The following is a 41,425-nucleotide window of genomic DNA, read 5'->3' on the forward strand; positions in this document are numbered from 1 at the left end:
TCTCTTGATGCGTGCAGCACGCCTGCGTGCCGAGATCGCCGGTCAGTCCGATTTCGGCACGCCTGCGGAGATCGCCGGCATACCCGATATCGACAAGCTCAAGGCAGAGGAACTGAACCTGATGCGCCTGCGGGCTGTCGAGACCAACAGTAAAGTCGAGGCGGCAGATGATCTGAGCCGTCTTTACACACAGGAAATCCAGTCTCTCGAAGCCAAGATCGTTTCCCAGAAACGGCAGATCGAACTCGCACAGCAGGAGTTGAACAACGTCAACAGCCTCGTCAGCAAGGGCCTGACCAGCAATACCCGCCAATTTTCCGTCGATCGGAACTTGGCAGAAACCCAGAGCGAACTGCTGGATCTGGAGATCGCGCTTACTAAATCGCGTCAGGGTCTGAATGAGAGCCAGCGCGAAAAGGCCGACATTATCAACAAGCGCAATGCCGAAAACCAGCAGGAGCTGAATACGATCAACCTCGCGATCAACAAGGCGGGGATCGACATGCAGGTGGCGCAGCTTCTCGGCGATCAGGCTGGATACAGCGCCGAACTCGCCCGCATGGGTGCGGAATCGACGCTCCTCGGCACGACCAAAAAGAACTTCAAGATCGTTCGCCGCAACGAGGACGGTAGCTACAGCAATATCGTCGCAGATGAAAACACGGCCCTGTTGCCGCACGACATCATCGAGATCGGCGTTGAGGCCGCTGCCGATGCCTCATCTGCTGCATCGCAGCCCCAGCAGCCGGCCGCCGCCCTCATTCCTAATGTAGCCCGAACCGATGCGCCCCGTCCGAACTGGGTATCGCAGACGGGATCGAACTAGGAGACCACCATAAGAACATGCCTGTTAGCGTTGGAGTTGAGTTCATGTCTGCATTTGCCGTCTTGTTGTACCGCACGCAGGACCTGCGCAGCATAGCGGCAGGGTATCTTCGATCTGTGTTGGAGGTTGCGGCATGACAATTGAACCGATCGGCTTCCTCGTCCTCCTGCTCGGCCTGGCGCTCGTCTATTATGGATCCCGCTTCGCGATCACGGCTCTCTGCATCTCCACGCTGCTGGGCGCAGCCGCAGCCTTCCAGCTTCCGGCGCTCGGCGGCAGCAGTATTCAGCCGAGCCATCTCCTGCTGCTCTTCGTCACGATCGGTGTGCTGCTGCGTCCGCGCCAGAAACAGGCGGCGCTGACGAGCCTGGCCTATCCCGGTCCTGGCTTCTGGTTTGCCGCCTATGTTCTGTTTTCTGCCGTATCGGCCTTCTTCCTGCCGCGCATTTTTGCCGGCGCGACGCTGGTCTATTCATCCGCACGCAGCAGTTCCGGCTTGATGTCGGTCATGGCATCGCCGCTGGCGCCGGGTTCATCCAACATCACGCAGTCCGTATACCTGCTCGGCGACCTCGTCTGCTTCGCCATCGTCTGCGGTCTTGCACGGCTTGGACATGGACGCTTCATTGCCCGCCAGCTCATCGTCACCGCACTCGTCTGCCTGGGTTTCGCTCTGTTCGATATTGCGACCTTCACGATAGGCCAGCCCGACCTGCTCGATTTCATGCGCAACGCCAACTACACGATGCATACAGCCGAAGTCATCGGCGGCTTCAAGCGCATCGTCGGCTCCTTCCCGGAGGCAAGCGCCTATGGCGCGGCGGCTCTGGTATTTTTCAGCTTCACGCTCATCCTCTGGCTTGAGCGTTTCCCGAGCCGCTTCACCGGCTTTGCAACGGTATCGATCGGCCTGACCCTCATCCTCTGCACCTCGACGACGGCCTATGTCGCCGGCCTCTTCATGATCGGCGTTGCGATCCTCTTCAGCCTCAAACGGCTTCTGAGCGGTAAGGCAACCCGTCCTTATGCGACCTTCCTTTTGATCACTCTGCTGATGGTGCCCTGCGTAATCATGGCTGTAGCCCTGATCCCGAGCGCCTGGAACGCCGTTGGCGATTTGGCGAACATCACACTAGCCAACAAGCTCGAATCGCAATCCGGCGAGGAGCGCACCGCTTGGAACACGCTGGCGCTCATCTCTTTCGTGGAGACGGCAACCTTCGGGGCGGGCCTCGGCACTGTTCGCACATCGAGCTTCGCCGCCGCACTTCTGTCGAACGTCGGCCTCACCGGCACAGTTCTCTTCGTGCTCTTCCTTTACAGCCTTCTGACGGCTGCTGCCCGCAGCAAACTGGCGAACCGTGAAAACCGGGCAATTGGAATGGCCGCCATTTTCGCCTCCGTCGCGCAGATTGCTTCCGCGACGATTTCCGGAAGCAGCACCGACCTCGGCCTGCTTTTCAGCATCACCGCCGGGCTCGCAAGCGGTTGCCTGACCGCCCCTTATGCACAACTGAACCGCATGACCCGTCTGCAGAGGACACCGGCATCTCTGATGAGTACGCCGGTATTTTCATCGCGATGAGGTATGGGGCAGAAAAGATGTCGGCGATCTCAGCTTTGCTGCTGCTTGCTCGGCACAGGGGCCGGATCGGCGATCGCACTATCCTTGGCCGGCCTGCGGCTGCGGCGCCAGAGCCCGACCACGAAGACGCCCGTCACGTAACAGAGCTGCATCAGCACGAGGATGCCGAGACCGTAAAGCGCGGCTCCAAGCAGCGACGAGTTTTGATAAGCTACGATGCCGAAACCGAGAGCCACGACGATCGCAAAAATAGCGAAGGCCCAGGCGCGAATGGCCGCTCCGGCTGCGAGCGAAATCAGTATCACAATGATCGTGCCGTTCAGCATTGCGATGCCTTATCCCTTTCTATCGTCCCACATGCGCCCCATGCCGATCTTCACATTACAGGGTTAAATCCACAACACCCGGCTTTTGGTAGTGGAGCGATAGCAATGGTTAATTTTCTCACAATCCGCCGCGATCAAAACGCCGACGAGGCACGATCGACTCCCGATCGGATCAGAAATTACCCGCTTGCAACAAGTACAGGACAGCACCTCGACAAAGAGAAATTTTACAGACTCGATCAAAGACAGTTGCCGACGAAGAACGACGAGAAGGATTGTACCATGAGTAATCAGTGCGTGGCCTACGTTACGGATGTCGAATATTCCTTTCCGACTATTCTCTCGGCGCTGCAGGCCCGAAAATTTGCAAATCCTGAGACGGATGTTTGCGTTCTCATGTCAGAACATTTGGACAATTTCGAGGAGCTGAAGAGCCTGCTGGCGTTGAGCGGTGTCAAACTGATGGACGCAACGGAAGCGCTGCACGAATCTCTCGGCAAGCTCGATGGCTCGCATTTCATGGGCCGTATCAGCGTCAGCACCATGGCCAAGCTCGTACTCGCCCAGATCCTGCCTGATAGTTATACCCAGATCATCTATCTGGATGGCGACACACAGATCGTCAGCAGCCTTGCCGATCTCGAAAATGCGTTCGCCCCTCCCGGAAAGTTCTTCGCAGCACGCGACTACACTTCCATCCATGGCCTGCTGCAGAACGGCAAGGACAGCAGTTACTTCAATGCCGGCGTTCTGAAATTCCACCGCGACGGCTGGATCGGGCCGGAAGCGCTGCAACTCTTTGCGACGAACCCGGATGCCTGCGATGGCAAGCATGATCAGGGCGCATTGAACTATGTCTGCGGCTCCTCACTCATCCTGGTGTCGAACCGCTGGAACTTCCCCAAACAGTTCCTGCACCTGGTGGACATGTCCTCGCTCGCCATCGTCCACTATATGGCGCACCCCAAGCCTTGGCATGGCACGTTCTTCCCATGGAGCGATACCGAAAGCCAAGTCTATATCGATCTGCGCAGGACACACCCAGCCTATAACGCGCTGTACCGGGGCATCAGCTTCGACCGCAAGGTTGTTTACAAATATCGTTCCATGCGCGAGCGCGTGAGACATGCCCTTCAGAATGAGATGCCCAATCCGCGCGTCCAGACCCTGCTTGCCGGCGACTATGTCTGCTGACGAAAAGTCGGCTCGATCCCTGCAGGCAGAGCCGGTCCTTAAAACCGGCGCGAATGTTCAGGAGTAGAAATGAGCGCTTTAACGACCAGCATCTCGCACTATGCCAAGGCGCGGCTGCGCCGTTCGCTGAAGGCCGGCCAAGTCACCTATGCCGGGCTGCGCGACAGCCTGAAGCAGGCCCGCCATGTCCTGATCTGCGTGATCCGCGACGAAGGACACCGGATGGAGTTCTTCCTGCAATATTATCGCGATCTCGGCGTCGAGCACTTCATCTGCATCGACAACGGTTCGAGCGACGGCACGGCCAAGCTCCTGTCCGGCATGAACGATGTTTCGCTGCTCTCGGCCACTGGCTCGTACAAGGCGGCGCGCTTCGGCAATGACTGGATCAACGCGGTCATGAACCGCCATTGCCAGCAAAAATGGGTTCTCTATGTCGATGCGGATGAGTTTCTCGTCTATCCGCATTGCGATACGCGCTCGATCAGCCAGCTGACCGCCTATATGGAATCCGTCGGCGCCCGCTCGTTGCGCTCGGTCATGATCGACATGTACAGCCGCAATCCCGTCAGCGAAAACATCTGCGAGCCCGGCCGCAATCCGCTCGATGTGTGCAGCCTCTTCGACCGCTCAGGCTATGAATCGCATTTCGACAGGAACAGCCGCACCATCTGGATCAAGGGCGGCGTGCGCGGCCGTGTCTATTTCCGCGGCCGCACCTGGGATGGTCCCGCACTCAACAAGATCCCGCTGATCTACGTATCCGGCGAGCGCCTCTATCTCAAATCCTCGCACCAGGTCTGGCCGCTCTCCCTCAACCTCGGCGAAATGCGCGGAGCCGTCGGCATCACCGGTGCCCTCCTGCACTTCAAGTTCCTGTCGAGCTTCCTCCACAAGGTCGCCGACGTCGCAAACCGCTCGGAGCACACCGCCGAATACACGATGTATTCCTCCCCCGAAGACGCCCGGAACTTCGCCTACACTGGCACCGGCAGTTACCGCCACTGGAAGGACCTCTCCGACAACGGTCTTCTGCAGGGCGAAGGCTGGCAGCACTGGCGCAGCGCCTCCGATGCTGAAGTGAGGCAGAAGAGCTTACCTGCTCCGGAGAAAGCGACCTCTCCGACGCAAAGGGGCGATGTCATCTCAGGCGAAGCAACACCGTCGCGTTAACGCTTTGCGGGCGCGTATTAACGCCCGCGTTTACGGTAACTTACTTCCCCACGCAATCGTGCAGTCTATGGTGCCATTCTGGTGAAATCAGGAAGCGATCATGCTGAGACGCATTCTCCTCGCCGGGCTCTGCGTGCTTGCAGGCTGCGGCCATCCGACTGGGGTAATGACCCCTGTCGCTCTCACGACCGGAGCGCCGAAGACGGCGCAGGTGGACATGCTGGTGGCTACGACACGCCAGCCTTCCGGCGATCCCACGACGCTTTTTAACGGTGAGCGCAGTCCCAAGCCCTACCTGACGGACATCGCCATTTCCATTCCACCGAAACGTGCAGCCGGCACAGTTCAATGGCCCGATCGGTTGCCGCCGAACCCGGCAACCGATTTTGCCGTCACGCGGGTCCAGCAGCTCGAGACACGAACAGATGGACGTGCCTGGTTCAAACAGCATCTTGTAGACGGACATGCCCTCGTCTTCGTACATGGCTTCAACAATACATACGAGGATTCCGTGTTCCGGCTGGCCCAGATCGTCCACGACAGCGGCATGAAGGCCACGCCGGTCCTTTTCACCTGGCCCTCGCGCGCCAAGCTGACAGCTTACGAATACGACAAGGAAAGCACGAATTATTCGCGCACAGCACTCGAACAGGCGCTGCGGATCCTCGCGCAGGATTCGAGCGTCAAGGATATCACCATCCTCGCCCACTCCATGGGAACCTGGCTCGCCATGGAATCCCTGCGCCAGATGGGCATTCGCGACGGACATGTGAACCCCAAGATCCGCGACGTCATTCTTGCCTCGCCCGATATCGACATACAGGTCTTCGCCAAACAGTACGTGGAGATGGGAACGCCCCATCCAAAGTTCACGATCTTCGTTTCGCAGGATGATCGGGCTCTGGCGGTATCGAGCTTCATCACCGGAAAAGTATCCCGGCTGGGCGCCATCGATCCCTCCAAGGAGCCCTATCGCAGCAGGCTGGAAGAGGCCGGCATTACTGCCATCGATCTGACGAAGGTCAACACGGGCGACAAGCTCAACCACGGCAAATTTGCCGAAAGCCCTGAGATCGTCCAACTGATCGGCCAACGGTTGATAGCCGGCCAGCCTCTGACGGATTCCAATATCACCCTCGGCGAAGGTGTTGCCGCCGTCGTCGGCGGCACGGTGCAAACAGTCGGCAAGGTCGCTGGTACGGCCGTCGCCGCCCCGCTCGCGATCGCCGAACGTCCGCCGGTCGCTGCAAAGCCAGTGAAGGTCGAAGACACACTGCGCGCCGATCCGCAATCCAAGCCGCTGACACAGTGATGGCTTGATTTACGCGGCCGTTACATCTCGCAACACCGCCATTTACGGTAACGTACTTCCGCCCCCTGCGCTTACGCGCGAAGCTTTCAGCTCACACTCCGGAGGTGACGATGGCACTGGCATTCGGCGACGCACATGCCTCGAACGCAGCACCCGAAGGCATGGTCTGGATTCCCGGACGAACCTTCACCATGGGATCGAACGATCACTATCCGGAGGAGGCGCCTGCCCATCCCGTGAAGGTCGATGGTTTCTGGATCGATGACATCCCAGTCACGAACCGCAGGTTCACGGAATTCGTCAAGGCGACCGGTTATGTCACCTTCGCCGAAAAGACTCCCGACGCCAAGGATTACCCAGGCGCCAAACCCGAGATGTTACGTGCGGGATCGCTGCTCTTCTTCCAGCCGAAGACCGTCAGCGGGCCTGATATCACGCAGTGGTGGACGTTCAAATTCGGCGCGAACTGGCACCGGCCGCGCGGCGGCATCAGCGACCTGCGCGGCAAACTCGACCATCCTGTCGTGCATGTGGCCTGGTGCGATGCGAAGGCCTATGCGGATTGGGCGGGGCTAGAACTGCCCACGGAAGCGGAATGGGAACTCGCTGCGCGTGGCGGCCTCGACGATGCGGAATTTGCCTGGGGTGACGAATTGATGCCGGGCGGCGTTCCCATGGCCAATACATGGCAGGGAACCTTCCCGGTGAAGTCCACGAAGCCGAAGGGCCACGAACGGACCTCGCCCGTTCGCAGCTTTCCGCCGAACGGCTATGGCCTTTACGACATGATCGGCAATGTCTGGGAATGGACCGCGGACTACTGGTCCGACCGCCATCCCGAACCATCGGCAAAAGCCTGCTGCATTCCGAACAATCCGCGCGGCGGAGGCGTGGAGGCGAGCTACGACCCGCGCCAGCCCGATATTCGTATTCCGCGCCGTGTGCTGAAAGGCGGCTCGCATCTTTGCGCACCGAATTACTGCCGCCGCTATCGCCCGGCCGCTCGCCATGCCGAGCCGGAGGACACTTCGACCAGCCATCTCGGTTTCCGCTGCATCAAAAGAGCACCCGCATCCCAGGAGCCCATGTCCCAGGAGAATGTCCATGAGCAGGTCCGCGCAAGCCGTTGACGCCAGCCTTGCCTCCCTCTTCGTTGCTCTCGTCCTACTGATTGCGGCGTCATGGAGCCCTGTCCTCGCGCAGGAACCGCTGCCTTCGTGGAACGGTACGCCTGCCAAAACCCGCATCATGGATTTCGTCGAGGCAACCGTCACCGAAGGCGGAGAAGGCTATGTCGCGCCCGCAAAGCGCATCGCCGTCTTCGACAATGACGGTACGCTGTGGTCCGAGCAGCCCTATTATGTACAGCTTGGCTTCATGCTCGACCGGGTCAAGACGCTCGCGCCGCAGCATCCCGAATGGAAGACCAGAGAACCCTTCAAGAGCATCCTCAGCGGCGACCTGAAAGGCGTCGCGAGAGGCGGTGAAAAGGGCATGGTAGACCTTGTAATGGCGACGCATGCCAACATGACGTCAGATGAATTCAGCAAAATCGTCACCGACTGGTTTGCGGCATCAAGACATCCGAAGACCGCCAAGCCCTATACCGACATGACCTATCTGCCGATGCGTGAACTGCTGGACTATCTGCGCGCCAACGATTTCCGGACCTTTATCGTCTCGGGCGGCGGCGTGGAGTTCATGCGTCCGGTGACGGAACAGCTTTACGGCATCCCGCCCGAGCAGGTGGTCGGCAGCACGATTGCCACCCAATATGATCTCGCCGGCGATGTGCCGGTTTTGAAACGCCTGCCGAAGATCGATTTCATCGACGACGGTCCCGGCAAGCCCGTCGGCATCAACAAGTTCATCGGCCAGCGGCCGATCTTCGTGGCCGGCAATTCGGATGGCGATTACGAAATGATGCGCTGGACGACATCAGGCAAAGGTCCCGGCTTCGCCATCCTGGTCCACCACACGGATGCCGATCGTGAATATGCTTATGACCGCGATTCAGCCTTCGGAAAGCTGGACAAAGCCCTGAACGAAGCCGAACGCCGGCACTGGCTGGTCGTCGACATGAAAAACGACTGGAAAAAGATCTTCGCTTTCGAGCAGTGACGAAGCGCTCGCGTGATTGCCACCAACGCTCTTGCGCAATCTTAGAAATGGAAGACCAGACCCAGAATCGGACCATGTTCGACGATGTCGTTGGTCAAGGTGTCGTCGCTGTAGTTCACGCCGAGGGCACGGTAACCGGCCATTGCGGAAATGGCATCGTTCCATTTGTAGCCGATACCCGCCATCACATCCCAGTCGAGATCAGCGCCACCAGCTCCGATCAGGCCCCACGCGGTCAGATAGACAGTGGGCGTGATCGAATATACACCTCGGACACCAGCCATGGCATCCACCCAGGTCGCATCGTCCTTGGCTGAAGCCCCACCCAGGGGACCGCCGGAAAACGAGATCGTCGTTTCCGTATACCAGATTTTTACGCCGCCGATGACATCGAGCCGCCCCCGAGGATCTTCGAGAACCGTATAACCCGCGCCGATCAGCGCCGCAAACGTCTCTTGCTTCAGATCGACCTCATCGGCCAAAATCCCGCGCGGCGTAGCTGCGTCCGTCGTTATGCGGGAATAAATGATATCGGTCACGATGCTGAAGCGGTCATATCGGGCGTCACCTGCCACCATGAAGGCAAAATCGAGGTCGGAGAGAATATCACTGAAACTCTCGTCGACATGAACTTCCGGAAGACCGAAGACCGCCGCATCACCGGTTATGCCGGCGATCCAGAAATAGGGAGAAACTGAAAACGTCCATTTGTCGGGATTGGTGGGCTGCGGCTGCGGAGCGAGAACGGGAGCAATGTCGGCAGCTTGAGACATGACCGGAGCGGCCAGAATGGCCGCGGAAAGCAACAGCATGGTGGTTCGCATCAACAATCCCTCTGCTCACCGACAAAATTTCATCCGCCCTGTCGCAATAGGATACATCTGCGGCTCCAGACGGAAGTACGTTACGGTAAACCGCAGTGTAAATGTGATCGTAAACGAGCTTATCGCCGCGGAACTGGCCGCCGAAGGCGAGCTTTGCAGAAAGCCGAGGTCGAACAAGTACGTTGCCGTAAACGCAACCCGATTTACGGGTCGAGGGCACTTGTAACATCATTGAATGCGAACACTGCTCCAGCCTTGGCGAGACCTGCCTCGATCTCAGCCGAAAGCAGCGGCTGGAGGCGTTTTGCTTCCAGCTGCCGCCGGAGGGTCCGTTCGAAATCCGGATCCCTGCCCCGCACATCGGCAAGTCGCCCCTTGGCTTGATCGGAACCGAGCTGACCGAGTGCGGCAGCGCGCAAGGCGCGCACGACGAAATCCGCGCAATTCACCTGCTCGGCAAGCAGTGAGGCCTCCGACCATTCGCCGCGGCGATAGGCATCGAGAGCAAGAACGAGCATGGCGTCGCGCGGCACAATATCGACGGCACGGCCGGCATCTTGCGCCATAGCAACACCAGCGTCGAAGTAACCGGCTGAAAACAGCACGAAAGCGAGCTTTGCCACAGCATCCGGATTGCTCGGGTTGAGCGAGATCGCCCGGTTTCCGGCCTGCAGCGCTGCATCGATGCGTCCATCGGCGAACTGCGTCATCATCAGCGCCACATAGGCGCGATCCGACATGGGGGCGATTGAAACCGCGCGGTTCGCCAGACCGAGAGCATGGTCGCGCACGACAGCATCTTCGGCCGCGGCCTCCGGCGCGATCAGGACGCGCGCAAGCAACGCCTCAGCGTCGGAATTGCTCGGATCGGCGGCAAGCGTCCGTTCGAGGCAGGAGCGTACCGCGGCCATATTGTCCGAACTGCCGTCATCAAGCTGAAATTCTGCACGCAGGACGCAGGCGTTGCCGATCGAGTCTGTGCTGCTGGCATGCGTTTCGATATTGTTGATCACCCCCCGCGTCGCTGCAAAGCGGCGCGCAAGAACATCGACGATCTCCTGGCGGGTCGCTGCCGGGCTCTTTCCGTCAATGGCAATCGTTTCCAGCCCCGATTTCAGGAGGTCGCCGGACTCGCTGTCGACGATCTGCCACCAGACACTCCTGAGATCGCCGTCGCCGTAATATTTCATGTCGATTTCATAAGCCCGTCCTGCAGCCTTCTGCGCTCGCGCACCGGCATAACCAGCCTTCGCCACCGTCAACGTCTGGAATTGCGTCAGCGCCGTCAACAGCATGTCACGCGTCTGGCTGGCCTCGCCTTGCATCCTAGTCTCAACCGCATCAATGGAAAGCGCGACCGACGGGCGGACTGTCAGGGACGGCTTCGAGGCATAGAGAACGACGCCGGCAGCGATCGCCGCGCAGAGCAGCAGCGCCATCCCCGTATGGACCATCAGGGGCCGGCGAAAAGGTGAAAGGGCATCGGAGCCTTCTACAGCCAGGCAAACAGGACCATCATCAGACGTCTCGGGCAGATCGCTTTCCAGCACCACTTCTTCTTCGTCATGCTCGTAAGGCACATACGACCGAGGGAAAAGCGTCACATAAGTACCCTTGGGAATGTGGATCGTCACATCCTGCTCGGCACCGAAAGCTTCGTAATAGTTCTCGACCGACGAACGCAGCCGGCTCACCTCGATGCGCACGATCGGATCGTTCGATGCATCGAAATTACTCGCTCGCCCGAGGACATCAAGTGCGATGGAATAGGCCTTGACCCCCTCTTCGCAGCCGGCAAAGCGCCGTTCCGCAAGATACCGCAGAATGGCCCGTTGTCGTTCCGTAGCATGGAATCTTGGATCGGACAGAATTCGTTCGAGTTCTGCCCTGGCCTCCGACAGCGATACTTCGCATGTCCTCGCGTTGTGTACTTCAGCACCCATGACCGCCCCGCACGCGCTGAATAGGCTAAAGCATAACAGGGACGTTTATCGCCGAGGCGGCGACAGGTTGCAACTGAAAATTCTAACAAAACCAGTAGGAGATCGGTTTTAACGTGACTCAGCGCCTCAATTCGGCACGTTAGAGCCGTGCTCCAAAACATATAGGATGATATCGGATTCGATTTCGGCACAGATGGTCTCGTATTCCACGACCATCGGACAATGCCCCTCCCCGGGCTGTCGCATGAGGCGCTCCAGGGCTAGGCTCGCTTCCTCATAAGCCTCAAAGAGATCGCTCAGCGAGCGGGATTTCGATGCGAGAAGCTGCAGTCTGCCCCGCACTGCGGGCAATTTCAGCATGAGCCGCCACAGCCCACGCTGTGCGGTTTCCGTGCAGTTCCACTTGATGCCTCCTTCCTTACCCATTGGAGATCCGGGCCTCCTGCTCATCCCGCCGACTATGGAGCGACAGGTGCAAGATGGAAGTACGTTACCGTAAATCCACCGCCATTTACGCCTCTTACCCCGCTTTTACGCCGGAGTTTACCGTAAAGTACTCCCATAAACGCATCGGCTGTGCTCATCCTTCCAGCGTGGAAGGATGAGCACATGGACAGATGGGTGACGACCTCTGCTGCCGCCGGGAGACATAACAAATGATCAGGCTGGCGGTATATCTTCTGGCTTTCCTCGTCGTGACCGCGGCGACGGCACAGACCGCGCCACCGCCACCCCAGCAAAAAATCGACCAGTTGATAGGCCTGCTGCAGGATCCTGAGATCCAAACATGGCTGGAAAGCCGGAAGAAGGAGCAGGACGCAACAGCCGCAGCCGCCCAGCCATCAGGCTTTGCGACTTGGGAAGAGCGGCTGCGCTCGCGCATCCATGGTATTGTTACTGCAGTTCCGCGCATCCCCTCCGAAGTGTCCGAAGGCGCCGCTCGTGCTCGCCAGGATGCCGTATCGCATGGCTATGCGCCGATCTTCCTGATTTTTGCCGGCCTGGTCGCTGCAGGCGCGGCCGCCGAATGGCTCTTCAGGCGCGCCCGGTCTCCCTCGATCGGCCCGGTCGCTCGCCTTCTTCCGGTCGCGGTTTTCACCCTGGTCGTTGCAATCATATTCTTCGCCGTTGAATGGCCGCCGCTCGCCCGGCTGGTTCTGCTCGCCTACTTGGTCGCCTTCGTCATCTACCGCGTAGCCGCTGTCTTGATTGGCCTCGTGGAGAGCATCCGCCCCTCACTCGCCATCCGCGCCCAGCTTTTTGTCGGCATCGCACTGTTTGCCGCGGCAACCGCAACGCTCGGCGCACCGGTTGGCGTCGATCAGGCAGTCACGGAGGCCATCTCCTATTGTTTTTCTCTTCTTCTGCTGGCGCTCGCGATCGAAACGGTCTGGTCGGCATTGGCCCGGTCCATTGTCATAAAAGCAGGCCTCACCGCCTTCCTCGCCCTGTTGTGGATCCTCTGGTGCCTTGATCTGCAAGGCCTTTTCTGGCTCGGCGTCTACGCTCTCGTCCTGCCGGATCTGTTGCGCGCCATAGGCAGAGCAGCGGCGACGCTCACGACGGCGCCGTCAGGAAGCGCCAGGAGCATATTGCTCGTCCGCGGCAGCCGGGCGATCATCATAGCACTCGCCGTTGGCTGGCTGGCTCTCGTCTGGCGCCTCAGTCCGGATTCCCTTGCAAATCAGAACGCGACGTTAGCCGCCGTCCTCCATGGACTGCTGAAAGGTATCATCGTGCTGCTGATTGCCGATCTTCTCTGGCAGCTTGCCAAGGGCTGGATCGACCGCACCATTACAACCTCGGCAGATGCGACCGGCCTCGCCCCTGCCGAAGTGGCGAAACGCGCGCGATTCCGGACATTACTGCCGATCTTCCGCAACGCGCTGGCCGTCATGGTGGCGGTCATGGCCGGCCTGATTGTGCTGGCGCAGCTCGGCGTCGAGATCGGTCCGCTGATCGCCGGCGCTGGCATCTTCGGCGTGGCGATCGGCTTCGGTTCGCAGACCCTCGTCAAGGACGTCATCAGCGGCGTTTTCTATATGCTCGATGACGCCTTCCGTGTCGGCGAATATATACAGGCGAAAAACTACAAGGGAACGGTAGAAGGCTTCAGCCTGCGCTCGGTGCGGCTGCGCCACCATCGCGGCCCCGTCTTCACTGTACCCTTCGGAGAGCTCGGCGCTGTGGAAAACATGAGCCGCGACTGGGTGATCGACAAGTTCCGCATCTCGGTCGCCTACAACACCGACATCAACAAGGCCCGCAAGATCACCAAGACGATCGGCGCAGAGTTGAAAGAAGATGCCGAGCTCGGCCCGCTTTTCATCGAACCGCTCAAGATGAAGGGCGTCGAGGAATTCGGCGACTACGGCATCGTCCTGAGCTTCGCCATGACGACGGTGCCCGGCATGCAGACCTATATCCGCCGCAAGGCCTACGCCATGATCCGCGAAGCCTTCCAGAACAACGGCATCGAATTCGCCCAGCCCATGGTTCAGGTCGGCGGCGACGACAAGAACGGCGCTGCTGCGGCCGCAACAGCCACGCTCCGCGCCGCCCAGCAGGCGAAGGCCGCCGGCACGGAGGGCTGAAATGACCGCCGCGGAGTCCGGGCAGGGCACCCGCACCATGCGCGGCGCCCCTAGGCGGCTTCGACGAGATAGCGCGTCAGCTCGCCGCTCGACATTTCGCGTGCAAGACTTGCGGCCTGACCAGCCCACATATTGCTGAAATCCGACCTGCCTTCTTTTTCGGTCACAGCCCTCAGCGGCGCCAGCGCGCCGCCGGCGGTCGGGAATGCCGGCGCAGTCTTCGACAGCGGTCCGATCTCCCGCATGATGCGATTGACGATGCCGCGAGCCGGGCGGCCGGTAAAGATATTGGTGAGGGCCGTATTGTCGTCCCGTGCCGATTTCAGCGCTTCACGGTGGAAGGCGGTAACCTTTGCTTCCGGTGTCAGCAGATAGGCCGTACCCACCTGAACCGCGGACGCACCAAGCACAAAAGCAGCGCGGACACCACGCCGGTCGCTGATGCCGCCAGCCGCAATGACGGGCACGGGAACGGCATCGACGATCTGCGGTACGAGCGCCATGGTGCCGACCTGCGTTATCATGTCATCGCTCAGAAAATTGCCCCGGTGACCGCCTGCTTCCAGCCCCATCGCGATGACCGCATCGACACCGCGTTCCACCAGCCAGCGCGCCTCTGCGACTGTCGTTGCCGAGGCGATGATTTTCGCGCCAGTGCGCCGCACGCGCTCCAGCAGGTCCTGCTCCGGCAGACCAAAATGGAAGCTGACGACCTCCGGCCGGTAGTTTTCGACGAGTGTGCAATAGTCGTTATCGAACGGCGCCCGCGCAGCCGTTGGAACCGGTGCAGCGGGATCCAGCCCCAACTCGACGTAATAGGGTGCGAGCACAGTGCGCCATCTCATCTGGGCAACGGCGTCAGTTGCCGGATTGGTATGTGCGAAGAAATTCACATTGATCGGCTTTGATGTCGCAGAGCGTATCTGATCAAGCGCAGCTTTTGTCTGTTCTGTTGTCAGGAGTGCTGCGGGAAGCGACCCGAGACCGCCGGCTTCGCTGGTCGCGATCACCATCTCAGGCGTGGTCGCACCCGCCATTGGGGCCTGAATGATGGGAAGTTCGATCCCGAAGAGGTCGATGATACGATTGTCCTGCCAGTTGCCCATGACGCGATATCCCTGCGTTTCACTTGACTGCAAAGCGAATGGCGGCCCTGACGGCCGCCACGCTATTTGTTTTCGCAATTCCGGACACAAAACCGCTAAGCAATTTTGCTGGAATTGCTCCGTATTATTTCTGTTTCGCTGCCTTTTCAGCAAGCTGCTTGCGATATTCGGGCACAGGCAGACCGCTCACTCCCCAGCTCTCCATCTCGATTTCATCGATGACGACGAAGGTGCTGTCATGCGGCTTGCCCATGATGTCGAAGAGCAGATCGCTGATACCCTTGATGAGGGCGGCCTTCTGTTCCGGCGTGGTGCTGCTTGCACCCGGAGCCGTGCCTTCTCGTGTCACCTTGATATTCACATAAGGCATTGTCGTTCTCCTTGAAGGACGGGCGCTCTTCAGGCGCGCCGTCCGTTGCTTCCCCTTGCAGCCATTACCAACGGCCGGCGTGCTGGCCGCCATCGACATTCAGCGTCTCGCCGGTCACGAAGCCGGCATGCTCCAGATAAAGCACGGCATCGACGATTTCGCTCACCTCGCCCAACCGGCCGACCGGGTGCAGGTCCTTGAGGAAATCATGCGTTTCCGGCGCATGCATGGGCGTCCTGATGATCCCCGGCGCGACCGCATTCACGCGAATACCGCTCTTGGCATATTCGATGGCGAGCCCGCGCGTAACGGCATCGAGACCGCCCTTGGTCAGCGTCGCAAGACCCGTGGGAACACCGGCGATCGGCTGATCCACAAGGGCCGTCGTAATCTGAACGATGTGACCATGGCCCTGCTTCAGCATCTGGGCGATGGCAAACTGCGTGATGTGGAAGAAGCCGGCAACGTTGACGTTGATGACGTTATCGAAATCTTCGACGGTGTAATCGGTGAACGGCTTGCCGATGAAGATACCGGCATTGTTGATCAGCGTGTCGACACGACCGAAACGCTCCACGGCCGTCTTGATCACCTGTTCGGCGACAGCGCGCGCACCGACGTTGCCGGGGACTGCGATAACGCCCGTATCGGACGACGGCTGGATGTTGCGGGAGTTGGCGACAACAACGTAGCCTTCCTTGCGATAGGCCTCGACGATACCTGCGCCGATACCCTGCGAAGCACCGGTAACGACTGCGACTTTCTGTTCATTGCTCATGATATGTCTCCTTGGAAGATCGGCGCTTTGCGCCACGTGTTGAGATGTTCAGGCCGTCAGGTCGACGACGAGCGGTTTGCCTTTTTCGAAGAGCTTCAGGCGGTCATCGAGGTTGAAGACCGAGAAAGCGTGCGCGAGCTGGTCCTGATTTTCGCGGAAGTGTACCCAGCCTTCGTTATGCGCAGGCACGAGCAGCGCGTTCGGGAAGGCATGTGCCGCCTCCAGAGCATCTTCGCTGCCCATCGTCATGTGGAAGCGGCCACGGGGCTCGGCAGCGCCCGTAAACAACAGCACGACTTTGGGAGAAAAGAGCCGCGCAACCTCGGCCGTGCCCTCGTACCAGACCGTGTCGCCGGTCACGTAGAGAAGGTCGCCAGGCTTTTCGCGGCCGAGTGCGAAGCCGACGACATCGCCGGAAATCGGCTCGATACCGACAGGACCGTGACGGGCCGGTGTTGCCGTGACCAGCAGCCTCTCGCCACCGGCGCCTTCCAGCGTGGCGGTTTCGAATGGAGCAAGCCCAAGGGCATTACCACCCAGCCGCTTCGCACCGGTCTGGGTCGTGTAGGTAGTGCCGACCGTCGGCAGCATCGCCCGGCCGGCACTATCGAGATTGTCGAGGTGCTGGTCGTGGCTGAGCAACACTGCATCCAGCCGGCCGATCTGCTCGACCGACAAGGCAGGACCGGAGGTTTTTTCGAAGCGTACGGGCTTTTCCCTGTAGAGGCCCGGCGGGTCGAATGTCGGATCGGTCAGAAGCCGAAGCGCGCCGTATTCGATCAGCACGGTCGGTCCGCCGATAAGCGTAAGATTGAGACTGGAAGAACTCATGTTCGGCAACCCTTTTTTTTCGAGGTCGCCTCCTGTCTAGTCCCGTTTCCTTCTGCGAAAAATTCGCTATTCTTTGTCAATGGCTGATAAAAAACGCACAGAGCCGGACTGGCAGGACATCAGGGTCTTTCTCGCGCTCGGACGGCACGGAAGCCTATCGGCCGCCGCCCGGACGCTGCGTGTCAACCATGCGACGATCGCCCGCCGGCTTCATTCGCTGGAGGAAACGCTCGGCGAAAAACTCGTCGAGCGTCGCCCGGACGGCTACGTGCTGACCCCAGCTGGGACCCGTGCGCTCACCGCAGCAAGCGACATGGAAGCCTCCGTCCAGACGCTCGGACGGGGCTGGAAGGATGACACGCCGAAAGGCCTGGTGCGCATCAACGCCTCGCCCGCACTCTCGCAGGGCTTCCTGATCCCCCGTTTGGCGGAGATCACCAAACAATATCCGGGCCTCGATATCGACCTCGCGACTGACCTGCGCACCATAAGCCTCGAACGTCACGAGGCCGACATCGCCATACGCCTGGGAAAACCGCAGGACGGCGATTTGATCGCCAAGCAACTTGCGACGATCGGATACGGCTTTTACGGAACGCAGGAGGTTTGCCGGCAGGTCGAAAACGGCGCCGAACCCGTCTTCGTCGGATTTGACGAGGTAAACGGCTATGTGCCCGAGGCGATCTGGCTGGCCCGCCACTTCTCGCACGCGCGCGTGTCTTTCCGCACCAACAATCAGGTTTCCCAGGCGATGGCTGCCAAATCAGGCGCAGGTCTGGCACTCCTGCCGCATTACATCGGCCGTCTGGAAGGAAACCTCTACCCCTGCCCGCTCGAACTAGTCCCGCCGCCGCGGGAAGCCTGGCTTCTCACCCGACGCCAGCAGCGCAAGGATCTGCCGATCCGGACCGCCGCCGAATACATCACCAAGATATTCGCGACGGAACAAGCTTTATTCGAGGAATGAGACCTCGACACCCGAAGCCGGGCTTCCTCAGAAGGACAGGTCGAGCACACGGCCTTCGAACAGGCGATCCCGCGAACCCTCGAGATGCGCCCGCATCAGGTCACGGGCATCTTCCGCCCTGCCCTCGGCGATCGCCTTGTAGATTTCGTTATGCTCCTGGTACACCTGCTCCAGGCCCGGCCGCGGACCAAGCAACGAAAGCCCATGCAGATGCATGCCGACGGCGATATGCGCTTTCAGCGCATCCATGGAGGCGGTGTAATAGTGGTTGTTGGCTGCCTCGGTGACGGCGCGGTGGAAGACGAAATCGGCGTCCACCCGGTGAAGCTGATGGCTGGTCGCCTCACGCAGGTCTGCAAGCGCGGCCGCGATTTTCTGGATCGCGGCATCGTCACGGCGCTTGGCGGCAAAATAGGCGGCCGCCGGTTCGATCGTCAGGCGAAATTCGTAGCAGCGCTGGATATCGGCAATCGTCTTGACCGGCGAATAGGCCAGCTGGGCCGTTGGCGAACCATGCGCGCTGACGAATGTGCCGGCTCCCTGCCTTGCATAGACGATCCCCTGCTCGCGCAGGCGTGCCAGCGCATCGCGCACGATCGGGCGCGAGACGCCGAGCATCGAAGCCAGTTCGTGTTCGCCCGGAAGGCGTGAATCCGGCGGGTAATTGCCGGCGCGGATGCGTTCCATCAACTGGTCGAGGACACGGTCGACCAGCTTCACGGCCCTGCCGCGCTCCGGCCGCGCCTGAGGCGCAGCTTCAGGATTCACCGATCCACCATTCGCTTCGTCCACTCTCATTCTCCCTGCTGGCATCCGTTACGCCGCCTGATTCCGAACGATCAGTCTTAGCAAACTATCGGAATTGCCGAAGCCCCCCGACTTGACGGCACATCGAAATTGCCGCCCGTTGACGCCGGTCACGTCAAACCACGGAATACCGGCCTCGATTTCCCCCTTCGGCAACAGGACCGAAACGCCCAGTTCACGGAAAACGGCAAGCGCAGTATCGCCGCCGCCCACCATGATCATATCCGGGTTCGTATCATCTATGACCGATTTCACGCCCTGCGCAAAGCGAGCGGCAACAAGCGCGGCATCGCTCTTGATCTCGCCGGTGCAGCGCAGCAGTGCCGGCAGCGCCAACCCCTCGCCGCTTTCGACCGCACCCATCGGCGCATCGACGACGATGCGAAGTACATGCGAGGCCTCGAGACGATCCATCTGCACGGCCGTGATGGGATCGCGGGAGCCGAAGGCAAACAGCGTCTTCCGCGTCGCAAGAAATTCGGGCACCAGCCGCGCAGTTCCGCCGAGCCGTCGCGCCAGGGCCGAACCCAGACCACGGGCGCCGACGGCAAGGGTGGAAAGCCAGTCGTTCTCCACGACGACAATATCGAGATCGGCATCGTCTTCGGCATCGGCAACCATCACGTCACGGCCAAATCCGGCAAAGAGGTCGGCTATCGGCAAAGGATGCTCCACACCGCGCCCAACTACGCAACCACGATAGGTGATCCGCTCCTGATCGGGAATGGCAGGTGCCATGAGGATTGTCTTGAGACCCAGCACATCTGCCAGCGCAGTGCTTTCGGCTGCGATATTGCCCTTCAGCCGGGAGTCGATCTTCTTCATGAAGATTGCCGACCCGGCAGCGCGCAGGGTCTCGGCAACGGCCCGCACACGCGCGGCCGCTTCCTCCTCCGGCAGGCTGCGCGAGGCAGTATTGACCACAACGACTTCGGCGCCGGTTTCCAGCGCCATGCCAGCCGCTTCGACATCGATCGCGACGGCGACTGACAACCCGGCCTCTATAAAGGGTGTGCCCGTATCGAGCGAGCCGGTCAGGTCGTCGGCAATGATGGCGACTTTCAACGTCATGAAGTCTGCCCCGGATTGACCGCATGGCAGGCAACGAGATGGCCGGGCTTCGCTTCCTTCCATTCCGGAATGACCTTGCTGCAAACCTCCATGGCGATCGGGCAGCGCGTGTGGAAACGACAGCCTGTCGGCGGATTCAGCGGGCTTGGCACATCGCCCTGCAGGATCTGACGCTTACGTGTCCGCTCAAGCTCCGGATCGGTTTCCGGCACGGCTGAAAGCAGCGCCTTCGTATAGGGATGCAGCGGATTGTCGAAGAGCTCTTCACGCGTTGCAAGCTCGGCCAGACGGCCGAGATACATGACGCCGACGCGGGTGCTGATATGACGTACCACCGCCAGGTCATGCGCGATGAAGAGATAGGTCAGGCCATATTTTTCCTGCAAATCGAGCAGCAGGTTGATGATCTGTGCCTGGATCGACACGTCGAGCGCCGAAATCGCCTCGTCGCAGACGATGAACTTCGGCTGACAGGCAAGCGCACGCGCAATGACGACGCGCTGGCGCTGGCCGCCCGAGAGCTCGTGCGGGTAACGCTGGGCAAAACGCGTCGGCAGGCCGACATCCGTCAGCAGGGCCGCAACCTTGTCCTTGAGCTCGGCCTTGGTGGCGAGCTTGTGGAAGAGGATCGGCTCGCCGATCGCCTCGCCGACCGTCATGCGCGGGTTCAGCGTTGAATAGGGATCCTGGAAGACGATCTGCAGGTCACGGCGGAAGGGCCGCATCTGCTTTTCGTCCAGCGTCGCGAGATCCTGGCCCTTGTAGACAACCTTGCCGCTCGTCGCCTTGTAGAGATTGAGGATGGTGAAGCCGGTCGTCGACTTGCCGCAGCCGGATTCACCCACGAGGCTCAGCGTCTCGCCTTCCATGATCTCGAGATTCACGTTGTCGAGCGCATAGACGGTCGCCGAACGCTCGCCGAAAGCCCCGAGCTTGACATGAAAATGCTTGACAAGGTTTTCGACCTTCAGGAGCGGTTGAGCACCCATCACGCAGCCTCCTGCATTCTCTGGACGACGAAACAGGCAGCGCGGTGTGCGCTGTCGCCGGAAACCGGCTCCAGCCGCGGCACACGCTCATGACAGACAGCTTCCGCCAGCGGGCACCGCGGTGCAAAGGGGCAGCCGCTGGGGCGACGGCCGGGCTCGGGTGGCGTGCCGCCGATTGAGGACAGGCGGCTTGCGGGCGCATCCGAAAGCTTCGGGATCGAGGACAAGAGGCCACGTGTATAGGGATGGCTGGGACGAGCATAGAGCTCGTCCACCGGCGCATCTTCCACGACCGTGCCGGCATAGAGCACGGCGACGCGATCGACGAGACCGGCGATCAGCGCGAGGTCGTGGGTGATCCAGACGACGGACATGCCGAGCTTGGCGCGCAGATCCTTCACCAGATCGACGATCTGGGCCTGGATTGTCACGTCGAGTGCAGTCGTCGGCTCGTCGGCGATCAGCAGCTTCGGATTGCAGGCAAGGCCGATCGCGATCATCACGCGCTGGCGCATGCCGCCGGACAGCTCGTGCGGATAGGCCATCAGCCGCTCTTCCGGTCCCGGAATGCCGACGAGACGCAGAAGCTCGACGGCGCGAGCCCGTGCCTCCTTCTTCGACATCTTGCGGTGATAGATCAGCGGCTCGCAGATCTGGTCGCCGATGCGCATCACAGGATTGAGCGAGGTCATCGGATCCTGGAAGACGAAACCGACATCGCCGCCGCGCACCTTGCGCAACTCGCCGTTCGACATCTTCTGCAGGTCGCGCCCGTCAAACGTCGCCGAACCCTTCGCTACCTTGATCTTGTTCGGCAGAAGCCGCATCAGGCTCAGCATGGTCAGGCTCTTGCCGCAGCCGGATTCACCGACGACGCCCAGCGTCTCACCCTTGTTGACGTAGAGATCGATGCCGTCGACCACAACGGCCGGGCCGCGGCGCGTATCGATCTCGATGGTGAGATCCTTCACGTCCAGCAGGCGTTCATTGCTTGGTGCGTTCATCATTTGCCGCCTCGCGGATTGAGTGCGTCGTTGAGACCATCGCCGAGGAAGCTGAAGGCTACCGAGGCAAGGCCGAGCACCGCCGCCGGAGCGGCGAGGAGATGCGGATAATGCTGCCAGACACGCAGGCCGTCCGAGATCATGTTACCCCAGCTCGGCGTCGGCGGATTGACGCCAACACCGAGGAAGCTGAAGGCACTTTCCAGCACCATGGCGGTGCCGAGGCCGGCGCTGACGGAAACGATCAGCGGCCCGAGCGCATTCGGCACGATATAGCGCAGGATGACGATCCAGTTGGAAAGGCCGAGCGCCTGTGCCGCCATGACATAGGGGCGATTGCGGATCGACAGGACCTGGGCGCGGACGAGGCGCGCATAGGGCGGCCAGGAGATCAGCGCCATTGAGCCGAAGACGAGGAGAAAATCTACCCAAACAGTCTGGCGATAGAAGGGATTGAGGGTCGCGAGATACTGCGCCTCCATCCACCTGGTGATCGGCGTTTTCAGCGATGCATTGATGACGACGACGAGCAGCAGGTTCGGCACCGACATCGTCATATCGGTCAGCCACATGATGACCCGATCGAACGGATTGCCGAAGAAGCCGGCGACAGCGCCGAGCACGAGCCCGATCAGGACAGCGATGAAGGTGACGATGACGGCGACGAGGAAGGCTGTGCGCGTGCCGAACACGATACGGCTGAAGACGTCGCGACCAAGATCATCGGTACCGAAGAAATGCGCCAGCGACGGTGGCGCATTGCGCGAAGCGAGATCCTGGCTGAGATAGTCATAAGGCGTGAGAGCGGGGCCGAAGATCGCCGTGAAGGCGAGGATCACGATCACGATCAGACCGAAGATTGCAAGCTTGTTGCGCCTCAGGCGATGCCAGGCATCACGCCACAGATTGACAGGCGGCTCCTCGGCCGTATCGATCGTCGAAAGAGGGATTGCGGACATGATCAGCGGCTCCTTCTGGAGTCATTGGCCCGCGGATCGAGCAGCGGATAAAGCACATCGACCAGCAGATTCGATACCATGACCAGGAAGGATCCGATCAGGGTGATCGCGAGAATGACGGGATAATCGGAATTGATGAGCGCCTGTACTGTCAAGCGCCCGAGGCCTGGCAGGCCGAAAACGAGCTCGACGAAGATGGCGCCGTTGACGATGGTGATCATGATGAGGCCGAGCTGCGTGACGACGGGCGTCAGCACTGGGCGCAGGATGTGCTTCAGCGCCACCACGATTTCCGGCACGCCCTTGGCGCGCGCGGTGCGGACGAAATCTTCGGACAGCACCTCGATAACGGCGGCGCGCGTCTGGCGCACGATCAGCGCGATCGGCTGGAAGGACAAAACGATGAGCGGCAGGATGATGCGCACGTCAAAGACGCCGCCCCAGCCATAGGGCACCTTGATCATCGGCAGCAGCACGATCAGCGCCACCATCAGAAGCGGACCTGCGACATAGGCCGGGATCGCCCAGAGAAAAAGCGCCGTGCCGAGGATCGTGTAGTCGACGCGGTTGTTCTGATTGAGGGCGGCGATCATGCCGAGCGGGATCGCGACGACAGCCGTCAGGATGATGGAACAGAGCGCAAGCTGGAAGGAAACCGGTGCAGCAGCAGAAACCATCGCCCAGACCGAGCGGCCCGATGTCAGCGAGTTGCCGAACTGGCCGTGCAGGAGGTTCCAGACGTAAAGGCCGAACTGCTCGATGAAGGGTTTGTTGAGGCCCGCACTTTCGCGGATCGCCTCGATACGCTGCGGGTTATAGGCAACGTCACCGGGCGCGCGAAGGAAGATCAGCTTGATCGGGTCGCCAGCACCGTAGAATGCCATCGCATAGACGGCCATCATCACGATCAGGACCGACGGAATCCAGATGGCAAACCGCGTAAGCACGTAGCGTAGCAAGGCCACCTCCCATTCTTGCCCGGCGCATTCCCGCAGGAGGTCGCAGCCGCCGGTTCTTCTTGAAATATAGCGCGAAGGTCTTGCGACCTTCGCGCCGCTGCTTCGGCCGCATCATGCGGCCATGTTATCGGCCTTAGCCGATGGAAACATCCCAGGGAGCCACAACCTGCCAGTCGAGGTTCTTTTCCATTGCCTTGACGTCCTTGGTCGCCCAGCGCGACATCGCCTGAGAATACCACGGGATAAACACCCAGTCGTCGCGGAAGGCCTTCTGGGCTTCCTGCGCGAGCTTTACACGATCCGGATCGTCGGCAGACTTGGTCGCTGCCTCTGCAAGCAGGCTGTCCACCTTGTCGTTCTTGTATCCGCCGAGCTTATTCTGGGCGTTTGACGAGGTAGAAGCGATAGAGCCGGCGAGATAGGAGACGGCATCGGGAACACGTGTGCCGACGTCGTCACGGAAGATCTGAACCGAATTCTGGTCTGGGCCAGCATAGGCATCCTGCTGCGGCTTCATGTCGACGGCGGTGATGCCGAGGTTCTGGCGCCACTGCTCGGCGATGAACTGCGCAGCCGCCTGGATCGCCGGGCCGGAAATGCCGACGAACAGCAGCTTGGGAAGACGCTCTGGGCCGCCATAGCTCGATTCAGCCAGCAGCTTTTTGGCCGCTGCCGGATCATACGGATAGGGCTCGAAGCCGGAATTGTCGGCACCCGGAACCGAATTCAGGATCTGGTCGGCCTTCTTGTGCGGACCATCCGGATAGGACGCCTTGAACAGGCCGTCGCGGTCGACCGCCATGATCAGCGCCTGGCGAACCTTGGGATCATCCATCGGCGCGCGAGAGGTGTTGAACCAGAAATGCTGGCTGGTCGGGATGAACGGGCCGGCAGAAAATTCCGGGCCGAGATCCTGGACGATCGTCGAGGTGATGAGCTCGGTGTGAGCATTGTATTCGCCGGATTTGATCAGCGAGGTCGCGGTGACATTGTCTTCAATCGAGCTGATCTCGATGCGGGCGAGTTTCGGCTTCGGTCCGAAGAACTTTTCGTTCGGTTCAAAGGTCAGCGTACCAGCGTCTATATCGAGAGCCGTCAGCTTGAAGGGGCCGGAATAGACCGCGCTGCTGTCCGGCTTGTACCAATCGGCCATTTCCTCGCCGTCACTGCCGCGCGACTGGGCAGCCTTGGTGATCGGGACGATGTGGTTGGCAAGACGCATGAAGAAGATCGGATCGGCTTCCGTCAGCGTGCAGACGACCGTCGATTCATCAGGTGTCGCAACGCCCGTCAATTCGTTGCCGGAGCCGGCGGAGATTTCCTTGTAGCCCTGAACCTTGCTCAGCACCTGATCGACACGCTGGTTCTTCGTATTGGGCATGGAAGAGACTTCCCAGGAGCCCTTGATATCGGCCGAGGTGATCTTGCTGCCATCGGAGAAGACCGCTTTCGGGTCGATCTTGAACGTCCAGACCTTCTTGTCCGGCGAGTCCCAGCTCGTGAAGACGTAGGGCTGGATCTTTCCATCGGCGTCGAAATACATCGGCGAAGCCCACCAGAACGAATTCCAGCGGAAGGTTCTGCCGCCGCCGCGCAGCGGCGACCAGTCCTGGTCGAAAGCAGGATTGATGGCCTTCAGGACCTGGCCATCCTGCGCCATGACGATGCGGGCACTCGCGCCGAAAAGCGAGAAGCCAACGCCGGCTGCAAGCCCCAGCTTCAGCGCGTGACGCCGGGAAATCTGCGAAAAGTCTTGGTCGTTGCGAATTGTCATTTGCTCCTCCATGGCAAATAGCGCGCCTTTCGAAAGACCTCCCCGAAGCTGCGCGATATACCGCAGACATTTGCGCGATAATGTAAATCTGTCAATGGAAAATAACTGACGAAACTCCAAACTGCAAGATCGCAATAATTTACCACATTAAATCAATATCTTAAAAATAGGCACGTAAAGATTTCAAATTTGTAAGATTGACAACTACCTCGCATTGGGATGAATACGACAGCACAGGAACGTGCCGGGAAGGCCCGGTCTGAAGAGGAGGATACCTTGAGCAATCACAAGATTACAGGCGTCTACAGCGCCGCCACCACCCCTCTCAACACCGATGGCAGCCCCGATCTCGGTCTCTTCACCGAACATTGCCAGCGGCTGATCGAAGAAGGTTGCCATGGCGTTGCGCTGCTTGGCACGACAGGCGAAGCGAACTCCTTCTCTTCTGCCGAGCGCCGCGCGCTCCTCGAAGCCGCTCTGAAGGCCGGCATTCCCGCGGACAAGCTCCTGCCAGGTACCGGCGTCGTCGCCATTCCCGAGACGATTGAACTGACGAGGCACGCGCTTTCGCTCGGCGTCACCAAGGTGGTGATGCTGCCGCCCTTCTATTACAAGGGCGTTTCCGACGAAGGCCTCTTTACCGCCTACGCCCAGATTCTGGAGAAGATCGGCGACAGCAGGCTGCAGGTGATCCTCTATCACATCCCACAGGTTTCGGGCGTTCCGCTCTCCATTCCGCTGATCAGCCGACTGGTCGAAGCCTTCCCGGATACAGTTGTCGGCATCAAGGAATCTGCTGGCGATTTCAATAACATGCAGGCAATTATCGCCGCCTGCCCGGGTTTCTCCGTACTCTGCGGCGCCGACCCGCTGCTGCTGCCGCTACTGAAAGCCGGCGGCGCGGGCTGCATCACCGCCACGTCGAACCTTGTCGGAAATTCCCTGCGTACGGTTTACGACCACGTCCATGACGAGGCACGCAATGCAGATGTCGAGACAGCGCAGGCTCGTATCAACGCTTTCCGCACCCTGTCGAACTCCTATGTGCAGATCCCGGCCATCAAGGCGATGGTGGGACTGAAAACCGGCAATGTCGGCTGGCGGCGCACTCGCCCGCCGCTAATGCCGCTCAACGATACCGAATATGCGGCGCTCGCCGAAAGCTACGCAAAGCTGCCGTAAGGAGGAAGAACCATGAAATCCACAGGCTTGAAGCCAGAGGACGTTCCGGCGCTGATGGACGGTTTGCTCAGGGCAAATGATGCCCAGGCCGGTCGTTTTGATGCCTATCTGCCGTCTCCCTGCATTCAGAACCACGCCGCCAACCTGGCGTTTCTTGCCGACGGCACCCTGACCTGCGTCTGGTTCGGCGGCACGATGGAAGGCATGGGCGACATCTCAATTTACATGTCACGGTTGGCCCCTGGTTCTAACCGCTGGTCCGAACCGGAAAAAATGACTGACGATCCGGCGAAATCCGAACAGAATCCCCTGATTTTCAGCGCTCCTGATGGGTACGTCTGGCTGATTTATACCTCGCAGACATCCGGCGATCAGGACGGCGCAGTTGTCAAATGCCGCATCTCCGAAGATGGCGGCAGGAGCTTTGCACCGCCCACCATCCTCTGCGACGTGCCCGGCACATTCGTGCGCCAGCAGATTGTCGTCAATGGGAGAGGTGATTGGCTGCTTCCCATCTTCCGCTGCATCAGTTTGCCTGGGCAGCGCTGGAGCGGCGACGCCGACACGGCGGGCGTGCTGATCTCCCGCGACCGCGGAAAAAGATGGCAGATGAAAGAGATAGAAGGCAGCCTGGGCGCGGTGCACATGAATATCGTGCCGCTCGACGGCGACAGGATGATCGCCTTTTTCCGTGATCGTTATTCCGAGAATATCCGCGCCTCTGTGTCATCGGACCAAGGCGAAACCTGGAGCGCACCGGGACCGACCTATCTGCCCAACAACAATTCCTCGATCCAGGCGGCTGGCCTTAAGGATCAGAGGGTTGCGATGGTTTACAACCACAGCAACGCCGCTTCCTCCGACGCCCGGCGTCAGTCCCTCTATGACGAGATTGAAAGCGACAAGGCTCCTGCCGTCGAAACGACCGATATGCCGACCAGAAAAGCGGTCTGGGGTGTTCCGCGCGCACCGTTGAGCCTCGCAGTTTCCGCCGATCGAGGCGGTCATTTCGAGCGTAAATTCGACCTCGACACAGGCGACGGCTATTGCCTGAGCAACAATTCGAAGGACATGCTCAATCGCGAGTTCTCCTATCCCTCGATAACCCAGGGACCGGACGGTGCGCTTCATGTGGCCTATACCTATTACCGGCGCGCCATCAAATATGTACGTCTTCCTTTGGAATCAATCGCTTAACGACCGACGGGATCACAAGCAGCGCATGGGAGGGCCAATCGGCGAAGGCAGTTGGCCCTCCCATCTGAATTCTTATTTTTACAAATGCACGACAATCCCTTTACAAGTCCTGCCACCCTTTCCGCCAATCACCAATACTCAAAATTATATGTTTAATTTCAATATATTGAAAATAATTTTGAGCACTACACGTGGCACGTTCACTACCAAACTGAGCTGCCAAACAAGAAAAATCTTCATTCATTCTTGCCAAAAACCACCGGACGGGATAACAAATTTACATCATTGACGACCCAGTCCGTCGCGCATCAGGAGGGCCACCTATGGTCAGTTTGGATTCACCTATTGCCGTTGTCCGGCCCCACCTGATCGAATTCGGCCTGGAGGCCGCGGGAAAGCTCGGCGCCTGGGCCGCAAACAAGGGCTATTCCCGAACACTGGTCATTTCGGATGCATTCAACGCGACACGCATCGATCTGTTGCAGCTGAAGGGTGACGTTTCGGTCTTCTCGGACGTGACGCCTGAGCCGGATATCGCTAATCTCGACAAGGTGCTCGCGGCAGCAGAAACCGCACAGGCAGACCTTATCGTCGGCTTCGGTGGTGGCAGCGCCATGGATCTTGCCAAGCTGGCTGCCGTGCTCGCCGGCTCGTCGCAGAGCCTTCGCGATGTTGTCGGCCCCAATAAGGTTCAGGGGCCGCGAAAGGTAGCGCTTGCGCAGGTGCCGACAACATCGGGCACGGGCAGCGAGGCCGGTATCCGCGCGCTGGTCACCGATCCCGAGACCAAGGCGAAGCTTGCTGTCGAAAGCCTTCACATGCTCGCCGATATCGCCGTGATAGATCCTTCCCTGACTTTCTCCGTCCCGGCCCGCACCACCGCTGCAACCGGTGTCGATGCCATGGCACATTGTGTCGAGGCCTTCACCAATCGCAAGGCGCACCCGATGATCGACATTTACGCCATCGAAGGAACGCGGCTTGTCGGCAAATATCTCGCAAGAGCCGTGCGCGACGGCTCGGATGCCGAAGCACGTGCCGGTCTTTCGCTGGCCTCGCTCTATGGCGGCTTTTGCCTCGGCCCGGTCAATACGGCTGGCGGCCATGCGCTCGCCTATCCGCTCGGCACCCGCTGGCATGTAGCCCATGGCGCGGCGAACGCATTGATCTTCCCGCATGTTCTCGCTTTCAATACGCCAGCCGTGCCGGGAAAGACGAAAGCGGTGATGGAAGCGCTCGGCTATGACACATCCGACACCGTCGAATCGGTCTTTGATGCGGCCTATGCTTTCTGCGCCGAACTTGGCATCGAGATGACACTTTCCGGCCTCGGCGTGCCTGAAAATGATCTGGATGCCATGGCCGACGACGCCTTCGCCATCCGCAGGCTCCTGGATAACAATCCGCGCGACTTGACGCGCACTGATATACGCTCGATCTACGAGGCGGCCTATTGAGGCAGGGCTTTCAAGAGGAATTGACTGATGGACAGAAATGCAAAAGTCGCAGTAACCCTCGGCGATCCCGCCGGCGTAGGCCCTGAAGTGATCGTCAAGGCGCTGGCTGCATTGCCGGCTGCCGAACGTCGCGACTTCGTCATCGTTGGCAATACGGAGGCTCTGGAACGGGCCGTACGCGCAACCAATATCAGCCTCAGCTTCGGCCCTTCCGCCTCCGAGGATGGAAACAACATCGCCGTGGATGAGGTCGCGCTGGACGCTCCCCTCCCCGAGATTGGCAAGGTCAACCCAGTCGCTGGCGATGCATCCGTCCGTTACATCGCTCGCGCCGTTGATCTCGCCATGTCGCAGGAAGCCGACGTCATCGTCACGGCGCCGATCAACAAGGAAGCCATGAACCTCGCCGGCCACCATTACGATGGTCATACCGGCCTGCTGGCGCATCTGACCGGCTCCAAGAGCTCCTTCATGCTCCTCGCCTCCGAGCGTCTGAACACCATCCATGTCTCGACCCACATCTCGCTGAAGGGCGCGATAGAACGAGCCAAGACTGAACGTGTGCTGGCAACGATCGAAGCCGGCCACAATCACTTCATGCGCCTCGGCAAGAAGGCCCGCATTGCCGTTGCCGGTCTCAACCCCCATTGCGGCGAGAACGGCCTTTTCGGAACAGAAGACACGGAATTCCTCGCACCCGCCGTCGAGCTCGCACAGGCCAAAGGCATCGACGTGGTCGGCCCGATTTCCGCCGACACGGTCTTCGCCCGCGCCTATAATGGCGCTTTCGATCTAGTGATCGCGCAATATCACGATCAGGGCCACATCCCGATCAAGCTCGTCGCCTTCGAAACCGCCGTCAATGTCTCCCTCGGCCTGCCGATCGACCGAGTCTCCGTCGACCATGGCACCGCCTTCGACATCGCCGGAACCGGCAAGGCCAACCACGTCAACATGCTCTCGGCGATCGCCTATGCGCGGTTGATGGCGAGATCGCCGCGCCGAAGAGGCTCTGCATAACGAAGATCTCGGTCATGTTCCGTCCCGGGGCTCTGGCGTTATCGTTGAAAACTGCGCGTGCCGGTCGCCGTACCACCGCGCGGACCTGTTCTTGTCACGCTGCACGAATGCGTGTTGGCGCTGCAGTTGCGGACGCGTGAGGCACTGTTGCCGTACGGCCCAACGGTCTCCCTCGTAGCCGTGCATTCCCCGCCGCCGCACGTCCGCGTATGGTTCGTGGAGCCTCCATAGACACCTGTCGCTGAACGCGTCGCGGTGCAACTTCCGCCGGCGCAATTGACAGATCGGTCATAGGAGGTGACGCGTCGCGGAGGAGCGACGGGATAGGCCGGATAGGGGCGATAATAACGTGCCCAGCTACCATACCATGGATAGGCAGCATAGTAGTTGTCCCAGTAAACCTTGTTAAAGGCGATGATCGTCACGCCGACGGAAGGCGCCACTGCGGATGTAAGGACCACCGGTCCGCCTTTGTAGACGACCTGGATATAGTTGGCCGCCACCCAGCCACGATAGTTGGCAAAGCTTATGTCGCACCAGGTATAGCCGGTCAGGCATCCGTGGGTGACAATCCGGGCGCTGCCCGGAACAACGGTCACAACCGGATATCCGGTCGAAGGACCAGCTCTCAGGTTGACGTTTCCCGTCGCAACCGCGACCGTGGCCGCAGTGGCGATGGATGAAGCGCCGGCAAAAATGGCCAGCGCCAGCAACAATTTCTTCAGCATCGGGTTCTCCTGTCGTGTTGCAACGCCGGCTGGCGAAGCGGGAATAAGGAGAGGATCGGTCTCGAAGTTAGCTGCGGTCTTTCACCGGCGTTACGTTTTGTTGCGATTTGTATCAGCGGCGGCGCTCTCACCCGGCCGGGTGGCGTTTTCGGCGACAATCCGGCCATCCCTGAGTTCGATCGTCCGGTCGAAGAGGTCCTGCACACGCGGATCGTGGGTGACAACCGCTACGCCTGCCTGTCTCGTATCGGCAATCTGCCGAAACAGAGAGATCACCTGCCGTCCGCGCGCACTGTCGAGCGCCGCCGTCGGCTCGTCGGCGAGAATGAGAGCAGGATCGTTTGCCAGCGCCCGGGCGACGGCCACGCGTTGCTGTTCGCCTCCCGACAACCGAGCCGGAAGATTGTCGACGCGATGCGCGAGATCGACATTGCCAAGCAGCTGCGAAGCATAATCGCGCGCCGCGCGCGCCGGCACATCGTCTATCTCGAGCGCGAGCGCCACGTTTTCGACCGCCGACAGAAACGGAATGAGATTGGCCTTCTGGAAAATGAAACCGATATTGGTGCGTCTGAAGTCACGGAGGCCGTCGAGGTCGGCATCGGGTTGGGAAACGAGCCGGTCGCGAATATAGATTTCGCCGGTCGTGGGCGGCTCCAAAAGGCCGGCGATCAGCAACAGCGTACTTTTACCGGACCCGCTGGGTCCCAGAATGCCAACGACTTCGCCCGGATGGATATCGAAAGAGACGCCGTCGAGGGCGCGCACCACTGTCTCACCGCTGCGGTAGTGGCGGCACGCGTTGCGGACGCATAGGATCGGCATGGCGTTCATGACAGGATTTCCTGCGCCCGGACCTTGAGAGCCCTCGAAATGCCAAACAGGCTGGCAAAGCCGCAAATCGCGGCCATGGTGAGCGCAAGCACGCCGATATCGGCGGGATCGATCACTACCCTGCGTGGAAAGCAGGGAAAGATTAAATGGGACAGGACAAGTCCGAAAAGCAGGCCACCTGCCCCGATCAGATAGGACTGTTCGGCAATCATCCTGATAATGACGCCATTGCGTGCGCCAATCAGCTTCAGCATGGCGATCTGATGGCGCTTTTCCATGGTCAGCATGTAGATGATAAGCGAAATGACGATGGCCATCACCACCAGAAGGACCGCGGTGAAGGCAAGAATTTGCACTCTCAGCCGCCAGAGCCTCTGGTTGAGCAGGAGATTTTCCTGGTCGGCCCTGCTCAGAACATTTGCATCTCCCCAGGCCATGATCGCCGCGCGAACCGCCTTCTCGCTGGCGGCCGGCTCGAGCGTCACCAGCGTCGCGGCAATCTTGCTGTCCTGTTGCACCGAACTGCCGTTTGCGGCGCTTCGGCTACCGCCTGTTTCCTTCCGGGCAAGCAGCACCTCTTCGCTTGTCCGTCGCTGGGCGATCGCCATCGCATCGTTCACTGAAACGAAGAGCAGTCCATCGCCACTCATGTCGACCATCCCTCGCGTCAGGCCAACGATGGTATAATCGTCCTGCCCCAGCCGAACGCGGTCGCCGAGACCGAACCCGATGCTTGCGTCTGCAATAGCCTCGAAGTGGCCGTTTTCCAGATATCGACCTGCTGTCAGCGGCACCCATTCCCCCCGGTCCTTGGGATAGTCGAGCCCTGTAATGGAAGCGCGCAGCTGCCGGCCACGAAAGGCGAATTGCTGGCTGATTTGCACGAAACGGCGAACACCCGCCACGCCGGCAACGCCCTCCACCCGGCGATCCATATCGGAGGATATCGCCGAGCTTTCCGAAAAGGGACCGGAACGCCCCCCTTGCACCACCCACAGATCGGCGCCGATCCGGTCAATAATTACCAGAGCATCCTCAACAATACCCCTGTAGAGACCGATCATGCCGATGGATGCGGTTACAAGAAAAGCCACGCCGGCTGCGGTCATCAAGAAACGCCCTAGATTGTGTCGGATATCCTTGAAGCCGATATTCATGGCCGGGACTCCGAGCGAACGACAGGCATGAAGGCATAAACTCGCTTCGGATCCGTCATGACGACATCTCCTCTATTCAGACCGCTGCGCACCTCGACTCGCGCACCACCAATCGATCCGAGCTCTACCGGCCTCCACGCGGCCCGGCCTTTAACAACAGTCCAGACGCCGGGATGCCCATCGTTTCGGACGATCGCTGAGGATGGAACGGACATCACGTCTGACCTGCCTTGAAGAGCAATGACAGCGTCTCCACGTTGCCCAATCGCCCAATTCGATGGCAATCGCTGCGGCGTGATGTCGACGGTAAACTCTCGCGTCTCGGTATCGACTTGCCTGCCGATCCGGCGCACTTTGCCGTTGATCGGAGCCTCGTCCTGCGAATTGAAGGTGATTGTCACGTCCTGGTCTTGGGATAGCGACGCAATCGCGCTTTCATCGAAACGGGCCGTCAGCACGATGCTTGAAGGATCGACAAGTTCGACGATCGCTGTGCCGGGCGAAACGACATCGCCGAGATTGAGGTCTCGGTCGACGACAATGCCGTCGATCGGAGCGCGGATCACCGACTTGTCCAATTGTGCCTGATTGACTTCCACCGTTGCAGCGGCCTCGGCTTCCTGTGCCTCGGCCTGCAGAACGAGGGATCGTGCTTTGGCGAGATCGGCTTCGGCTTGCTGGACCGCGGTTTGGGCCGATTCCAGCGCTGAACGCGTCGATGTTCCGGTGCGCTGCAACTCCTCCTGCCGGGCAAACGTCGAGCGGGCATTCGCAAGCGTGGCTTCAGCACGTCGGCCGTCGGCATGCGCCGCTTCCACGGCCTTGCGCGCAGCCTCTTGTGAGGCAAGAGAAGCGTTGAGTTGCGCTTTCAGCTCTCCGGCGTTGACTTCGGCAATGATCTCTCCCTTGCGCAGCATGTCATTGCGGTCGACATGAAGGGCGGTAATCACCCCCTGCAAACTGGAGCTGACATTGGCCTTGATAGTCGCGTCCAATGTGCCGGGGCCTTTTATCTCCGCCTGGAAGAAGCTGCGGCCGACCGGCATCAATTCTTCGGACTTGGGCATCAGATAGCGCATCGACAGCAGAATTGTCGCCACCACGAGCATGCCGCCAACAAGTATCATCACCGTCCTACCTGGCCGCAAGGGCGCGGAAGAGGGACGGACGAGAGCGCCGGGCAGCCAATCTTCGCCAGATCGAAGGCCGATTGGCGAGACCGAGGTCAATTGCGCCGGATCGACTCTTTCTTCCATGCCGGCTTGACCCGTCCGTTGATGGGTGGCGATTTTCCCGCGCGGAGACTCTTCTACTGGCATATTGGCTGAACTTGGATGCAAGAGACTATACTCCAGACAATGTTGTACCCGACGGACGAGACGACGCTCCCTCGAAGGCGCGGGCACCATCACGGGATGCTGTCCAAGCCCGAAACCACCGCCCACGGAACCAGGATTGCCACCGTCGGGAAATTTCATTGCTGGGCCATCAACCGGGCTTTTCAGGTTGTTGAGATATTTTTCCGGCTGGTATCGTTTTGTACACGCGCGGGTTTTCCTATTGATTTCCCGACCACGAAATGTCCTGTTGAAGATCATGGAGAAAGAGACAAAAACCATCCTGATCGTTGATGACGACCCCGAGATCCGGCGGCTGGTTGGCGATTTTCTGCATCGCGAAGGTTTCGATGTGGAGCTGGCACAGGATGGACGGGATATGGACAAGGCGCTTGAACGCGTCAGGCCGGACCTCGTCATCCTCGATCTGATGCTTCCTGGCGAGGATGGCCTGTCGATCTGCCGGCGGCTGGCGTCGGAACGGAGGTTGCCTGTCCTCATGCTGACGGCGAAAGGGGACGAGACAGACCGGGTGGTCGGGCTCGAGATCGGCGCCGACGACTATGTCGTCAAGCCTTTCGGGCCGAGGGAACTCCTCGCGCGTGTCAGGGCGCTGTTGCGTCGGACGGGCGCTCAACCGCTTCAGCTTGCCTCGCGCCGTTATGCCTTCGACCGTTTCGTTGCCGATCTCGACGCCCGCCAACTCCGCACCGAGGAGGGCGGTCTCGTTGCCCTGACCAGCGCCGAGTTCGACCTGCTTGCCTGTTTCGTCCTGCGCCCGCGCCGCGTGTTGTCGCGAGACCAGATACTGGACTGGACCCATGGGCGCAGCGCGGATCCTTTCGATCGCACGGTCGACATTCTTGTCTCGCGCGTTCGCAAAAAGCTGGACAGCCTGAGTCCTGGCTGCAACCTCATCAATACCGTACGCAATGGCGGCTATCTCTTGAGCGCACCAGTTCGACAGGTCTCATAAACATGCGTTTCGGCCTGACCGCGCGACTGCTGGCGATCGGCGCGAGCGCGCTTCTCGCTCTCTGGATCACTCTGATTGCCTTCTTCTACTGGACGAGTGACCTGTCGCGAACCGCTAACCGTCTGCCGCCCGAACAATTGAAGGCGATCATCGATCTCGTATCCAACATCGCCCCAGACGAGCGGCAACTCGCCCTCGCGGCTCTCCAATCCTCAATGCTGGAGGTGCGGATCACCGACAGCTCATCGGTGCCGGCTGCAGGCGACGACCTGGCCGATAGCGCTGATTTCGCGCTTTATCGGCAGTTTCTCGGCGAAAAACTCATCCACATTCAGTTACGGCACAACACCGAAGGTCTCCGGCCGGGCTTGTGGACCCGCACGGCGCGGCCGGTCGAATTTTGGGTGGCACTCGACAACGGCAATATCCTCGTCGCCGAAGCGCGCACGCCCTTTGTCGTAACGTTTTATGGTTTGCCGGCGGGAACGGGCGCGGGACTGTTGGGAACCCTGTTCGCCTGCATCGCCTTTTACATGCTGCATCGGGAAATCAGGCCGTTGACCAGACTGGCCTCCGCCGTCGACCGCATCGATCCCTCAGGCGACCCAATCCCGCTTCCCCCTACCCGCGCAACAACGCCGGAAATCGGTGCGCTGGTCAGGGCTTTCGACAGGCTCCAGAGCCGGCTACACGCCATGACGCGTTCCCGTATGGCGTTGATCGGAGGTATCCAGCACGATGTCCGCAGCTTTGCGACGCGACTGCGGCTCCGGCTCGAACAACTGCCCGATGACGCAGAAAGGGAACGGGCCACGTCCGACATCGAGGACATGATCGATCTCCTCGACAATGCTCTTCTGACGTCGCAGGCGGGTGTCGGAGCGCTCAACGAGGAGATGCTCGACCTCGCTGAATTGCTGCGCGCCGAAATAGCGGATTTCAGGAGTGCGGGCCTGCCCGTCATTCTGGAAACGGACACAACGCAGGCCGAAACGTGGATCATCGGCGATCGCCTGGCGCTTCGGCGGATCATCGGCAACCTCGTCGACAATGCCGTCAAATATGGCCGGCGAGCGCATGTGACGATGGCGGTCGAAGAGGGCCGGGCAAGAATTTCAATCGAAGATGAGGGGCCGGGATTTTCAAAAGAAGAACGGGAGCTGCTGCTGGAGCCTTTCGTTCGCGCAGAGCCATCCCGCGCACGAAAAACGGGTGGAGCGGGGCTTGGCCTTGCTGTCGCGCAAACCCTTCTGGAAGCACAAGGCGGGACGATCACACTTGCGGACGGCAAGCGTGGCGGTCTGGTGACTGTTACTCTTCCGCTATTCGAGACGACTTGAACCAGACGGGTGCATGCCGCCCTTCGAGCAACAAATCGCTACATTTTCCTATAGGCGAGCAAATTCGTCGCAAACTGCGCCGTTCATGGTGTCACCATCAACGAACCACGGAGGTTGCCATGAAAAAAACGGTGCTATTCTCTTTCGGCGCAGGCGCGCTGCTGCTCGCCGCCATCCCTCTGTCAGGGATGGCCCAGGATCAAAACGCGAGTGCCGGCCCCGCCGAAGATACCCACGGCGACCAGCGTTTCGAGGTGTACAGGAACGGTTATCTCGACGTCCGTGCCCTCGCCGACCACCTTGACGACCTGCGCTATTATTATACTGGCAAGGCAAGTCGCCTTCGGCTTGCCGGCATGCTCTCGGCGCAGGAGACGGCCATAGGCATCCGCGCCGACCAGAAGGATGCCTGGCGTGCGTATACCGAGGCCTTGCTTGCGTTGCTTCCCGATCGCGACGCGGTCATTTCGGTGATCGGAGCGCCCGATGAAGACCTGAAGGGACCGGAGGCATTCGGCCGGGCGGAGGCTCTTTCCGACGTCATGGCAGGATATGCGGACAAGGCGCAGATACTCAAGAAGGCGATCACGGACCTTCGCGCCAAATTGACGGCGGAACAACTGGAGACGGCCCGCATGCCGCGGCTCATCCGGGGGTAACATGCTTCGGCCGAGTTTTCGGATCGATTGATTTGCTCTCCGTTGACCACACCTCGGCTGTGACTTTCGGCACGTACCCCAGTGCCGGAACGGACGGGTCGCCGCCCATAGACCAAACCCGGCCCGTCCGCCCTTCCTCTCATGCAACCCCTTTTCGGGAGATCAGGAATGAAAATCTATTTGACCGTCGCCTTCGCGGCGCTTGCCGGCGCGGCCAATGCCCAGGAGGTGAGCCGCCAACAGATGCGAGACATCCGCTCCGCCTGCGAAGCGGATGTGCGGCGGCTCTGCAACGGCGTCCAGCCGGGCGGCGGAAGGCTGCTGCAATGCCTCCAGCAGAACGCGTCGAACGTCTCGGAGACCTGCACTGCTAAACTGATGGAGATCAAGGCAAGCCGTCAGTCGAATTGACCTGGCCAGCTCGCGCCCTCCCGGCGAGAATCCCCGCCGACAGAAGGCAACTGGCCTCACCGACATGGCGCGGCCAGTTCACATCAGCCTTGGTCCGGCATTCAACCGCTACATCGCCTTATGGTGAGCTTAGCTGCCGACTTATTCCGTCTGGCTGCGATTTTTCCGAGGGCCTGTGACAGGCAGCCAGCGGTGAAGCCCAGAAACGCAAAAAGCCCCGCGGTGGGGACTCTTTGGGATCGCATGGAAAGCTTGGTTGCGGGGGCAGGATTTGAACCTGCGGCCTTCAGGTTATGAGCCTGACGAGCTACCGGGCTGCTCCACCCCGCGATATTTCATTCCGGACGTTGTGCCCGGGAGCGATGTCAGGCGTAGCCTGACGAGGTGAGGCCGTTAAGAGATCGATCCGGTGGATCGATCTTAGGCCGAACGGGCTGCTCCACCCCGCGTTATCCAGGCGACACTTGTGTCGTCCGTCCAGGTCTTTTGCCTGTTGGCAAAAGACCGATTGCGCAAATCCGTAGGATTTGTCGCGGCTACGCAAAGCGCTTGCGCTTTGCGGATTGTTGCCGAGCAAATTGCGAAGCAATTTGTCTCGTGTTCATGATATAGGGCGCTAAAGACGAAAGGCCGCTTTGTGAGCGGCCCTTTGTATCGGCTTTGGGCCGTTGGTTTCGTTCAGAGAAGATTGTTGTCGATTTTGCGCATGTCGCTTTCCGAAGCTTGTTCAGCTTCGGGCACATGCGTTTTCACGAGTTGCGTTTAGCAGACCTGGCAGCGACCGACTCTCCCGCGTCTTAAGACGAAGTACCATAGGCGCTGGGGCGTTTCACGGCCGTGTTCGGAAAGGGAACGGGTGCAGCCACCCCGCCATAACCACCAGGTCAGCGAAGCGCAACTTGTGTGAGAAGCTGGTTCACTGAGCGACTAATAAGTAGTCGTCAGTGATTGGTTTTGAACACGTCTTACCTTTCGCGAGGCACCGTCGGAGCAAAGCTCCGCAAGCGCAAAGCGCGTCGCCGGTTGTCCGGCGCGCCGTCCGCAGCGCCTATGGCGCGTGAGGACAGAAGGTCAGGCTCATCGAACTACCGGGCGAATGCGGTGCATTCGCCGGGCGATGAGCATAGTCAATGAGAACGATCAAGCCAATCGAGCTATTAGTACCGGTAAGCTTCATGCGTTGCCGCACTTCCACACCCGGCCTATCAACGTGGTCGTCTTCCACGGCTCTGATAGGGAACACTCGTTTCCAGGTGGGTTTCCCGCTTAGATGCCTTCAGCGGTTATCCCGTCCATATATAGCTACCCTGCTATGCCCTTGGCAGGACAACAGGTCCACCAGAGATATGTCCATCCCGGTCCTCTCGTACTAGGGACAGATCCTGTCAATATTCCTACACCCACGGCAGATAGGGACCGAACTGTCTCACGACGTTCTGAACCCAGCTCACGTACCGCTTTAATTGGCGAACAGCCAAACCCTTGGGACCTGCTCCAGCCCCAGGATGCGATGAGCCGACATCGAGGTGCCAAACAACCCCGTCGATATGGACTCTTGGGGGTCATCAGCCTGTTATCCCCGGCGTACCTTTTATCCGTTGAGCGATGGCCCTTCCACGCGGGACCACCGGATCACTATGACCGACTTTCGTCTCTGCTCGACTTGTCAGTCTCGCAGTCAGGCGGGCTTATGCCATTGCACTCGACGACCGATTTCCGACCGGTCTGAGCCCACCATCGCGCGCCTCCGTTACTCTTTCGGAGGCGACCGCCCCAGTCAAACTACCCACCATACACTGTCCCGGACCCGGATAACGGGCCGCGGTTAGACATCCATGACGATAAGGGTGGTATTTCAAGGATGGCTCCACAGAAACTGGCGTCCCTGCTTCAAAGCCTACCACCTATCCTACACATGCCGACACGAATGCCAGTGTAAAGCTATAGTAAAGGTGCACGGGGTCTTTCCGTCTGACCGCAGGAACCCCGCATCTTCACGGGGAATTCAATTTCACTGAGTCTATGTTGGAGACAGCGGGGAAGTCGTTACGCCATTCGTGCAGGTCGGAACTTACCCGACAAGGAATTTCGCTACCTTAGGACCGTTATAGTTACGGCCGCCGTTTACTGGGGCTTCGATTCAAAGCTTGCACCTCTCCTCTTAACCTTCCAGCACCGGGCAGGCGTCAGACCCTATACGTCGTCTTGCGACTTCGCAGAGCCCTGTGTTTTTGATAAACAGTCGCTACCCCCTGGTCTGTGCCACCCCATCATACTTGCGTAAAATGGGGTCACGCTTCTTCCGAAGTTACGCGTGCAATTTGCCGAGTTCCTTCAACATAGTTCTCTCAAGCGCCTTGGTATACTCTACCTGACCACCTGTGTCGGTTTCGGGTACGGTCTATACGGTGGAGCTATTTCCTGGAACCGCTCCGCTGCCCATCCAATCCAATCAGAATGAACAACTTGTGCGATCCGTCACTTCCACCAGGCCCACGAATATTAACGTGGTTCCCATCGACTACGCGTGTCCGCCTCGTCTTAGGGGCCGGCTAACCCTGCTCAGATTAACTTTAAGCAGGAACCCTTGGTCTTTCGGCGAGAGGGTCTCTCACCCTCTTTATCGTTACTCATGTCAACATTCGCACTTCCGATACCTCCAGGAGCCCTCACGGGTCTCCCTTCATCAGCTTACGGAACGCTCCGCTACCACTCCTCAAAGAGGAATCCTCAGCTTCGGTGCATGGCTTCAGCCCCGTTACATTTTCGGCGCAAAGACCCTTATTTAGACCAGTGAGCTGTTACGCTTTCTTTAAATGATGGCTGCTTCTAAGCCAACATCCTGGTTGTTTTGGGATCCTCACATCCTTTCCCACTTAGCCATGACTTGGGGACCTTAGCTGGAGGTTAGGGTTGTTGCCCTTTTCACGACGGACGTTAGCACCCGCCGTGTGTCTGCCTGGTAGTACTTCCCGGTATTCGGAGTTTGGTTAGGATCAGTAAGACGGTGAGTCCCCATAGCCCATCCAGTGCTCTACCCCCGGGAGTATTCGCCAGACGCTCTACCTAAATAGATTTCGCGGAGAACCAGCTATTTCCGAGTTTGATTGGCCTTTCACCCCTAGCCACAAGTCATCCCAATCTATTGCAACAGATGCGGGTTCGGTCCTCCAGTTGGTGTTACCCAACCTTCAACCTGCTCATGGCTAGATCACTCGGTTTCGGGTCTAATGCAACAAACTATATCGCCCTATTCAGACTCGCTTTCGCTGCGCCTACACCTACCGGCTTAAGCTTGCTTGTTACACTAAGTCGTTGACCCATTATACAAAAGGTACGCCGTCAGGGTTGCCCCCTCCGACTGTTTGTAGGCATCCGGTTTCAGGTACTATTTCACTCCCCTTGTCGGGGTGCTTTTCACCTTTCCCTCACGGTACTTGTTCGCTATCGGTCATGCACGAGTACTTAGGCTTGGAGAGTGGTCTCCCCATGTTCAGACAGGATTTCACGTGTCCCGCCCTACTCTAGGACATTAATGATATCTACGCGTACGGGGCTGTCACCCGCTACGGCCGCACTTTCCAGAACGTTCCGCTTTAATCACTAATGCCACT

Annotated in this window: 36 protein-coding genes, 1 tRNA gene and 2 rRNA genes (2 of these 39 only partly in view); 17 read left to right on the top strand and 22 right to left on the bottom strand. The window is 59.7% G+C overall.

Going from position 1 to position 41,425, the window contains the following annotated elements; genetic code table 11:
- Both ACK9YZ_RS16520 and ACK9YZ_RS16525 read left to right on the top strand, forming a co-directional pair.
- Nucleotides 1-826, top strand: the 3' portion of a protein-coding gene (locus tag ACK9YZ_RS16520) for a polysaccharide biosynthesis/export family protein (RefSeq protein WP_416064537.1). 533 nt of this gene lie to the left of the window's left edge; the window shows 826 of its 1,359 coding nt (coding positions 534-1,359); its start codon lies off the left edge, out of view; the stop codon is at nt 824-826.
- Between the two features lie 133 nt (nt 827-959).
- Entirely contained in the window at nt 960-2,411 is a 1,452-nt protein-coding gene (locus tag ACK9YZ_RS16525) for a hypothetical protein (RefSeq protein ID WP_416064538.1), read from the top strand.
- 29 nt (nt 2,412-2,440) lie between these two features.
- On the opposite strand, the gene ACK9YZ_RS16530 is transcribed toward ACK9YZ_RS16525, so the two are convergent.
- Nucleotides 2,441-2,737 carry a hypothetical protein gene (locus tag ACK9YZ_RS16530; RefSeq protein WP_416064539.1) on the bottom strand — a complete coding sequence of 99 codons (297 nt, stop codon included), beginning with the start codon at nt 2,735-2,737 and terminating at the stop codon, nt 2,441-2,443.
- 282 nt (nt 2,738-3,019) lie between these two features.
- Between ACK9YZ_RS16530 and ACK9YZ_RS16535 the strand changes: the two genes are divergently transcribed.
- The 5 genes from ACK9YZ_RS16535 (at nt 3,020) to ACK9YZ_RS16555 (ending at nt 8,537) form a co-directional block, all read left to right on the top strand.
- The gene (locus tag ACK9YZ_RS16535; protein ID WP_416064540.1) at nt 3,020-3,931 is read left to right on the top strand and encodes a glycosyltransferase family 8 protein; all 912 of its coding nucleotides are present in this window, start codon (nt 3,020-3,022) and stop codon (nt 3,929-3,931) included.
- A gap of 69 nt (nt 3,932-4,000) precedes the next feature.
- Nucleotides 4,001-5,104 carry a glycosyltransferase family 2 protein gene (locus ACK9YZ_RS16540; protein ID WP_416064541.1) on the top strand — a complete coding sequence of 368 codons (1,104 nt, stop codon included), beginning with the start codon at nt 4,001-4,003 and terminating at the stop codon, nt 5,102-5,104.
- Nucleotides 5,105-5,204: 100 nt separating this feature from the next.
- Complete coding sequence (locus tag ACK9YZ_RS16545) at nt 5,205-6,416, top strand: alpha/beta hydrolase (protein WP_216755714.1); 1,212 nt, start codon at nt 5,205-5,207, stop codon at nt 6,414-6,416.
- A 110-nt stretch (nt 6,417-6,526) separates the two neighbouring features.
- The gene (locus ACK9YZ_RS16550) at nt 6,527-7,546 is read left to right on the top strand and encodes a formylglycine-generating enzyme family protein (RefSeq protein WP_416064542.1); all 1,020 of its coding nucleotides are present in this window, start codon (nt 6,527-6,529) and stop codon (nt 7,544-7,546) included.
- On the top strand, nt 7,521-8,537 hold the full coding sequence (locus ACK9YZ_RS16555) for an HAD family hydrolase (RefSeq protein WP_416064543.1): 1,017 nt from the start codon (nt 7,521-7,523) through the stop codon (nt 8,535-8,537). The genes ACK9YZ_RS16550 and ACK9YZ_RS16555 overlap by 26 nt, the downstream gene beginning before the upstream one ends.
- 41 nt (nt 8,538-8,578) lie before the next feature.
- Here ACK9YZ_RS16555 and ACK9YZ_RS16560 read toward each other — a convergent pair whose 3' ends face one another.
- The 3 genes from ACK9YZ_RS16560 to ACK9YZ_RS16570 all read right to left on the bottom strand — a co-directional run bounded on the left by ACK9YZ_RS16560 (nt 8,579) and on the right by ACK9YZ_RS16570 (nt 11,730).
- Nucleotides 8,579-9,361: an outer membrane protein gene (locus ACK9YZ_RS16560; RefSeq protein ID WP_216755717.1), complete on the bottom strand. Its 783-nt coding sequence runs from the start codon at nt 9,359-9,361 to the stop codon at nt 8,579-8,581.
- Nucleotides 9,362-9,564: 203 nt separating this feature from the next.
- On the bottom strand, nt 9,565-11,304 hold the full coding sequence (locus ACK9YZ_RS16565; RefSeq protein ID WP_416064544.1) for a hypothetical protein: 1,740 nt from the start codon (nt 11,302-11,304) through the stop codon (nt 9,565-9,567).
- 126 nt (nt 11,305-11,430) lie between these two features.
- Nucleotides 11,431-11,730: a hypothetical protein gene (locus ACK9YZ_RS16570; protein WP_216755719.1), complete on the bottom strand. Its 300-nt coding sequence runs from the start codon at nt 11,728-11,730 to the stop codon at nt 11,431-11,433.
- Nucleotides 11,731-11,960: 230 nt separating this feature from the next.
- Between ACK9YZ_RS16570 and ACK9YZ_RS16575 the strand changes: the two genes are divergently transcribed.
- The gene (locus ACK9YZ_RS16575; protein ID WP_416064545.1) at nt 11,961-13,898 is read left to right on the top strand and encodes a mechanosensitive ion channel family protein; all 1,938 of its coding nucleotides are present in this window, start codon (nt 11,961-11,963) and stop codon (nt 13,896-13,898) included.
- 50 nt (nt 13,899-13,948) lie between these two features.
- On the opposite strand, the gene ACK9YZ_RS16580 is transcribed toward ACK9YZ_RS16575, so the two are convergent.
- From ACK9YZ_RS16580 to ACK9YZ_RS16595, 4 genes are all read right to left on the bottom strand, one after another.
- Nucleotides 13,949-15,004, bottom strand: coding sequence for an NAD(P)H-dependent flavin oxidoreductase (locus ACK9YZ_RS16580; RefSeq protein ID WP_416064546.1), 1,056 nt, complete (start codon nt 15,002-15,004; stop codon nt 13,949-13,951).
- 124 nt (nt 15,005-15,128) lie between these two features.
- Nucleotides 15,129-15,374 (bottom strand): tautomerase family protein, encoded by a 246-nt coding sequence (locus tag ACK9YZ_RS16585; RefSeq protein ID WP_416064547.1) that lies wholly within the window; start codon nt 15,372-15,374, stop codon nt 15,129-15,131.
- A 64-nt stretch (nt 15,375-15,438) separates the two neighbouring features.
- Nucleotides 15,439-16,152 (bottom strand): SDR family NAD(P)-dependent oxidoreductase, encoded by a 714-nt coding sequence (locus ACK9YZ_RS16590; protein ID WP_216755723.1) that lies wholly within the window; start codon nt 16,150-16,152, stop codon nt 15,439-15,441.
- Between the two features lie 48 nt (nt 16,153-16,200).
- Nucleotides 16,201-16,983 carry an MBL fold metallo-hydrolase gene (locus ACK9YZ_RS16595; RefSeq protein ID WP_416064548.1) on the bottom strand — a complete coding sequence of 261 codons (783 nt, stop codon included), beginning with the start codon at nt 16,981-16,983 and terminating at the stop codon, nt 16,201-16,203.
- Nucleotides 16,984-17,062: 79 nt separating this feature from the next.
- Between ACK9YZ_RS16595 and ACK9YZ_RS16600 the strand changes: the two genes are divergently transcribed.
- Nucleotides 17,063-17,950: a LysR family transcriptional regulator gene (locus ACK9YZ_RS16600; protein WP_416064549.1), complete on the top strand. Its 888-nt coding sequence runs from the start codon at nt 17,063-17,065 to the stop codon at nt 17,948-17,950.
- Nucleotides 17,951-17,977: 27 nt separating this feature from the next.
- Here the strand turns inward: ACK9YZ_RS16600 and ACK9YZ_RS16605 are convergent, their stop codons facing one another.
- The 7 genes from ACK9YZ_RS16605 to ACK9YZ_RS16635 form a co-directional block, all read right to left on the bottom strand.
- Nucleotides 17,978-18,742 (bottom strand): FadR/GntR family transcriptional regulator, encoded by a 765-nt coding sequence (locus tag ACK9YZ_RS16605; protein ID WP_216755726.1) that lies wholly within the window; start codon nt 18,740-18,742, stop codon nt 17,978-17,980.
- Between the two features lie 24 nt (nt 18,743-18,766).
- Nucleotides 18,767-19,828, bottom strand: a complete 1,062-nt coding sequence (locus ACK9YZ_RS16610) for a four-carbon acid sugar kinase family protein (protein WP_216755727.1) — start codon at nt 19,826-19,828, stop codon at nt 18,767-18,769.
- Nucleotides 19,825-20,817 carry an ABC transporter ATP-binding protein gene (locus ACK9YZ_RS16615; protein WP_416064550.1) on the bottom strand — a complete coding sequence of 331 codons (993 nt, stop codon included), beginning with the start codon at nt 20,815-20,817 and terminating at the stop codon, nt 19,825-19,827. Before ACK9YZ_RS16615 ends, ACK9YZ_RS16610 begins: the two co-directional genes overlap by 4 nt.
- On the bottom strand, nt 20,817-21,824 hold the full coding sequence (locus tag ACK9YZ_RS16620) for an ABC transporter ATP-binding protein (RefSeq protein WP_416064551.1): 1,008 nt from the start codon (nt 21,822-21,824) through the stop codon (nt 20,817-20,819). The genes ACK9YZ_RS16615 and ACK9YZ_RS16620 overlap by 1 nt, the downstream gene beginning before the upstream one ends.
- A complete protein-coding gene (locus ACK9YZ_RS16625; RefSeq protein WP_216755730.1) occupies nt 21,821-22,780 on the bottom strand; it encodes an ABC transporter permease in 960 nt (319 codons plus the stop codon). The genes ACK9YZ_RS16620 and ACK9YZ_RS16625 overlap by 4 nt, the downstream gene beginning before the upstream one ends.
- 2 nt (nt 22,781-22,782) lie before the next feature.
- Nucleotides 22,783-23,739 carry an ABC transporter permease gene (locus ACK9YZ_RS16630; protein ID WP_183802751.1) on the bottom strand — a complete coding sequence of 319 codons (957 nt, stop codon included), beginning with the start codon at nt 23,737-23,739 and terminating at the stop codon, nt 22,783-22,785.
- Nucleotides 23,740-23,872: 133 nt separating this feature from the next.
- Nucleotides 23,873-25,513, bottom strand: coding sequence for an ABC transporter substrate-binding protein (locus ACK9YZ_RS16635; protein WP_416064552.1), 1,641 nt, complete (start codon nt 25,511-25,513; stop codon nt 23,873-23,875).
- 276 nt (nt 25,514-25,789) lie between these two features.
- Here ACK9YZ_RS16635 and ACK9YZ_RS16640 point away from each other — a divergent pair, with 276 nt between their 5' ends.
- The 4 genes from ACK9YZ_RS16640 (at nt 25,790) to pdxA (ending at nt 30,369) form a co-directional block, all read left to right on the top strand.
- Complete coding sequence (locus ACK9YZ_RS16640) at nt 25,790-26,695, top strand: dihydrodipicolinate synthase family protein (protein WP_216755732.1); 906 nt, start codon at nt 25,790-25,792, stop codon at nt 26,693-26,695.
- Between the two features lie 12 nt (nt 26,696-26,707).
- Nucleotides 26,708-27,892, top strand: a complete 1,185-nt coding sequence (locus ACK9YZ_RS16645) for a sialidase family protein (RefSeq protein ID WP_416064553.1) — start codon at nt 26,708-26,710, stop codon at nt 27,890-27,892.
- 323 nt (nt 27,893-28,215) lie between these two features.
- Nucleotides 28,216-29,349 (top strand): iron-containing alcohol dehydrogenase, encoded by a 1,134-nt coding sequence (locus tag ACK9YZ_RS16650; RefSeq protein ID WP_416064554.1) that lies wholly within the window; start codon nt 28,216-28,218, stop codon nt 29,347-29,349.
- Nucleotides 29,350-29,376: 27 nt separating this feature from the next.
- Nucleotides 29,377-30,369 carry a 4-hydroxythreonine-4-phosphate dehydrogenase PdxA gene (gene pdxA / locus ACK9YZ_RS16655; RefSeq protein ID WP_416064555.1) on the top strand — a complete coding sequence of 331 codons (993 nt, stop codon included), beginning with the start codon at nt 29,377-29,379 and terminating at the stop codon, nt 30,367-30,369.
- A 38-nt stretch (nt 30,370-30,407) separates the two neighbouring features.
- Here the strand turns inward: pdxA and ACK9YZ_RS16660 are convergent, their stop codons facing one another.
- The 4 genes from ACK9YZ_RS16660 to ACK9YZ_RS16675 form a co-directional block, all read right to left on the bottom strand.
- On the bottom strand, nt 30,408-31,097 hold the full coding sequence (locus ACK9YZ_RS16660; protein ID WP_416064556.1) for an SH3 domain-containing protein: 690 nt from the start codon (nt 31,095-31,097) through the stop codon (nt 30,408-30,410).
- 90 nt (nt 31,098-31,187) lie between these two features.
- Nucleotides 31,188-31,931 carry an ABC transporter ATP-binding protein gene (locus ACK9YZ_RS16665; protein ID WP_416064557.1) on the bottom strand — a complete coding sequence of 248 codons (744 nt, stop codon included), beginning with the start codon at nt 31,929-31,931 and terminating at the stop codon, nt 31,188-31,190.
- Complete coding sequence (locus ACK9YZ_RS16670; protein ID WP_416064558.1) at nt 31,928-33,088, bottom strand: ABC transporter permease; 1,161 nt, start codon at nt 33,086-33,088, stop codon at nt 31,928-31,930. The genes ACK9YZ_RS16665 and ACK9YZ_RS16670 overlap by 4 nt, the downstream gene beginning before the upstream one ends.
- Nucleotides 33,085-34,686: an efflux RND transporter periplasmic adaptor subunit gene (locus ACK9YZ_RS16675; protein WP_416064559.1), complete on the bottom strand. Its 1,602-nt coding sequence runs from the start codon at nt 34,684-34,686 to the stop codon at nt 33,085-33,087. The genes ACK9YZ_RS16670 and ACK9YZ_RS16675 overlap by 4 nt, the downstream gene beginning before the upstream one ends.
- Here ACK9YZ_RS16675 and ACK9YZ_RS16680 point away from each other — a divergent pair.
- The 4 genes from ACK9YZ_RS16680 to ACK9YZ_RS16695 all read left to right on the top strand — a co-directional run bounded on the left by ACK9YZ_RS16680 (nt 34,685) and on the right by ACK9YZ_RS16695 (nt 37,811).
- On the top strand, nt 34,685-35,401 hold the full coding sequence (locus ACK9YZ_RS16680) for a response regulator (protein ID WP_216755740.1): 717 nt from the start codon (nt 34,685-34,687) through the stop codon (nt 35,399-35,401). The two genes, ACK9YZ_RS16675 and ACK9YZ_RS16680, sit on opposite strands and share 2 nt — an antisense overlap.
- Before the next feature lie 2 nt (nt 35,402-35,403).
- Nucleotides 35,404-36,741, top strand: a complete 1,338-nt coding sequence (locus ACK9YZ_RS16685) for an ATP-binding protein (protein ID WP_416064560.1) — start codon at nt 35,404-35,406, stop codon at nt 36,739-36,741.
- Between the two features lie 119 nt (nt 36,742-36,860).
- Nucleotides 36,861-37,400, top strand: a complete 540-nt coding sequence (locus ACK9YZ_RS16690; protein ID WP_416064561.1) for a hypothetical protein — start codon at nt 36,861-36,863, stop codon at nt 37,398-37,400.
- A 168-nt stretch (nt 37,401-37,568) separates the two neighbouring features.
- On the top strand, nt 37,569-37,811 hold the full coding sequence (locus ACK9YZ_RS16695) for a cysteine rich repeat-containing protein (RefSeq protein ID WP_416064562.1): 243 nt from the start codon (nt 37,569-37,571) through the stop codon (nt 37,809-37,811).
- A gap of 253 nt (nt 37,812-38,064) precedes the next feature.
- Here ACK9YZ_RS16695 and ACK9YZ_RS16700 read toward each other — a convergent pair.
- The 3 genes from ACK9YZ_RS16700 to ACK9YZ_RS16710 all read right to left on the bottom strand — a co-directional run.
- Nucleotides 38,065-38,141: transfer RNA gene (locus tag ACK9YZ_RS16700), tRNA-Met, on the bottom strand.
- 439 nt (nt 38,142-38,580) lie between these two features.
- Nucleotides 38,581-38,695: ribosomal RNA gene (gene rrf, locus ACK9YZ_RS16705) — 5S ribosomal RNA — on the bottom strand.
- Between the two features lie 252 nt (nt 38,696-38,947).
- Nucleotides 38,948-41,425: ribosomal RNA gene (locus ACK9YZ_RS16710) — 23S ribosomal RNA — on the bottom strand (it continues 409 nt past the right edge of the window).

This window comes from Rhizobium sp. ZK1, assembly GCF_047782645.1.
In the GTDB taxonomy this organism is placed as follows: domain Bacteria; phylum Pseudomonadota; class Alphaproteobacteria; order Rhizobiales; family Rhizobiaceae; genus Rhizobium.

Bases quoted from the DNA above. Each gene is read 5' to 3' on its own strand.
- ACK9YZ_RS16525 (WP_416064538.1), top strand. From the start codon at position 960: ATGACAATTGAACCGATCGGCTTCCTCGTCCTCCTGCTCGGCCTGGCG.
- ACK9YZ_RS16530 (WP_416064539.1), bottom strand. From the start codon at position 2,737: ATGCTGAACGGCACGATCATTGTGATACTGATTTCGCTCGCAGCCGGA.
- ACK9YZ_RS16535 (WP_416064540.1), top strand. From the start codon at position 3,020: ATGAGTAATCAGTGCGTGGCCTACGTTACGGATGTCGAATATTCCTTT.
- ACK9YZ_RS16540 (WP_416064541.1), top strand. From the start codon at position 4,001: ATGAGCGCTTTAACGACCAGCATCTCGCACTATGCCAAGGCGCGGCTG.
- ACK9YZ_RS16545 (WP_216755714.1), top strand. From the start codon at position 5,205: ATGCTGAGACGCATTCTCCTCGCCGGGCTCTGCGTGCTTGCAGGCTGC.
- ACK9YZ_RS16550 (WP_416064542.1), top strand. From the start codon at position 6,527: ATGGCACTGGCATTCGGCGACGCACATGCCTCGAACGCAGCACCCGAA.
- ACK9YZ_RS16555 (WP_416064543.1), top strand. From the start codon at position 7,521: ATGAGCAGGTCCGCGCAAGCCGTTGACGCCAGCCTTGCCTCCCTCTTC.
- ACK9YZ_RS16560 (WP_216755717.1), bottom strand. From the start codon at position 9,361: ATGCGAACCACCATGCTGTTGCTTTCCGCGGCCATTCTGGCCGCTCCG.
- ACK9YZ_RS16565 (WP_416064544.1), bottom strand. From the start codon at position 11,304: ATGGGTGCTGAAGTACACAACGCGAGGACATGCGAAGTATCGCTGTCG.
- ACK9YZ_RS16570 (WP_216755719.1), bottom strand. From the start codon at position 11,730: ATGGGTAAGGAAGGAGGCATCAAGTGGAACTGCACGGAAACCGCACAG.
- ACK9YZ_RS16575 (WP_416064545.1), top strand. From the start codon at position 11,961: ATGATCAGGCTGGCGGTATATCTTCTGGCTTTCCTCGTCGTGACCGCG.
- ACK9YZ_RS16580 (WP_416064546.1), bottom strand. From the start codon at position 15,004: ATGGGCAACTGGCAGGACAATCGTATCATCGACCTCTTCGGGATCGAA.
- ACK9YZ_RS16585 (WP_416064547.1), bottom strand. From the start codon at position 15,374: ATGCCTTATGTGAATATCAAGGTGACACGAGAAGGCACGGCTCCGGGT.
- ACK9YZ_RS16590 (WP_216755723.1), bottom strand. From the start codon at position 16,152: ATGAGCAATGAACAGAAAGTCGCAGTCGTTACCGGTGCTTCGCAGGGT.
- ACK9YZ_RS16595 (WP_416064548.1), bottom strand. From the start codon at position 16,983: ATGAGTTCTTCCAGTCTCAATCTTACGCTTATCGGCGGACCGACCGTG.
- ACK9YZ_RS16600 (WP_416064549.1), top strand. From the start codon at position 17,063: ATGGCTGATAAAAAACGCACAGAGCCGGACTGGCAGGACATCAGGGTC.
- ACK9YZ_RS16610 (WP_216755727.1), bottom strand. From the start codon at position 19,828: ATGACGTTGAAAGTCGCCATCATTGCCGACGACCTGACCGGCTCGCTC.
- ACK9YZ_RS16615 (WP_416064550.1), bottom strand. From the start codon at position 20,817: ATGGGTGCTCAACCGCTCCTGAAGGTCGAAAACCTTGTCAAGCATTTT.
- ACK9YZ_RS16620 (WP_416064551.1), bottom strand. From the start codon at position 21,824: ATGATGAACGCACCAAGCAATGAACGCCTGCTGGACGTGAAGGATCTC.
- ACK9YZ_RS16625 (WP_216755730.1), bottom strand. From the start codon at position 22,780: ATGTCCGCAATCCCTCTTTCGACGATCGATACGGCCGAGGAGCCGCCT.
- ACK9YZ_RS16635 (WP_416064552.1), bottom strand. From the start codon at position 25,513: ATGACAATTCGCAACGACCAAGACTTTTCGCAGATTTCCCGGCGTCAC.
- ACK9YZ_RS16645 (WP_416064553.1), top strand. From the start codon at position 26,708: ATGAAATCCACAGGCTTGAAGCCAGAGGACGTTCCGGCGCTGATGGAC.
- ACK9YZ_RS16650 (WP_416064554.1), top strand. From the start codon at position 28,216: ATGGTCAGTTTGGATTCACCTATTGCCGTTGTCCGGCCCCACCTGATC.
- pdxA (WP_416064555.1), top strand. From the start codon at position 29,377: ATGGACAGAAATGCAAAAGTCGCAGTAACCCTCGGCGATCCCGCCGGC.
- ACK9YZ_RS16660 (WP_416064556.1), bottom strand. From the start codon at position 31,097: ATGCTGAAGAAATTGTTGCTGGCGCTGGCCATTTTTGCCGGCGCTTCA.
- ACK9YZ_RS16665 (WP_416064557.1), bottom strand. From the start codon at position 31,931: ATGAACGCCATGCCGATCCTATGCGTCCGCAACGCGTGCCGCCACTAC.
- ACK9YZ_RS16670 (WP_416064558.1), bottom strand. From the start codon at position 33,088: ATGAATATCGGCTTCAAGGATATCCGACACAATCTAGGGCGTTTCTTG.
- ACK9YZ_RS16680 (WP_216755740.1), top strand. From the start codon at position 34,685: ATGGAGAAAGAGACAAAAACCATCCTGATCGTTGATGACGACCCCGAG.
- ACK9YZ_RS16675 (WP_416064559.1), bottom strand. From the start codon at position 34,686: ATGATCTTCAACAGGACATTTCGTGGTCGGGAAATCAATAGGAAAACC.
- ACK9YZ_RS16685 (WP_416064560.1), top strand. From the start codon at position 35,404: ATGCGTTTCGGCCTGACCGCGCGACTGCTGGCGATCGGCGCGAGCGCG.
- ACK9YZ_RS16690 (WP_416064561.1), top strand. From the start codon at position 36,861: ATGAAAAAAACGGTGCTATTCTCTTTCGGCGCAGGCGCGCTGCTGCTC.
- ACK9YZ_RS16695 (WP_416064562.1), top strand. From the start codon at position 37,569: ATGAAAATCTATTTGACCGTCGCCTTCGCGGCGCTTGCCGGCGCGGCC.